Raw genomic sequence first — 55,167 nt, 5'->3', positions numbered from 1 at the left:
CCGATCGGGCGATCACTTATGCCATGACCGCCGAAATCGGCAGCAATGGACGGGTTACCGACAAATCGTTCATGGCCCCGGGCGAAACCGGCTTCGGCGTCAACCAGGGGCGCATCTACGCGAACCAAGGCTTTGTAAAATCGGCGGCGGTGAGCACCAACAGCAAGGGCCACGCCGCCTATGCTATCGTCAACCCCCGCGCCGGCTGGCATTATGATATCCATCTGCTCGAGGCTGGCTATGGCCGGCAGATCGCGTCGATTTTGCCGCTCCCGATGCTGCCGAAAGTCGCTGATCCCGTCGACCTTGCCACGGCTCTCAAGTCGATTGCATCGATCATCGATACCCTGCAGGCGGCGGGAATTATGCGAACCACATGATTGGGGCTGCCATCAAATCGGCGGGATTTTACCTCTTTTGGCAGGCGACAATCGCTCCGATCACAGCCAGTGTTTCCTCTGGATCGCGAACGCGGACGGTGTCCAGGCCGAGTTGTTTCGCAGGATAATCATTCCCGCCCGGAAAGATCGCGTCGCCGATGAACATCATCGCGTCGAGCGGTATGCCGCTCGCGTCGCGCAGTTTCTTGAGGCCATAAGCCTTGTCGACGCCTTCGCGCGTAATATCGATCGAGGTCGCGCCGCCCATGTTGATCGACAGCCCCGGCAGGCGCGTGCGCAAATCTGCCTGAATGATCTTCCGCTTCGCAAAATCGGGATCCCAGATTTCCTTGGCGTGAATCGGCGCCTGCTGGCCGAGGGCGGAAAATGTGATCTGGCTGCCGCGATCTTCGATCCGTTCTCCCCATGTTTCCTGAGGTACGAAGCCGGTAGCTTCGAGCGAAGCGTCGAAAGCCGCAAATATCGACTGTTTTTGCGCCTCATCGAAGAGTTCGGCGTAGACTGGGGACCATTTCCCGTCGCCGTGGGTATAAAGCTTGGTTCCCGTTGTCGGCATCAACCATAGATGCGCGAGACTAGCGCGCTGCGGCAATCGGCTGGCTACCTGTTTGTCGAACTGGGGCCAGTCGCCACCGGATATGACGGCGACCTGGGCCACCTGCAGAAGATCGGCGAACGCCTCCGCCATCCGGTCGGACAGCGGCTGTTTGCTTTCAGCGAGAGTTCCGTCGAGATCGAATGCGACAAGCTGCTTCATCTGGGAAAGCTCCTGGAGAAAATCCGACGCAGGGCTGGCAGCCCGCTCCGGTGGCATGCAGGCTACTGCCTCTAAAGTCAGGATAATCAGGTTGAGCGCGAGCGCTTGCCATAGCCGATGTGAAGGGAAGGAATGTTGCCTGGAGCATTCCTGGTTCTGAATGAAGTAATCAAGCCTTTGAAAAATGGTGAGCCCTGCTGGGTTCGAACCAGCGACCTACTGATTAAAAGTCAGTTGCTCTACCGACTGAGCTAAGGGCCCATCGCGGCGCCGCCGAAGCGGGCTTGCGAAGTGAGCCGCCGCCCTAGTGCGCCGATGCGGTCCGGTCAACCGGCTTTGGACGCGCAAGGCGCGCGGCGAGTTGGCGGACGCTGCGACCATGCAGCGGATGCTGCCATTCGGGGACGATCGCACGCAGCGGGCCGAGCACGAACGCACGCTCTTCGATGGCGGGATGCGGGATGGTCAGTGTGCCGTCGGACCAGGCGCCGCCCGACCAGAGCAGGATATCGAGGTCGAGCGTCCGTGCGCTCCAGCGCTGGCCGGTGCGGCGGCCGAAGCTCGCCTCGATCGCTTGCAACCGTACGAGCATTTCGGGAGGGCTGAGCGGCGAGGCGACGAGCGCGACGGCGTTCGCGTAGCGGCGGCGCGACGGGCCGAGCGGATCGCTCGCGATGATCGGGCTCGCGTCGACCGCCTCGATATCGGCGCTCTCCAGCGCCGCCAGTGCGGCGAGCAGCACCGCGCGCGGGTCGCCGAACCGCGCATGGCGCCGATTCGATCCGAGCCCGATGGCGTAGAGGGGAAGCGGCATTGCGTTGCTCATGGCCCCGCGCCTATCGCAGATGCGTGGAAATTGACAGCCCATTGCCCGGAACCGAGCCGCCGCGCGATTGCCCGCGCTGCCCGCGGCTCGTCGCGTTTCGCCGCGAATGCCAAGCCGAGCATCCCGATTGGTGGAATGCCCCGGTCCATGCGTTCGGCGATCCCGATGCGTGGCTCGCTTTTGCGGGACTCGCGCCGGGCAAGCATGGCGCGAACCGCACCGGCCGGCCTTTCACCGGCGATTATGCAGGCGATCTGCTGTTTGCGACGCTCGCCGAATTCGGGCTGAGTCGGGGCCGCTACGATGCGCGCATCGACGACGGGTTGACGCTCGACGGCGCGATTATCGTCAACAGCGTCAAATGCCTGCCGCCCCAGAACAAACCCGCGCCCGCCGAAATCGCGAATTGTCGCCCGTTTTTCGAAACGCAACTGGCGGCCTTGCCTCAGGTTCGCGTGATCATCGCGCTGGGACGGATCGCGCATGACGCCACGCTAAGGGCGGCTGGCGCGCGCCTCGCGGACTCCCCCTTCGGCCATGGCGCAGTGCATATGCTGCCCGATGGACGGCATCTGATCGATAGCTACCACTGCTCGCGCTACAACACGAACACCGGGCGGCTGACGCCCGAAATGTTCGCCGATGTCTTCCGCACCGCGCTGACGCTCAAGGATCAGACGAGCGGGCCGAATTCCTCGACCAGCCCGCGGTAAAGGACGCGCTTGAACGGGACGATCAGTTTCTCGATCTCGTTCAGCTCGGCCCATTTCCACGCGCGGAATTCCTGATGCTTGGTGTGGATGTTGACGTCGCCATCCTCACCCATGAAGCGCATCAGGAACCAGTGCTGGCGCTGGCCGCGATATTTGCCGCCCCACATCTTGCCGATCAGATGGTCGGGCAGGTCATAGAAATATTCCTCGCGGCTGCGCGCGATGATCTCGACCAACCCGCCATGGACGCCGGTTTCCTCGCCGAGTTCGCGGATTGCCGCTTCCTCGGCATCTTCGCCATCGTCGATCCCGCCCTGCGGCATCTGCCACGCCTCGCTCGACGTATCGAGCCGCTGGCCGACGAAGACGCGGCCATCACGATTGGCGAGCATGACGCCCGCGCAGGGGCGGTAAGGGAGAGAGCTATGGTCGATCATGCCGCCCCGGTAGCTTCAGCGACGAGCGCTTTCAATACGGTCAATGCCCCGCGAATATCTTCTTTGGCGCTCGGAATCCCCTGCGCGAGGTTGATATAGCCGTGAATCGTTCCCGTCGCCTCGCGATAGGTGGTCGGCACCCCGGCCTCGATCAGCTTTGCCGCATAGGCGCGCCCCTGATCGCGCAGCGGGTCGAGCCCGGCGGTGATTAGCAGCGTCGGAGGCAGCCCCGCGGCCGAAAAATCGAGCGGCGAGGCGCGATAGTCGGCGGGATCGGCGGCATAATGATTGCCGAACCACGTCATGCTGCCCTGCGTCAGCAGATGGCCTTCGCCGAAATCGCGATAGCTCTGCCAATCGTCGTGCGTCGTCACGGCGGGGTAGATCGGGTGGATCGCGATGACGGGTTTCGACGCCGGCTTGTCGCGTAGGGTGAGCGCGGTTGCGATCGTCAAATTGCCCCCGGCGCTTTCGCCCGAGAGGACAAGCCCGGTGCAGGGAATGTTGTCGGCGACCCAGCGCGTCGCGGCCTCGCAATCGATCGGCGCGGCGGGGAAGGGGTGTTCGGGCGCGAGGCGGTAATCGACCGCGATTACGGGCATGTCGAGCAGCCGCGCCGCTTCCGCGCAATAGGCGTCATGCGTGTCGAGGTCGCCGATCACCCAACCGCCGCCATGATAGAAAACCATCACCGGGCCGGTTTCGCGGGCCGGGCGGTTGTCGTAGATGCGGATGGCGATCTCGCCGGCGGGGCCGGGGATGGTGCGATTCTCGACATGCGCGATCTCGCCGCGCGGCACATCGGCGAGCTGGCCCATCATGCGGAACATCGCGCGCGCGCCCTCGGGTGGCATCTCTTCCATCTTCGGGCCTTCCTGCGCATTCAGGAAAGCAAGGAAAGCCGCCACGTCGGGGCGCGTAAAATGGGTGGTGCCGTCGGTCATCTGCGTCTCTCCCTGATCGCCATTTTCGCCATGCTATTCGGGATCGGCGGGGCAAATTCAATCCCGAAATGAAACTCACCTGCGCTTCACGCTTTGCAGGGTACAATTTTTTCTCAATTGCGGCTTGGCGCACACCGGCCTAGGCCGATGTCACAGGTTCGCAAGATTTGAGGCAGAAGAGATAATGGCGACAGCGGTAGTGGACCAGGCCGACAAACGGCAGTCCCCCCTTTCGGATGCGGTAGTTGTACGATTTGCCGGGGACAGTGGCGACGGGATGCAGTTGACCGGCGGTCAATTCACTCTGTCCTCCGCGCTCGCGGGCAACGACTTTGCGACCTTCCCCGATTTCCCCGCCGAAATCCGCGCGCCGCAGGGCACGCTGTTCGGCGTGTCGGCGTTCCAGATCAATTTCGGATCGTCGGCGATCGACACCGCGGGTGACGCGCCCGACGTGCTCGTCGCGATGAACCCCGCAGCGCTCAAGACCAATGTGCCGCAATTGAAGCAGGGCGGCCTGATCATCGCCGACGAGGGCGAGTTCAACGACCGCAATCTCGCCAAAGCGAAATATGAGGCGAACCCGCTCGACGACGGCAGCCTCGCGAAGTGGCAATTGCTCAAGCTCAACATCAGCCAGCTGACGATGGATGCCGTGAAGCCCTTCGGGCTCGGCAACAAGGAAGCTTTGCGCTGCAAGAATATGTGGACGCTGGGGCTCGCGCTCTGGATGTTCGACCGCGACCGCCAGCCGCTGATCGACTGGCTCAACGCGAAATTCGCCAAAGCGCCCGATCTGGCCGCGGCGAACGTCGCGGCACTCAATGCAGGGCACGCCTATGGCGAGACCGCCGAACTCGCGGGCCCGCTCAAGCAGCATCATGTCGACCCCGCACCGGTGGCGCCCGGCCTCTATCGCACGCTGACCGGCGCCGAGGGCATCGCGCTCGGCCTCGTTGCGGGCGCGCAGCTGGCCAAGCTGCCGATGTTCTTCGGCGGCTATCCGATCACGCCGGCATCGGCGATCCTGCATCACTTGTCGCGGCTCAAGGAATATGACGTCACGACCTTCCAGGCCGAGGACGAAATCGCCGCGATCTGCTCGGCGATCGGCGCGAGCTATGCGGGCTCGCTCGGCGTCACCAGCTCGTCGGGACCCGGCATCGCGCTGAAGGGCGAGGCGATGGGGCTTGCGATTATGACCGAGCTGCCGCTCGTCATCGTCAACTCGCAGCGCGGCGGCCCCTCGACGGGCCTGCCGACGAAGACCGAGCAGTCCGATCTCTATCAGGCGGTCTATGGCCGCAACGGCGATGCGCCGATGCCCGTCGTCGCTGCGCGCTCGCCCGGCGATGCGTTCGAATGCGCGATCGAGGCGGTGCGTATCGCGGTGCAATATATGACCCCGGTGATGCTGCTGACCGACGGCTATATCGCCAATGCGGCGGAGCCGTGGGCAGTGCCCGATCTCACGACCTACGAAGCCTTCCCGGTCGAATTCCTCACCGAAGCGCCCGAGGGCGGGTTCAAGCCCTATGGCCGCGATGAAAATCTCAAGCGTCCGTGGGTGAAGCCGGGTACGCCGGGCCTGCTCCACCGGATCGGCGGGATCGAGAAGGAACTCGACACCGGGCACATCAACTATGCGCCCGAAAACCATCAGGCGATGACCGATATCCGCAAGGACAAGATTGACGGCATCAAGGTTCCCGACCAGGTCGTCGAACTCGGCGCCGAGGGCGGCAAGCTCGCGGTCGTCGGCTGGGGCTCGACCTTCGGCCCGATCCATCAGGCCGTGCGCCGCAAGCGCGCCGAAGGCCTCGACGTCAGCCACGTCCATATCCGCCACATCTGGCCGCTGCCCGCCAATCTCGGCGAATTGCTGAAAAGCTATGACAAGGTGATCGTCCCCGAGATGAACACCGGTCAGCTCAAGACCGTGCTGCGCGACCAGTATCTGGTCGATGCGAAGCCGGTGAACAAGGTGTCGGGCCAGCCCTTCACCATCGCCGAAATCGAAGCCGCCATCGAGGAGGCACTCAAGTGAATGAAATGACCACCATCGCGCGGACGACGACGCTCAAGGATTGGGAAACCGATCAGGAAGTCCGCTGGTGCCCCGGCTGCGGCGACTATGCGATCCTGAAGGCGGTGCAGCGCACGATGCCCGAAATCGGCACGACGCCCGAAAACACCGTGTTCGTCAGCGGTATCGGCTGCTCGTCGCGCTTCCCCTATTATATGGAAACCTATGGTTTTCACACGATCCACGGCCGCGCGCCGGCGTTCGCGACGGGGCTGAAGCTTGCCAACCCGGACCTCGACATCTGGATCGTCACCGGCGACGGCGACGGGCTGTCGATCGGCGGCAATCACACGATGCACCTGATCCGCCGCAATCTCGACTGCCAGATCATGCTGTTCAACAACGAGATCTATGGCCTTACAAAAGGGCAATATTCTCCGACCAGCCGCGTCGGCACGACCAGCCCGTCGACGCCTTATGGCTCGGTCGACCGCCCCGCGCAGCCCGCGGCCTTCGCGCTCGGTGCCGGCGCGCGCTTCGTTGCGCGTGGCTTCGATGTGTCGAAGGAGTTGCCGAACGTGCTGAAGGCGGCACACGCGCACAAGGGCGCCGCTTTTATCGAGATTTTCCAGAACTGTATCGTCTATAACAAAGACGTGTTCGAGGATTTCGCCGCGCCGAAGGGCGCCGAGGATCGCCAGCTCTGGCTCACGAATGGCGAACCGATGGTCTATGCCAAGGGGACCAAGGGCATCGCGCTCGACGCCGAGGCGCTGCACCTCAAGACCGTCGATGTCGTCGACGGCGACTGGCAGGCGGCCGGCGTCATCGTCCACGACGTCACCAACCGCAGCGTCGCGCATATGCTCGTCGAAATGCGCTTCGGCGAATTCCCGATGGCCTTGGGCGTCCTCTACGACGACCCGCGCCCGACCTTCGAGGCCGACGTCGTCCGCCAGAACAAGGCGGCTGCCGAAGGCAAGACGGCCGACCTGCAGAGCCTGCTCAAAAAGGGACAGACCTGGACGGTGACCGAGGGCGGGCCCGAGCTCTGATCCTGCCGCGGCACCGCGCGCCGGATCTATAGCTCGGCATGGATAACCTGACTCACAGCCTCGTCGGCGCGGTTCTTGGCCAGATGGGGCTCAAGAAGAAAACCGGCCTTACGATGCCGACGCTGATCATCGCGGCGAACCTGCCCGATATCGACGCGGCCTGCGCGGTCTATGGCATCGAATCGCTGTCGATGCGGCGCGGGATCACCCACGGGCCGATCGCGCTGCTGGTGCTGCCGATCCTGCTGTGGGGGCTGATGCTCGCCTTCGACCGCTGGCAGGGCCGGCGCGGAAAACGGCCGGCGGCGCGCCTCCCGATCGACAAGGGCTGGTTGCTCGCGCTCGCTTATGTCGGCTGCCTCAGCCATCCGGCGCTCGACTGGCTCAACAATTACGGCATTCGCCTGCTCGAACCGTTCAGCCATCGCTGGTTCTACGGCGACAGCATCTTCATCATCGACCTGTGGATATGGATCGCGCTTGCGGTGTCGCTCTGGCTGTCGCTGCGCGGCGAGCGGCGCGGGGCGGCGAACTGGTGGCGCCCGGCGTGGATCGGTTTCACCGCCGTGTGTGCCTATATCTTCGTTAACGGCCTCATCACCGGCGCTGCCGAGCGCATGGCCTCGCGCGCGCTTGAGGCGAGCGGTCAGAAGGATGCGCTCGTCGTTGCGAGCCCGCCGCCGCTCGCCTTTTGGAAGCGCGATATATTCTGGCGCGCCGCCGACCGCTACGGCACCGCAAGCTTCGTTCCGGGTGTCGGCGGCGAAGTCGATCTGACCGGCGCACCGACCGGCATGGACGATCCGCGCCTCGCGACCTGGGTCAAGGCCGATCCCGCGGCGCGGGCTTTCCTGTTCTGGTCGCGGATGCCCGTGGCGCAACGCGATGGCGACGCGATCCTGCTCCGCGACCAGCGTTTCATGCACCCGCTCGCGCAGGACCGGTTTCAGGTTCGCCTGACCGCGCCCGACACCGCCAGCCATCCCGAATGAGCGCGCCCGCGTGACGTCATGGCGCCGCGTGTTTCAACCGATTGTCAGCGCGATGCGTTTGAGGCAGGAAGGTGACAATGAACACGCATGTCAGCCCGCGCCGCGGTAAGGAACTGCTCCGCGCCGACCGTGCCTATCGCTCGGGCGGCGGCATGGCGCGGCTGATCGCGCTCGCGCCCGCGAGTCTCTTTCACCGCATGCTCGACCGGATCGATGCGGGGCTCGCCCACGGAACGATAGAGAGCCATCTGCCCGATAGCAGCGTGCGCCTGCTCGGCGGGCGCGGCAAAGGGCCGGTTGCGGTCGTTCATCTCCACAGCTGGGCCTCGCTCGCACGACTGGCGCTTTCGGGCTCAGTGGGCTGGTATCGCGCGTGGGAAGCCGGCGAATGGTCGTCGCCCGATCCGGTGCCTTTGTTCGACTTGTTCATGCGCAACGGAGAAGCGCTGGGCAATGTCGCGCGCGCGCATGGGCCATGGCGATGGCTTAATAAGGCGATCCACGCGCTCCATCGCAACGACCGGCGCGGGGCGAAGCGGAACATCCACGCCCACTATGATTTGGGCAATGATTTCTATCGCTTGTGGCTCGATCCGAGCATGAATTATTCGAGTGCGCTGTTCACCGATCCCGGCCAGTCGCTCGAGGAGGCGCAGGCGGCAAAGGTCGACGCGATCCTCGACCGGCTCGATCTCCGGTCGGGAAGCCGGCTGCTCGAGATCGGCTGCGGCTGGGGGGCGCTCGCCGAGCGCGCGGTCGAACGCCACGACGTGCTCTACACCGGCATCACCTTGTCGCCCGCGCAGGCCGAAATCGCCGACGCGCGGCTCGCGGCGGTCGATCTGTCGGATCGCTCTCGCATCGAAATCTGCGATTACCGCGACGCGCAGGGCCCCTATGACGCGATTGCCAGCGTCGAGATGGTCGAGGCGGTCGGCGAGGCCTATTGGCCCGCCTATCTCGACGCGATCGCGCGGCTGCTGCGCCCCGGCGGCAAGGCGGCGATCCAATATATATTGATCAACGACGCGCTGTTCGACCGCTACGCCGCGAGCAGCGATTTCATCCAGGCCTATATCTTTCCGGGCGGCTGCCTGATTTCGGAAAGCCGCTTTCGCGCGCTTGCCGAGGCGCGCGGCCTTGCGTGGCGCGACGTGCACCGCTTCGGCGGCGACTATGCCGAGACGCTGCGCCAATGGCGCGAGCGCTTCGATGCGGCGGTTGCAGCGGACCAGCTTCCGCCGGGGTTCGACGCGCGCTTCGTCCGGCTCTGGCGCTATTATCTGCAATATTGCGAAGGCGGCTTTCGTGGCGGCGGCATCGACGTCGCGCAAGTCACACTCGAAAAGACAGCCTGAAAACAGGGGGAGAGACGTACATGCGAAGATTTTTGGCGGCGGTGCTGCTGTGCACCGCGGCGGCGGGGTGCAGCGCGCCCGCACCGACCGAGACCACCGATAAACTGCCAAAGGATCTGAATGTGCTGTTCTGGACCCAGGATCAACGCGACGCCGCCTTCCGTACGATGGAGACGGTCCCCAAGGTTGTCGTCAACACCGTGAAGGCGGGCGGGCCCGTCTATCCGCTGCCGCAGGGCAAGCCGATCGACCTCGGCGATATCGATGCCCATATGGCGAAGCAGCGCAATGCCGGACTGATCATCGTGCAGGACGGCAAGATCCGGCTCGAGAAATATGCGCTCGGCTATGGCGCCGCGGGCCGCTGGACGAGTTTCTCGGTCGCGAAAAGCTTTACCTCGACGCTTGTCGGCGCTGCGGTGAAGGACGGCTATATCAAGAGCCTCGACGACAAGGTCACCGTCTATATCCCGGGCCTCAAGGGCTCGGCCTATGACGATGTGTCGGTGAAGCAGCTGCTGACGATGACTTCGGGCGTCAAATGGAACGAGGATTATACCGATCCCAAGTCCGACGTCGCGCTGTTCAATATGCAGAAGCCCGTTGCCGGCGAGGACATAACGGTCAGCTACATGAAGACCTTGCCGCGCGAAGCGCCAGCAGGTTCGAAGTGGGTGTACAAGACTGGCGAAACCAATTTGATCGGCGTGCTCGTCTCGAGCGCGACGGGCAAGACGCTGTCGGCCTATCTGTCCGAAAAGGTGTGGAAACCGTTTGGCATGGAGCAGGACGCGGTGTGGATGCTCGGCGCGACGGGGCACGAGATCAGTGGCTGCTGTATGTCGGCGAGCCTCAAGGATTATGCGCGCTTCGGCCAGTTCATCCTGAACGGCGGGGTCGCGGGCGGCAAGAAGGTGCTGCCCGACGACTGGTTGCCCGCGGCGACGACGAAGCAGGCGGGCATCGACCTGCCGGGCCGCGGCTATGGCTATCAGTGGTGGACCAATGACGACGGCAGCTTCGCGGCGCAGGGCATCTTCGGGCAGGGCATCTTCATCGACCCGAAACGCAAACTGGTGATCGCGTCGAACGGCAACTGGCCGACCGCCACCGATCCCGAGGGTGTCGGCGCGGCGCGTGAGGCGTTCTATAAGAGTGTGCAGGCGGCGGTGGACAAGGAGGCGAAATAAGCCGTCGCCCCGCGAAGGCGGGGGCCGCTGGCGATGTAGCGTAAGGCTTCCAGCGGCCCCCGCCTTCGCGGGGGCGACGTGCATTAATCGACGGCAGTTGCCGTCGCGCGCTGGGCCAGCCACACCGCGACAAGCGGGACGGCGACGCCCAGCGCCATGATCCACCATGCGTCGGCGAGCGTGACGGCGCGGTAAAGTGCCGCGCCGATCACCGCGCCGGCGACGATCCACCCGGCTCCGGTGCCCGCCGAAATGCGCATCGCGAACCAGCTGCCGCCGAAGGTGCCGATGAACCAGCCGACGATCAGCGCGATTGTCGATCCGATCGGGATCAGGACTTCGCCGCTGTCCGGATCATAGACATCGGGCGAAATTTCGCTGCCGGCATATTGGGCGAGCCAGATCAGCCCGAACGCGACGACGATGCCGATCACCGCCGCAATCGCCGTCCGCAAAATATCCTTGGTCATTCCCGCGCCCTCGCAAACCCTCTTATGCGAGCGTCTTAGCGCAGGAAAACAAAGATGGCGTTAAGCTTTTTCCATGACCTTGGGCAGCGCGTGGAAGGCGGTGCTGTCGAAGCCGTCGACCATCAGGCCGGCGACAAATTCGCCGACTGCCGCCGGATCCTTGATGCTCTGCGGGTCTTCGCCCGGATAGGCGCGCGCGCGCATCTGCGTCCGTGTGCCACCGGGATCGAGGATCGCGGTGCGCACGGTCGAGATGTTGCGCATTTCGGCGCCATAGCTGGTGACCAGCGTCTCGAACGCCGCCTTCGACGCGGCATAGGCGCCCCAATAGGCGCGCGGTTCGCGTGCGACGCTGCTCGACAGCGCGATCAGCCGGCCGTTCGCGGCGCGGCGCAGCAGCGGGTCGAAATTGGCGATCAGCGCCTGCTGCGCGATCAGGTTCAGCGTCAGCAGCTTGTTGAATTCCTTGCCGTCGATCGCGGCAACGGGGGTCAGCGTGCCGAGCATCGCGGCGTTGAGCACGAGCATGTCGAGTTGCTGCCAGCGTTCGGCGATTGCACTCGCGAGGCGCGCGATGCTGTCGCCGTCGGTCAGGTCGAGCGGCGCGATCGTCGCGCTGCCGCCGGCTTCGTGGATGCGGTCTTCGAGTTCTTCGAGCCCGCCTGCGGTGCGTGCGGTGATCACGACATGCGCGCCGCGCGCCGCGAGCGATTCGGCGATCGCTTCGCCGATGCCACGGCTCGCCCCGGTGACGAGCGCAACCTGGCCCGCCAGTTCTTTAGACGTCGTATTCATTCTGTCAGACAACCCGTTCGGCAAGCAGCGAAAATTGATCTTCCAGCCCATGCTCGTCGAAATCGGTCAGCGTGGTCGGATAGTCGCCGGTAAAGCAGGCGTCGCAATATTTCGGCGCGTCGTCGCTGCGCTTCGCTTCGCCCAGCGCGCGATAAAGACCGTCGATCGAGATGAAGGACAGGCTGTCGGCGTTGATGAAATTCGCCATCTGGCCGACGCTCATCTGCGCCGCGAGCAGTTTGGCGCGTTCGGGCGTGTCGACGCCATAGAAGCAGCTGTGCTGCGTCGGCGGACTCGCGATGCGCATATGCACCTCGGTCGCGCCGGCATCGCGCATCATCTGCACGATTTTCAGGCTGGTCGTGCCGCGCACGATCGAATCGTCGATCAGCACGATGCGCTTGCCCGCGATCAGCGCGCGGTTGGCGTTGTGCTTCAGCTTGACCCCGAGATGGCGGACCTTGTCGCCCGGCTGGATGAAGGTGCGCCCGACATAATGCGAGCGGATGATCCCGAGTTCGAACGGAATGCCCGATTCCTGGGCATAACCGATCGCCGCGGGCGTACCCGAATCGGGGACGGGGATGACGAGGTCGGCGTCGACCGGATTTTCGCGCGCCAGTTCGGCGCCAATCGCCTTGCGCACCGAATAGACGCTCGTCCCGTCGACAATCGAATCGGGGCGCGAGAAATAGACATATTCGAAGATGCACGGCCGCGCCGCATGGTCGGCGAAGGGGCGGTGCGAGGTGAGCTGGCCATCACGGATGATGACGAGCTCGCCCGGTTCGACCGAGCGCACGAATTCGGCGCCGACGACGTCGAGCGCGACGGTTTCCGACGCAAGGATATGCGCGTCGCCGAGCTTGCCGATCACGAGCGGGCGGATGCCGAGTGGATCGCGGCAGCCGATCATGCCCTCGGCGGTCAGGCAGATCAGCGAATAGGCGCCTTCGACCTGCTTCAGCGCGTCGATGAAGCGGTCGAGCAGCGAGCGATAGGCCGATGTTGCGACGAGGTGGATGATCACCTCGGTATCGCTGGTCGACTGGAAGATCGAACCGCGGCGGACGAGCACCTTCTTGAGCGCCGCCGCGTTGGAAATATTGCCATTATGCGCGACCGCGAAGCCGCCGGTCGACAGGTCGGCGAACAGCGGCTGGACGTTGCGCAGCGCGGTCTCGCCCGTCGTCGAATAGCGGACATGGCCGACCGCCGATCCGCCTTGCAGCTGGCGCATGATGTCGTCGCGGTCGAAATTGCCTGCGACATGGCCCATCGCGCGGTGGGTGTGGAATTCCTTGCCGTCGAAGGCAGTGATGCCCGCGGCTTCCTGTCCACGGTGCTGCAGGGCGTGAAGCCCCAGCGCGACTACCGCGGCAGCGCTATCGGCGCCATGAATACCAAATACGCCGCACTCCTCGCGGAGCTTGTCGTCATCAAAAGGGTGGGTCGTCAGCATGTCATTCCAGGGGCAGGGGGGCAGTGACTGGGGCGCATATAGGGACGGCAATCGCAAATGTCGCCCCCCTAATCACCGATTTGTCACAGTGGATGCGAACAACGGCGTGACAGTGGCTTCAAACCTGCTCTAAAGCCCGGTTTATGGATGATCAGCGCGACACGACCGACCGATTTTCTCCGCGTTTCGACGCCGCCGGACTGGTGACGGCGATCGTCGTCGACGCCGATACGCATATCCTGCTGATGGTCGCGCATATGAACGCCGAGGCGATCGAGCAGACTCGCGCGACGGGGCTGGCGCATTTCTGGTCGCGGTCGCGGGCTGCGTTGTGGCGCAAGGGCGAGACGTCGGGCAACGGCCTGACGGTCGTAGAGATGCGCGTCGATTGCGATCAGGACGCGCTGCTGCTCCGCGTGAAGCCGGCGGGCCCCGCCTGCCACACGGGTCGCCGATCCTGCTTTTATCGCCGTGTCGAGGCCGATGGCGGCCTGACCTTCCTGGCGGACGATGCGCAAGGTTGACGCTGCCGCGCTTGCGGTTCTGCTGCTCGCGGCGTGCGGGCGGCCTGCGCCGGACGAGCGCGCCACTGGGATCGACACTGGCAACCCGCTAGAAGTGACCGCGCGTCAGCGCGGCGTCGTGCACTCCGCAGCCGCGACGCCGGTCGGCGTGTTCGAGCGCGCGCACGATCTCGGCCGCGATGCGATGTGCGTGGTTCCCGATGGCGCCGGGAAATGGCGCTTCGCCGTCACCGCCGCCTTCGGTCCCGGCCTCTCGTGCGCCGCCAGCGGAACGATGGTTCGCGAGGGTCGCGGCTGGCGGATGCGCTTCGCCGGGATCGATGGCTGCGAAGCATTTGTGCATGAGGAAGAGGATGAGCTTCGCTTGCCCGGAAAGCTGCCGCCGCAATGCCGCCGCCTGTGCCCCGGCCGCGCCTCGCTCGCGGGGCTCCGCCTGCCGCGCGCGAGCTGGTCGGCAAGCGACGCGGGGGACTTGCGGATTACCGATCGAGACGGCAATATGCAGCGTCCTTGCGAGGGCTGACCTGCCCCGAATTGACCCGCTCTGCCGGGCTTGACGTTCACGTCAACGGAAACTAGTTTCACCGGCATGACCGAACAATATGGCCACGCCCATATCGATACGCCCGACCATCTGGGGCGCGAACAATTCAGCATCACCGACTTGTCGACCGAGTTCGGGGTCACCGCCCGCGCGCTGCGTTTCTATGAGGATGAGGGGCTGATCAGCCCGTCGCGCAAGGGATTGTCGCGCATCTATTCGAAACGCGACCGCGCGCGGCTCGCGTGGATCCTCCGCGCCAAGCGCACGGGTTTCAGCCTCGCCGACATTCGCGAGATGATCGACCTCTACGACGTCGGCGATGGCCGCAAGCTGCAGCGGCAGGTGACGATCGAGAAATGCGAACAGCGCATCGGCTTGCTGCAACGCCAGCGCGACGATATTGACAGCGCTGTAGATGAGCTGTCACGTTTCATCGACATGGTGAAAAAAGTCGACGCCGGCCAATAAGCCGGCCTGAGCCTCTCCCCGGGCAAGTATGACATTGTTAGCTGCTTTTCAGAAGGATAACCCATGCCCGTCTATCGCGCTCCCGTGCAGGACACCCTCTTTCTTCTCAACGACGTGCTCGGGATCGAGCGTTATTCGAACCTGCCCGGTTTCGCGAACGCGACCCCCGACATGATCGAGGCGGTGCTGACCGAGGCGGGCAAGTTCTGCGAGGAAGTGCTGTTTCCGATCAACCAGTCGGGCGACCTCGAAGGCTGCACGCGCCACGACGACGGCTCGGTGACGACGCCCAAGGGCTTCAAGGAAGCGTATAAGGCCTATTCCGAAGCCGGCTGGGGTCTGCTGACCGCGCCGGAGGAATTCGGCGGGCAGGGGCTGCCGCACGTCATCGGATTTCCGGTCGAGGAATATCGCAACGCCGCCAATCAGGCGTTCGCCATGTATCCGGGGCTGACGCAGGGCGCGACCGCGGCGATCCTTGTCAAAGGATCGGACGAGCAGAAGGCGACCTATGTCCCCCGGATGATCGCGGGCGAATGGGGCGGGACGATGAACCTGACCGAACCGCACTGCGGCACCGATCTCGGCCTCATCCGCACGCGCGCAGTGCCGAACGGCGACGGCAGCTATGCGGTCACCGGCACGAAGATCTTCATCTCGTCGGGCGAGCATGACCTCACCGACAATATCATCCACCTTGTGCTGGCAAAGACCCCCGACGCGCCCGACAGCGTCAAGGGTATCTCGCTGTTCATCGTGCCCAAGTTCATCGTGGGCGACGACGGATCGCTCGGCGAGCGCAATACGCTCTCGTGCGGGTCGATCGAGCACAAGATGGGCATCCACGCCAACTCGACCTGTGTCATGAACTATGATGGCGCCAGGGGCTGGATGGTCGGCGAGGAAAATAAGGGCCTCGCGGCGATGTTCGTGATGATGAACGCCGCGCGCCTCGGCGTCGGTATCCAGGGGCTCGGCCAGGCCGACGTCGCCTATCAGAACGCCGTCCAGTACGCGCAGGACCGCCGTCAGGGCCGCGCGCTCACCGGCCCCAAGGATCCGCAGGAAAAGGCCGACCCGCTGTTCGTCCACCCCGACGTGCGCCGCATGCTGATGGACGGCAAGGCGACGGTCGAGGGGCTGCGTGCGCTCTGCACATGGGGGGCGCTCCAGGTCGACCTCGCGCATGTCGCCGAGAGCGAGGAGGAACGCCAGCGCGCCGACGATCTCGTCAGCCTGCTGACGCCGGTGATCAAGGGCTTTGGCACCGACAAGGGCTATGAAGTCGCGACCAACGCGCAGCAGGTTTTCGGCGGCCACGGTTACATCGAAGAGCAGGGCATGAGCCAGTATGTCCGCGATGCCCGCATCACGATGATCTATGAAGGCGCGAACGGCGTGCAGGCGATGGACCTTGTCGGCCGCAAGCTCGCGCAGAATGGCGGTCGCGCCATCCAGGCCTTCTTCGCGATCGTCGACGAGGAATGCACGCGCGCCAAGGGCAATGAGGCGCTCGCCGATTTCGCGACACGCCTCGAAAAAGCCAACGGCGAGCTCAAGGCCGCGACGATGTGGTTCATGCAGAATGGCATGGCGAACCCGAACAATGTCGGCGCCGGCGCGCATCACTATATGCATATCCTGGGGATCGTCGCGCTCGGCTCGATGTGGCTGATGATGGCCGAAGCGGCGGGCAAGGCGCTCGCCGAAGGCCGCGGCAACAAGGGTTTCCTAGAAGCCAAGCTGGTCACCGCACGCTATTTCGCCGAACGCTTCCTGCCCGACGCGGGCTCGCTCCGCCGCAAGATCGAGGCGGGCAGCGACGCGATGATGGCATTGACGCCCGAACAGTTCGTCGCAGCCTGACGTTAGCCCTTGCAACTATCGCCGCCATCATGCGTGGTGGCGGCGATGGGGACAGAGCTATCACCAATCGTCGTCGAAGGCCGCAATTGCTGGCGCATCGAACGCGCCGAAAAGGCGCGGATGATCGTCGATGCCGCGGATTATTATGCGCTGCTCGAACGGCTGATGGCCGAGGCGAAGGAGCGCATCCTGCTCATCGGCTGGGATTTCGATCCGCGCATCGCGCTGAAGCCCGACAAGCAGGGCAAGGGTGAACCGCTCGGCGATTATCTGCTGCGGCTCGCCAAGGAAAAACCTGACCGCGACATCGACATATTGCGTTGGAATTTCGGCGGGCTGAAGCAATTTGCGATGCCGCGCATCCTGTCGATGATCGCACGCTGGAAACTGACGCGCGCGATCAGCTTTCGCCTCGACAGCGCGCATCCCGTCGGGTGCAGCCATCATCAGAAGGTCGCGGTGTTCGACGATCATCTCGCGGTCTGCGGCGGGATCGACGTGGGCGCGCGCCGCTGGGATACGCGCGATCACAAGGACGGCGACGCGCACCGCACCGCGCCCGACGGTAAAGCCTATATGCCCTGGCACGATTCGACGATGATCCTCGCCGGTCCCGTCGGCAACGCGCTCGCCGAGCTCGGCAACGAGCGCTGGCAGCGTGCGACCAAAAAGCCGCTGCGCGACGTCAAGGGTGATGGCGAGAATTGGCCCGATGATCTCGAACCCGATTTCGAGGGCGTCGATGTCGCGATCTCGCGCACGCGCGCCGAATATGAGGGCTATGAGGAAATCCACGAGATCGAGCAGCTCTATCTCGACATGATCGCGGCTGCGACACGCTTCATCTATTTCGAAAATCAATATTTCACCTCCGGCAAGATCGCCGCCGCCCTCTCGGCGCGGCTGAACGAGGATGATCCGCCCGAATTCGTGATGGTGATGCCGCAGACCGCCGACGGCTGGCTCGAGCAGATGGCGATGGACGCCGCGCGCGTCCAACTGGTGCGCGAGATTGCGAAGGCGAAGCATGGCGACCGCCTGAAAGTCTATTATCCGCGCACCCGGCACGGCGAGCCGATCTATGTCCACGCGAAGACTGCGATCGTCGACGACCGCATGATTCGCGTCGGTTCGGCGAATATGAACAACCGGTCGATGGGGCTCGACAGCGAGTGCGACGTGACGATCGACGCCGCGCTGCCAGCAAATAAAGACATCGAACCCGCGATCGCACGGCTGCGCACGTCGCTGATCGCCGAGCATCTCGATGTGAAGGAAGAAGAGGTCGCGGCGACGTTCAAGCGCACCGGCTCGCTGATCGACACGATCGAGGCGCTGCGCGGCAAGGGGCGTTCGCTCGAACTGCTCGACCTCGTGCCCCCGGGGCCGATGGACGAATTCATTGCCGAGAACGAGGTGCTCGATCCGACTAGTCCCGATGCGATGTTCGAAGGCTTCACCGAACGCGGCCTCAAGAAGAGCTGGCACCGTGGCCGCAACTGGATGAAGCACCACCGGCCCTTCGGGCGGAGAAAAACCTGAGTCAGCCCTTCCATATCGTCATCCCGGCGAAGGCCGGGATCTCGACGTCGAGGGTTAGCCGCACCGGTGAGATCCCGGCCTTCGCCGGGATGACGTAAGCGGCGGAACGGAGCCGTCAGCCCCTAATCCGCGAGCGAAAGAATATGCTTCGCCTGCTTGAGGTGCGGCGCGTCGACCATCTTGCCGTCGACCTGCAACACGCCGACCCCGGGATTGGCGGCGAAGGCGTCGACGATCGCCTGCGCGCGCGCGGCTTCTTCCGCCGACGGCGTGAAGGCGGCGTTGATCGCCTCGACCTGCGAGGGATGGATTGCCATCATCCCTGTAAAGCCGTCGCGTCGTGCGCGCGCCGCATAGGCAGAAAGTCCCGCCTCGTCCTTGATCGCCGGGAACACTGTGTCGATCGCCGCGGCGCCCGCGGCATGGGCGGCGAACAGCGTCATCGCGCGCGCGACCTCATAGGGTGAGGTGTAGCTGCCATCGGCCTCGCGGCTCGTCGTCGCGCCAATCGCGGCGGGCAGATCCTCGGCGCCCCAGGTCAGCCCGAGCAGCCGGTCCTTCGCCTCGCGATAGCTGCCGAGCGTGAAGATCGCCGCAGCGGTTTCGGTCGCGATCGGCAGGATCGGCGGTAGCGTGGCATCGCGCGCGGCTTCGCTGCGCAGGATCGTGTCGAGCTGTGCGATGCTCGGCGCGCCTTCGGCCTTGGGCAGCATGATCGCGTCGGGCCGCGCCGCGGCGATTGCGGCAACATCGGCGGCGGTCAGATGCCCGTCGAGCGGGTTGACGCGCACCAGCGTCACGACTTCGCGCGTTCCCGCCAGATAGTCGGCGATCGCGTGGCGCGCGGCATCCTTGTTTGCGAGCGACACCGAATCCTCCAGGTCGAGGATGATCGCATCGGCGCCCGACGCCGCAGCCTTGGCGAAACGCTCGGGACGGTCGCCGGGGACGAAGAGGAGGGAACGTAGTCGCATTAGCTGGCCTTCCGCTGAACAAGGGCAGAACGCTCGCACTGGCAGACAAGTTCATCGCGCTGGTTGATCGCGCGGTGGAGGAAGGTGACGATCCCCGCATTCGGCCGCGATTTCGATTCCTTGAGGCCGATGATTTCGCTTGTCGCGCGCAGCGTGTCGCCGATGAACACCGGCTTCGGCATCACCAGCTTGTCGTACCCCAAGTTCGCGACGAGCGTGCCGAGCGTCGTGTCGCCGACCGACAGCCCGACCATCAGGCTGAAGGTGAAGGTGCCGTTGACGAGGATCTGCCCGAACTCCGACGCCTTCGCCGCCTCGATGTCGAGGTGCAAAGGCTGCGGATTGTGCGTCATCACGGTGAACAGCAGATTGTCGGTCTCGGTCACCGTGCGGCGGATGTCGTGGGTCAGCGTATCGCCGATGGCCCATTCGTCGAAAAAGCGTCCTGCCATGTTCAGTCCCTTAGATGGAGTTTCATGCCGACATGACTTTGGACAAAGCCGAGTCGGGCGTAAAAGCGATGCGCGTCGGTGCGGGTCGCCGACGATGTGAGCTGGACGAGCTTGCAATCGCGCGCGCGGCATTGCTCGACGGCCCACAGGATCATGTGCTCGCCGAGCTTCTGCCCGCGCAGGTCGGCCACGATGCGGACCGCTTCGATCAGCCCGCGCCAGCTGCCGATGAAGGACAGCCCGGGAAGGAAGCTCAATTGCATCGTCCCGACCACGCGTCCGTCGAGTTCGGCGGCGATCAGGCGCTGGTTCGGATCGGCGTCGATCGCCGCGAAAGCCGAAAGGTAGCGCGGGTCCGACGGATCGGCTTCGCGCCCCGGAGGGATCGTCTCTTCGGCGAGCATCGCGAGGATGGCGGGAAGGTCGGCCACCGCCGCGTCGCGAAGGACGAGGTTGCTCACTCCGCCGCCTCGATCCGCACCAGCAGCGCCTCGACCTGAACCTGCGCGCCTGCGGTCGCATTCAGCTCGGCCACAACGCCGTCGAATGGGGCGGTCAGGCTGTGCTCCATCTTCATCGCTTCGAGCGTCAGCAGTTTCTGCCCCTTGGTCACCTTGTCGCCCGCCGCGACCTCGACCGCAATGACCTTGCCGGGCATCGGCGACAGGATCGCGCCGTCGCCTGCGCCCACGCCCGCGCTGGCTTCGGCACGCCACGGCGTCAGCTGCCAGACCGAACCGCCCTCCGCAACGAGCATCGCTGGAGACGGCTCCTCGGCGCCGGGGCCGTGCAGTTCGACTTCGACGCGCTTGCCGTCGAGCAGGAAGGGCGCCGAGCGCACATCGGGTGCGTTGAGGCGGAAGCCCGACTGCAACGACCGCGGCACCATCGCCATCGCGGCGTTGGTCAGCGCCTGCGCCGTTGGCACCGGCTCTTCGGTCATCGCATCGCCGTCGCGGCCGATCAGCCCGGTATCGACGGTGCCCGCGACGAAATCGGGATGATCGAGCGCGTTGATCAGGAACGCCGAATTGGTCTTCACTGGCCAGATCGCGCTGTCCTCCAGCATCTCCGACAAGAGTTCGCGCGCTTCCTCGCGGTCCTCGCCCCAGGCGATGACCTTCGCGATCATCGGGTCGTAGAAGGGCGAGACCTCGGCGCCTTCATAAACGCCGGTATCGACGCGGCCGATATGCTCGGGGAGCTGGAAGAGTTCGAGCATGCCGATGCTCGGGAGGAAGCCCTTCGCCGGATCCTCGGCATAGAGCCGCGCCTCCATCGCCCAGCCGTTGATCGCAAGCTCGTCCTGCGCCAGCGGGATCGGTTCGCCCGACGCGACGCGCAGCTGCCATTCGACCAGATCGATGCCGGTGATTTCCTCGGTCACCGGATGCTCGACCTGCAGGCGCGTGTTCATTTCCATGAACCAGATGCGATCGGCGCGGAGACCCTCCGACGCGTCGGCGATGAACTCGATCGTGCCCGCACCGACATAGTCGACCGCTTTCGCCGCGCGCACCGCGGCGGCGCAGAGATCGGCGCGTGTCGCTTCGTCCATTCCGGGGGCCGGGGCCTCTTCGATCACCTTCTGGTGACGGCGTTGCAGCGAGCAATCGCGCTCGAACAGGTGGACGACATTGCCGTGCGTGTCGCCGAACACCTGCACCTCGATATGGCGCGGGGTCAGGATATATTTCTCGATCAGCACATGGTCGTTGCCGAACGACGCCGCCGCCTCGCGCTGGCATGAGGCGAGCGCGTCGAGGAAATCCGCTGCCGCATCGACCTTGCGCATCCCCTTGCCGCCACCGCCCGCGACCGCCTTGATGAGCACGGGATAGCCGATCTCGGCTGCTTGTTCGGCGAGGAAGGCGGGGTCCTGATTCTCACCCATATAGCCGGGCGTTACCGGCACGCCGGCATCGGCCATCAGCTTCTTCGCGGCGTCCTTCAGACCCATCGCGGTGATCGACGAAGGCTTCGGTCCGACCCACACCAGCCCGGCATCGGCCACCGCCTGCGCGAACTCAGCATTTTCCGACAGGAAGCCGTAGCCGGGATGGATCGCCTCGGCGCCCGTCGCCTTCGCCGCAGCGATGATCTTCTCGCCGATCAGATAGCTCTCACGCGCCGGCGACGGCCCGATATGCACCGCCTCGTCGGCCTCGCGCACATGCAGCGCCTTCGCATCGGCGTCCGAATAGACGGCGACGGTCCTTATGCCCATCGCGCGCGCGGTGCGGATGATGCGACAGGCGATTTCGCCGCGATTGGCGATAAGCAGGGACTGGATCATAGGGTTCCGTTCACTTCGAAATGCAGGACATGCGCTTCCTTTTCGATCAGGAAGTCATCGTCGAAATCATAATATTTGGCGGCGTCGACCGGGGTGCCCGCAAAACCCTCGATCACCTCGAGATCGTCCCAGAAGGTCAGCATCTCGAAATGGACGACATCGCCGTCGGGGCGCCGAAGGCACCAGGCGCCGCGATTGCCCGCGACCGACCGATAGTCGGGAATCGCGACGTCGAGCATCAGCCTGAAATAGGCTTCGGCCTTGTCCCTGGGGACAATCCCGTGCCAGCGCCGCGCGATCATGGATGCGCCTCCGGAAAACCGTGGCGGGCGTGGAGCGCGTGCAGCAGCCGTTTGAAATCGCCCACGAAGCGCGTGCCTTGATGCTCGCCGTCGGCGAGCTCGCCGGGCGCGTCATCGGCTAACACCAGCACGGGCAGATTCTGGTTCGCCGCGCCGATCGCGGCGATCACGGCATTTCGTGGACGCGGATAGCCGATGCGGATGATGTCGAGCTTTGCTGTCTGTTCGGGATAGGCCGCGAGCAACCCGTCGACGGTAATGCAATCCCGGCAATAGAAATTCCGCCCGGGCAATGCCGGGTCTTCGAACAGCGGATCGAGAAGGAAGAGCCGGTCGCGCATCGTCACATCCGGAACACGCCGAACCCGCGGTCCTCGACCGGGGCGTTCAGCGTCGCGGAAAAGGCCAGCCCGAGCACGTCACGCGTCTGCGCGGGGTCGATGATGCCGTCGTCCCAGAGGCGCGCGGTGGCGTGGTAGGGATTGCCTTCGTCCTCATATTTCTGGCGGATCGGCGCCTTGAAGGCTTCGGCTTCTTTGGGCGTCCATTTGTCGGCGTCGCGGTGGACGGTCGCGAGCACGCTCGCCGCCTGTTCGCCGCCCATCACGCTGATCCGGCTGTTGGGCCAGCTGAACAGGAAGCGGGGCGAGTAGGCGCGGCCGCACATGCCGTAATTGCCGGCGCCGAAGCTGCCGCCGATCAGCACCGTGATCTTGGGCACCGTTGCGGTTGCGACGGCGGTGACCAGCTTCGCACCATGTTTGGCGATGCCCTCGGCCTCATATTTGCCGCCGACCATGAAGCCCGAGATATTCTGGAGAAAGAGCAGGGGAATGCGCCGCTGCTGCGCCAGCTCGATGAAATGCGCGCCCTTGACCGCGCTTTCGCTGAACAGCACGCCATTGTTCGCAAGGATCGCGACCGGGATGCCCCAGATATGCGCGAAACCGCAGACGAGCGTCGCGCCGTAATTCGCCTTGAACTCGTGAAACTCGCTGGCGTCGACGATCCGCGCGATCACCTCGTGGACGTCGTACGGCGCGCGGACATCGTCGGGGACGACGCCGTATAGCTCTTCGCCGTCATATTTGGGCGGGCGCGGGGCCTTCATCGGCACCTCGAACCCCTTGTCCTCACCCAGATGGCTGACGATGTCGCGCACGATCGTCAACGCATGTTCGTCATTTTCGGCGAGATGATCGACGACGCCCGATTTCTTCGCGTGCAGGTCGCCGCCGCCCAGATCCTCGGCGCTGATTTCCTCGCCCGTCGCGGCCTTCACCAGCGGCGGGCCGGCGAGGAAGATCGTGCCCTGGTTGCGTACGATCACCGTCTCGTCGGACATCGCGGGCACGTAAGCACCGCCCGCGGTGCAGCTGCCCATCACGCACGCGATCTGCGGGATGCGCTTTGCCGACATATTCGCCTGGTTGAAGAAGATGCGGCCGAAATGGTCGCGGTCGGGAAACACCTGGTCCTGATGCGGCAGGTTCGCGCCGCCGCTGTCGACGAGGTAGATGCACGGCAGGCGGTTCGCCTCGGCAATCTCCTGCGCGCGGAGATGCTTCTTGACCGTCATCGGGTAATAGGTGCCGCCCTTCACCGTCGCGTCGTTGCACACGATCATGCACTGGCGTCCCGACACCTGTCCGATCCCGCAGATGAGGCCCGCACCCGGCACCTCGCCATGGTAGAGGTCGTTCGCCGCCAGCTGGCCGATTTCGAGGAAGGGCGAGCCCGGATCGAGCAGCCGCTCGACGCGCTCGCGCGGCAGCAATTTGCCGCGGCTCGTGTGCCGCTCGCGCGACTTTTCGTTGCCGCCGAGCGCCGCTTCGGCGACCGCCGTCCGTAACGCGTCGGTCAGCGCGCGGTTGTGCGCGCTGCGGGTGCGATATTCGTCGCTGTCCGCGTTGATGCTGGTGCCAAGAACCGGTGCGCTCACTGTATCATCTCTCCTGGAAGTCGGTGCGGAACTAACCCGTCGCTCGTCGATTGAAAAGCGCAGCAGGCCGAAAATGGTTGGCGTTGAAACCAGTTTTTCGCACGCCTCGGCCGCCTGCCTGTCCGTGACAAAACAAGGTCATTTCCATGAAAAAAGCTGTCTTTGCCGTTCTTCTGTCCACCGCCGCGGTTCTCGCGGGCCCCGTCGCCTGTAGCAGCGGCAAGGACAGCTCCGCCGCCTACACCGTGGGCACCGAAATCGGGATCAGCAAGGCCGCGATGGACACCGCCGCGAAGCCCGGCGACGACTTCTACGCCTATGCCAACGGCAATTGGGACAAGACGACCGAAATCCCCGCCGACCGCTCGTCGATCGGTGGCTTTTACGTGGCGCAGCTCGAAACCGAAAAGCGGAACCGCGAACTGGTCGATGCGATCGTCAAGAGCGACGCAGCCGCCGATACCAACGAGGGCCGCATCGCCGCTTTCTATAAAGCTTACACCGACACCAAGGCGATCGACGCCGCGGGCATGAAGCCCGTCGCCGCCGACCTCGCACGCTTTGCCGCGATCACCGACAAGGCCGCGCTGTCGAAGGTCCTCGGCGAGCAGCTCCGCGCCGACGTCGACCCCTTGAACGCGACCGATTTCGGCACCGAGAATCTCTTCGGCGTCTTCGTGACGCAGGGGCTCGCGACCCCGGGCGAAGTGATCCCCTATCTGCTGCAGGGCGGGCTCGGCATGCCCGAGCGCGAATATTATCTGTCTGCTGACCCCAAGATGGCGAGCATCCGCACCGCGTACCAAGCCTATATCGCCAAGCTGCTGACCGCCGCGGGTCAGAGCGACGCTGCCGCGAAGGCGAAGCGCATCTACGATCTCGAGGTCAAGATCGCCAAGGCGCATGCGACCCGCGAACAGAGCGAGGACTTCACCAAATCGGCCGACGTCTGGGCCAAGGGCGATTTCGCCAAGAAGGCACCCGGCATCGACTGGCCCGCCTTCATGAGCGCCGCGAAGCTCGATGGCGCGGCAAAGTTCGGCGCCTATCACGCGAACGCGATCACCGGTCTGTCGGCGCTCGTCGCGTCCGAACCGCTCGACGCGTGGAAGGACTGGCTCGCCTTCCACCAGATCAACAGCCACGCAGACGTGCTGCCGAGCGCGATCGATGGCGCGCACTTCACCTTCTACGGCACGACGATGGCGGGCACGCCGCAGCAACGCAGCCGTGACAAGCGCGCGCTCGACGCGCTCGACACCTATCTCGGCGATGCGGTGGGCAAAGCCTATGCCGACAAATATTTCCCTGCCTCGGCCAAGGCCGAAGTCGGCGACATGGTGAAGAACATCAAGGCGGCCTTCGCGACCCGCGTGAACACGATCGACTGGATGGCGCCCGAAACCAAGAAGGAAGCGATCAAGAAGGTCGAAACGATCGCGGTCGGCGTCGGCTACCCCGATACCTGGCGCGATTACGGCAGCTACACCGTCAGCGCCAATGCCTATGCGAACGAGGTCGCGGGGCAACAGGCCGAATATGCGCACCAGCTCGCCAAGATCGGCAAGCCGATGGACAAGGGTGAATGGTGGATGGTCCCGCAGACGGTCAACGCGGTGAACCTGCCCGTCCAGAACGCGCTGAACTTCCCCGCCGCGATCCTGCAGCCGCCCTTCTTCAACGCCAAGGCCGACCCGGCGTTCAACTATGGTGCGATCGGCGCCGTTATCGGGCACGAGATCAGCCACAGCTTCGACAATAATGGCGCGGCGTTCGATTCGACCGGCGCGCTGCGCAACTGGTGGACCCCGGCGGATCTGGCGAAATTCGACGCCGCGGGCGATGCGCTTGCGGCGCAGTTCGACACCTACAAGCCGTTCCCCGACCTCGCGGTCAACGGCAAGCTGACGCTCGGCGAAAATATCGCCGACGTTGCGGGGCTGCAGGCGTCGTACGACGCCTATCGCGCCTCGCTGGGTGGCAAGGAGGCGCCGGTGATCGACGGCTTCACCGGCGATCAGCGTTTCTTCATCGCCTTTGCGCAGACCTGGGCGACCAAGATGCGCGCCGAGGCGCTGCGCGCGCGCGTCGCGACCGACGGTCATGCGCCGGGCATGTACCGCGCGCTGACAGTGCGCAACCTCGACGCATGGTACAAGGCGTTCAACGTCCAGCCGACCGACAAGCTGTACCTTGCGCCCGACAAGCGCGTCCGCGTCTGGGGTTGAGAAACGGGAAGGGCGGGGCGTCATTTCGCCTCGCCCTCACCGGACGGCGCGCCGGGCTTTTCCTTCAGGATCAGGTAGCGATAGACGCCGATCGCGTTGATGATCAGCAGCGCGATGTTCTGCCACCCGATACCCTCGCTATCGGGCTGCAGGAAACCCCAGCCGATCAGCGCGGCGCTGCTCGTTACGAAGACGACGAACGCCCAGCCGGTCCAGCGCCGCCCGAGGTTGAGCGACACAACGAGTGCCGCGAGGGTCGCCGCGCCGGCACCATAATATTGCAGGGCGGTGAGCAATGTATCGCTCATCGCGGCTCGATGAGATTGCTGACCTCGACCAGATTGCCGTCGGGATCGTGGAAATAGAGCGAGTCGATTGTCCCGGTCGCGCCATCGCGCAATCCCGCGTCGATGATCGCGACGCCTTGGGATTCCAGATGCGTGCGCCATTCGGCAACCGGCGTATCGCTGAGCAGGCAGAAATTGCCGCTGCCCGGCACGGTGTCGCGCGCTATGGCTGGGCTGGTCGCGGCATCCTGCAGGCTGATCTTGCGCGCGCCGAACTGCAGCGAATATTTGCCCGGCCGTTCCTCGCGTGCAGTCATGCCGAGCACGCGTTCATAGAAGGTGCGCGTCGCCGCGACGTCGCGGACGCACAGCACGATATGGTCGAAACCTGAGACGCGAAACCCGCTCATCGCTCGCTCGCCGTTGCGCCATGGACATATTCGAGCTTCAGCCCGTCGGGATCGGCAAAGAAGAGGGCGTAATAATCGGGGCCATAGCGCGGATAATCGGCGGGTGCGTCGAGGATCGTCGCGCCGATCTCCAGCAACAGCGCGTGCAGCCGGTCAACATCCGCACGGCTGTCGCTCGTCCACGCCAGATGATGGAGGCCTGGCGAGTATCGATCATGCGTGCGCCCGGCGCCGTCGCCGCGCGCCTTCACGATGCCGATCGAATGGAAGGGCTCGCCGACGCGGTCCCAGTCGCTGCCATTGTCGTGATCGGCCGAGCGCCGGTAGCCGAGAAAACCGAGCACGGCTTCGTAGAAGACGCGCGAACGGGCAAGGTCGCTGACCGTCAGGTCGATATGATGGACCAGCCCGCGCGCGCTCATGCCGCCCCCAGCAGTGCGAAGACGCCCGAAGCGGTGAGGATAGGCCAGCCAATATGGCGGCCGCGCGTGTAGATCGCGTCGAACAATCCGGTTGCGGTCCAGGCGCCGCCGATCAGCAGGATCAGCTCGCGCGGTGTCCCCGGCCAGATGACCGAGGCCGCCGATACCAGCATCAGCAGCGACAGCGCGTGCCATGCGAGGCGAAACACCCTGCGCGCGAGATCGACACCCATGATGCCTTGATCGAGCATCATCAGCGGTCCAATCAACCGCCGTTCGCCCAAAGCGCCATGCACAATGGCCGTCGTCACCATGAAGGCGGCCGACAGCCACAGCCAGATCACGCGCCGGCGCCGATCAGTTCGCGGCCGATCAGCATGCGGCGAATCTCGTTCGTGCCCGCGCCGATGTCGAGCAGCTTGGCGTCGCGCCAGTAACGCTCGACCGGCCAGTCCTTGGTGTAACCCGCGCCGCCCAGCGCCTGGATCGCTTCGCCCGCGACCTTCACGGCATTCTCGCTCGCCAGCAGGATGCAGCCCGCGGCGTCGAAGCGCGTCGTCTGCCCCGCGTCGCACGCCTTCGCGACGTTATAGACATAGGAGCGCGCCGACTGGAGCATCACATACATGTCGGCGACCTTCGCCTGCATCAGCTGGAACGATCCGATCGGCTTGCCGAACTGCTTGCGCTCGCGAACATAGGGAATGACGGTATCGAGGCACGCCTGCATGATCCCGAGCTGCAGCCCCGCGAGCACGACGCGCTCATAATCGAGCCCCGACATCAGCACGCCGACGCCGCCATTCTCAGGACCCATGACCTGCTCTTCGGACACTTCGCAATCGGTGAACACCAGCTCGGCGGTCGGCGAGCCGCGCATGCCGACCTTGTCGATCTTCTGCCCGATGCTGAATCCCGGCATGTCCTTTTCGATCAGGAACGCCGTGATGCCGCGCGATCCCGCCTCGGGGCTGGTCTTCGCATAGACGACAAGCGTGTCGGCGTGCGTTGCGTTGGTGATCCAGAATTTGGTGCCGTTGAGGACGTATCCGCTGCCCTTGCGCTCGGCCTTCAGCTTCATCGACACGACATCGCTGCCCGCGCCGGCCTCGGACATCGCCAGGCTGCCGACATGCTCGCCGCTGATCAGCTTGGGAAGATATTTCGCCTTCTGCGCGGCGTTGCCCCAGCGGCGGATCTGGTTGACGCAAAGGTTCGAATGCGCGCCGTAGGAGAGGCCGATCGCGCCCGATGCGCGGCTCACTTCCTCGACCGCGATCACATGTTCGAGATAGCCGAGGCCGAGCCCGCCGAACTCTTCCTCGACGGTGATGCCGTGCAGCCCGAGGTCGCCCATCTGCGTCCACAATTCGTCGCGCGGAAACCAGTCGTCGGCGTCGGCCCTGGCGGCGAGCGGCGCGATCTGTTCATCGGCGAAGCGGGCGGTGGTGTCGCGGATCATGTCGGCGGTTTCGCCGAGCGCGAAATCGAAATCGGGGGTGGCGCGCATGGATTACCTATCGATCGAGGGGGCAGGACTGCGCGCGAGTGTGCATCAAAATATCAGCATAGGGAAATTGAAACGAGGTGAGATTTGGCATAAGGAAAATTTATGATAAAGCGCACGCATATCCGCCAGTTCCTCGCCGTCGTCGACGCCGGCAGCTTTACGCAGGCGGCGCTGCGCATCCGCGTCACCCAGCCGGCGCTGTCGACCGGCATCGCCGAGCTCGAAAAGCTGGTCGGGACCGCACTGTTCATTCGCAACCGCCGCCAGATCCGGTTGACCGAGGCGGGCGGGCGCTTCCTGCCGATCGCGCGCGATCTCGAGCGCGGCTTTCGCGCCGCCGACAGCTTCGAGCGCGAGAGCGACCCCCGGTCGAGCGAACTCAAGCTCGGTGTGATCCGCTCGGCACCCGCCGAATTGCTGCAGGCGATCGCCGCCGCGCTGCGGCCGAGCTTTGCGATCGAACTCGTCGAAAACAGCGACTCCGAACTGCGCGCCGCGCTCGGCAGCGGCCGCATCAACATGGCGCTCGTCCCGCTGCGGCCGGGCGAGCGCGGCGACCATGTGATGCCGCTCTATGAAGAACCGCTCGCGATGTTCATCGCATCGGACCATCCGCTCGCCGGGCGCATCGAGGTCGGCCCCGAGGAACTCGCCGCCGAAACGATGATCGCGCGCCGCTCGTGCGAATTCCTCGATGCGACCAGCCGCTTCTTCACGCGCCACGGCGTCCGTCCGCGCTTCGCGCTGCGCAGCGAAAGCGACGAGCGTTGCCTGCGCATGGTCGCCGCGGGGATCGGGATCACCACAGCGCCCGTCTCGCTCGCAATCGACGGCATCGTTCCGCTCAAGGTCGCGGGCTATGATTTCCGCCGCGAACTCGGGCTGATCGCCGACCCCGCTTGGCGCACGCTCCCCGAAATCGCGCCGCGTCTCGCACACGCGCTCGAAACGATCGGCGCGATCGCGGCCGAATGGCGGCAGATGAAGGTCGATACCGCCGCATGACCCGCGCCCCCAAGACCCGCACCCCCAAGTCTGGCTTGCAGCGTCCAAAGGCCATAACGTTTGCCCCCTCGCATCACGCAGCGGTACGGCGACGTCCTTCACCCCGTCCATTTGGACGTATGACTAGATGAAAAATACCCTATTCCGCTCTCCACGGCGGAAGCGCGAGGAGGCGAGTTTGTTGTCGTCTGAGTTACAGACAAAATCACTGGAGCTGACCCATCTCGACCGGCTCGAGGCCGAGAGCATCCATATCATGCGCGAAGTGATGGCCGACGCGGCCAAGCCCGTGATGCTGTACAGCGTGGGCAAGGACAGCGCCGTCATGCTGCATCTCGCGCGCAAAGCCTTCTATCCCTCGCCGCCGCCGTTCCCGCTGCTCCACGTCGACACGACATGGAAGTTTCAGGCGATGTACGAGCTGCGCGACCGCATGGCCGCCGAAAGCGGGATGGAGTTGCTCGTCTATCAGAACCCCGAAGCCAAGGAGCGCGGGATCAACCCGTTCGACCATGGTCCGCTCCACACCGACATGTGGAAGACCGAAGGGTTGAAGCAGGCGCTCGACCTCCACGGCTTCGACGTCGCCTTCGGCGGTGCGCGCCGCGACGAGGAAAAAAGCCGCGCGAAGGAGCGCATCTTCTCGTTCCGCACCGCGACCCACGGCTGGGATCCGAAGAAGCAGCGCCCCGAGCTCTGGAACCTCTACAACGCCCGCAAGGCGAAGGGCGAGAGCATCCGCGTCTTCCCGATCTCGAACTGGACCGAGCTCGACATCTGGCAGTACATCGCGCGCGAAAACATCCCGATCGTCCCGCTCTACTTCGCCGCACCGCGCCCGACGGTGGAGCGCGACGGCTTGCTCCTGATGGTCGACGACGACCGCTTCCCGCTGCTGCCCGGCGAGACGCCGGTGGAACGCTCGGTGCGCTTCCGCACCCTTGGCTGTTACCCGCTCACGGGTGCAGTCGAGAGCGAGGCCAGCACGCTGTCCGAGGTGATCCAGGAAATGCTGCTGACCACGACCAGCGAACGGCAGGGCCGCATCATCGACAAGGATGGCGGCGATGCCAGTATGGAGAAGAAGAAGCAGGAGGGGTATTTCTGATGACCGACCCCATCTACGTCACCGACGCCCTCATCGCCGAGGATATCGACGCCTATCTCGAACAGCATCAGCAGAAATCTTTGCTGCGCTTCATCACCTGCGGTTCGGTCGACGACGGCAAATCGACGCTGATCGGGCGCCTGCTCTATGACTCGAAGATGATCTTCGAGGACCAGCTCGCCGCATTGGAAGCCGACAGCAAGCGCGTCGGCACACAGGGGCAGGAGATCGATTTTGCGCTGCTCGTCGACGGCCTCGCCGCCGAGCGCGAGCAGGGGATCACGATCGACGTCGCCTATCGCTTTTTCACGACCGAGAAGCGCAAGTTCATCGTCGCCGACACCCCGGGCCATGAGCAGTACACGCGCAACATGGTCACCGGCGCCTCGACCGCCGACCTCGCCGTGATCCTGATCGACGCGCGCAAGGGCGTGCTCACGCAGACGCGCCGCCACAGCTTCCTCGCGCACCTGATCGGCATCAAGCATATCGTGCTCGCGGTGAACAAGATGGACCTTGTCGGCTATGACAAGAGTGTGTTCGACCGCATCACGCTGGCGTACCGCGCTTTCGCGAGCGAGATCGGCATCACCAATTTCACCGCGATCCCGATTTCGGGGTTCAAGGGCGACAATATCACTGCGCTCTCGGACAACACCCCGTGGTTCAAGGGGCCGGCGCTGATCGAACATCTCGAAAATGTCGAGATCGGAGCCGCCGCCGACGAAGCCAAGCCCTTCCGCTTGCCAGTGCAGTGGGTCAACCGCCCGAACCTCGATTTCCGCGGCTTCTCGGGCCAGCTCGCGAGCGGCAAGGTCCGGCCCGGTGACGCCGTGCGCATTCTGCCGAGCGGCAAGACGACGACGGTCGACCGCATCGTCACCCTCGATGGCGACTTGGGCGAAGCCGTCGCAGGCCAGTCGGTGACGCTGACGCTCGCCGACGAGGTCGACTGCTCGCGCGGCGACGTCATCGCCGCCGCCGACGCGCCGCCCGAGGCCGCCGACCAGTTCGAGGCAACGCTGGTGTGGATGGCCGACGAGGCGATGATTGCGGGCCGGGCCTATTGGCTCAAGCTCGCGACACAATCCGTCTCGGCGACGATCCAGCAGCCGAAGTACGAGATCAACGTCAACACGCTCGACCATCTCGCGGCGAAAACGCTCGACCTTAACGGTATCGGCGTCGTCGAGCTGTCGACCGACAAGCCGATCGTGTTCGAGGCCTATGGCGACAACCGGACGCTCGGTGGTTTCATCCTGATCGACAAGCTCACCAATGCGACGGTCGCCGCGGGCATGCTGCACTTCAGCCTCCGCCGCGCGCAGAATGTCCATTGGCAGGCGACCGACATCGACCGCGACATGCGCGCCAGCCTCAAGAACCAGCGGCCCGCGTTGCTCTGGTTCACCGGGCTGTCGGGATCGGGCAAGTCGACGATCGCGAACCTCGTCGAGAAAAAGCTGCACCGGATGAACAGGCACAGCTTCCTGCTCGACGGCGACAATGTCCGCCACGGCCTTAACCGCGACCTCGGCTTTACCGAGGCCGACCGGATCGAGAATATCCGCCGCGTCGGCGAGGTTGCGAAGCTGATGAGCGACGCCGGCCTCATCGTCATCACCGCCTTCATCTCGCCCTTCCGCGTCGAGCGCGAAATGGTGCGCAGCATGTTGCCTGAGGGCGAGTTCATCGAAGTCTTCATCGATACACCGTTGGCCGAGGCCGAGAAGCGCGACGTCAAAGGCCTCTATAAAAAGGCGCGCGCGGGGCAGCTCAAGAATTTCACCGGCATCGACAGCCCTTATGAGGCGCCCGAGAGCCCGGAAATTCGCATCGACACGACCGCGATGACGCCCGAGGAAGCGGCCGACCTCATCATCGATCGCCTGCTGGGATAATTGGAACAATATGGCTGAAAGTGACGCCGAACTCGCCGAAAGGCTCGCGGCCGCCGCGGGCGCGATCCTGCTCGAGCTGCGCGGAAAGGGCGACCTCGACGGGAAAGCGCTGGGTCAAGCGGGCGACGAAGCCGCCAACGCGATGCTGTGCCGCGAAATCCGCGCCGCGCGTCCCGACGACGCGCTGCTGTCCGAGGAAGAAAAGGACAATGTGGCGCGCTGTGGCCAGAGCCGCGTCTGGATCGTCGACCCGCTCGACGGCACGCGCGAATATGGCGAGGGCCGCGACGATTGGGCGGTGCATGTCGCGCTTGCGGTCGATGGCATGGCAAGCGTCGGCGCGGTTGCCCTGCCGGGCCTTGGGTTGACGCTGACGTCGGCCGCACCCGCATCGCTCCAGCCTGCAAACAACCCGCTCAAGATGCTCGTCAGCCGCACGCGCCCCGCTGCCGAAGCCGTCTTCGTCGCCGAACGGATCGGCGCCGAACTGCTCGCCATGGGCTCGGCGGGCGCCAAGGCGATGGCGGTGGTGCGCGGCGAGGCGGACATCTATCTCCACACCGGCGGCCAATATGAATGGGACAATTGTGCGCCCGTCGCGGTTGCGCAGGCGGCGGGGCTGCACGTCAGCCGGGTCGACGGATCGCCGCTGCGCTACAACAACGCTGACACCTATCTGCCCGACCTGCTGATCTGCCGCGCCGAACTCGCGGGCGAGGTGCTGCGGCTCGCGGCAGAGTTTTCGCCGGACTGACGATTTCCCTCCCCCTTGATGGGGGAGGCAGCGAGACTTGCCAGCTTGCTGGCTAGTCGCAGCGGTCGGGGTGCGGTCTCGGCCTGAGGCGACCGTTCAACGACGCGCCGTCACCTCCATCCAACTTCCCCCATCGAGGGGGAAGGTTTCGTGATTGCCAGCCTCGGCTCAACATCCTAATCCGTTGCATCGAGAAACCGAAAAGCGACGGGAGATGCGCGATGACCGACCTGCCTGAAACCAACCTCACCATGCTGACGCTTGTGAAGCCCGAAGGGCAGCTCGAGGTGTCGCTTGAACCGCGCCCGATGCCGACGCCGAAACCGCACGAGGTGCTGGTAAAGGTGCTCGCCGCGCCGATCAATCCGTCGGACCTCGGCCTGCTGTTCGGCGGCGCCGACATGTCGACCGCGCGTGCGTCGACCAGGGACGGCCAGCCGCTGATCACCGCTGACGTCCCGCCCGCGGGCATGCGCGCAATGGGCGGCCGCATCGGCGATGCCCTCGCAATCGGCAACGAAGGCTGCGGCACCGTCGTCGCAGCGGGCGACACGCCCGAGGCGCAGGCGCTGCTGGGCAAGACCGTCGCGCTGCTCGGCGGCGAAATGTATGCCGAATATCGCTGCCTGCCGGTGCAGATGGTGATGCCGCTCCCCGACGGCACCGATCCCGCCGACGGCGCCTCCTGCTTCGTCAATCCGCTGACCTCGCTCGCGTTCACCGAGACGATGCGGATGGAGAATCACAGCGCGATCGTCCACACCGCCGCGGCCTCGAACCTCGGTCAGATGCTCGTCAAGATTTGCGCCAAGGACGGCATCCCGCTCGTCAACATCGTGCGCAGCGACGCGCAGGTCGAGATACTGAAAGGCATCGGCGCGAAATATATCGTCAACAGCAGCGCCGACGATTTCATGGAGCGACTGGTCGACGCGATCGTCGAGACCGGCGCGACGATCGGCTTCGACGCGACGGGGGGCGGCAAGCTCGCGGGCCAGATCCTGACCGCGATGGAAGCCGCGGCGGTCAAGCGCATGACGACCTACAGCCGCTATGGCTCGGACACGTTCAAGCAGGTCTATATCTATGGCGCGCTCGACCTGTCGCCGACGACCTTCTCGGCGCGGAGCTTCGGTCTGACCTGGGCGCTCGGCGGCTTCCTGCTGACGCCGTTCATGGCGAAGGCGGGGATGGAGACCGTCGGGCGGATGCGGAAACGCGTCGTCGATGAACTGACGACGACGTTCAAGAGCCACTACAGCCACGAAATCTCGCTGACCGAGGCGCTGAATGTCGATACGGCGCAGGCGTATAATGCGAAGCGCACGGGCGAGAAATATCTGATCAAGCCGCACGGGTAGGATGGGGTTGCGTCCGGTCACGACCGGAAGCGGACACCCCGTACTCTCGTCATCCCGGACTTGATCCGGGATCCCGCTTTTTTATGCGTCGGCTGGCGTCGGTCTCAAGCGGGACCCCGGATCAAGTCCGGGGTGACGAAGGGAAAGGGTGCGCGGACCGCTTCCCATCCCCGCTCGGTCACGACCCACAAAACACAGCTTTCCTACATTATTTCCATATGTCAGCGTCGGCTCTGGCTCTTTGATTTCGTAGAAACTCGGTCTGCTGCGTGCGACAAAGGCGATATTTTCGACGCGCGCATTGGTATCATTTGCCGCCTTAAAGCCACAAAAGCCACAATTCGCATGCGTGCATGCGGGGCTTTTGTGGCTTTATCGCCGAACGAAGTGCGATTTCAGAGTGAAGTTAGGCGGAATTCCGCCATTTCCTGAATCAGCGTTTCATGCACTGGCGCACATCGTCGCGCTTATATTCGCTGCAATTCCACAGCGCCTTTTCGAACCCGGCCTTGTCGTCGCGGAGGTAGGAGAAGGTCATCGCCGCGCGCTGCGTGTCGCTCATCGCGTCGCTGTCAGGCTTCAACACCGGATTGGTCCAGCCCATGAACTTGCAATAGGGCTTGTCGCCGCACAGCCGGAGCGCGGTGGTGACGAAGCTCTCGGGCGCGGCCTTGCGGTCGAGCTGGGTGTAGATGGTGTCGCGGCCCGCGCTCTCGCCCGCGCCGGCGACGACGCGCGCTTCGCCGACCGCGGCATTGGCATCGACGCCCGCCATTTCGACCGGCAAGCCGAGTGCCATCGCGTGCAGCGGCGATATCGCCGCGAGCTTCGCCACCGGACCGTCGCTTCCCGACACCGCGCCACGGAAAGCGCCCGGCGTGCCCCAATAGCCCGGCCAGCGAAAAAAGAGGTGGGTGTCGACGATCGCGATCTTCTCGAGGCTGTCGCTCCAATAGGGGCGGACCCAGTCGGTGTGATAATGGGTGGCGAGGCCGACGGGCGGATAGGTGCCGCCCGACAGCATCATGTCGGCATTGCCCCGCGCGCGCTGCCACGCCGCGTCCGAATAGCGGCGGTTCAATGCCCCGTCGCAGGTAAAGGTGAACTGGCACCCCGTCGTGCGTTCCGAACCCTGGAACACCACGCCGCAGATCGATTTGGGGAAGGCGGGATGCCGGGCGCGGTTGATCACGACCTGACCGACCGCCTGCTGTCCCTTGGCGTCGTCGCCCGCCTCGTAAAGCATCGCGGCGGCAAGGCAGTCGCGGGCGCGGGCCTTCGCGTCGCCGCCGCCCGCATAAACGAACGGTCGCGCCGCGACGAAGCCCTTCGTAATCAGCGCGACCTCGGCGTTCTGCGCGCGCGCGTCGTCTTCGGTGACCGGCGCCAGCACCATCGGCTCGACTTCGGGCACGATGTCGGCGGGCGGCGCCACCGGTTGCCGATGCGCCGCATGCTTTCGCGTGCCGGTCGAATGGCTCGCATAGATCACCGCCACCACCGCCGCGACCACGATCAGGACGAACAACCAGCCCGTCCAGTCGCGCCGCAGGGGCAACGCCGTTTGATCGTCTGGGGGATGCACGAGCGGTCCTCAGATCTCCGGGAGGAAATCGGGGACCGACAGGTAACGCTCGCCGGTGTCATAGTTGAAACCGAGCACGCGGCTCCCCGCGGGAAGTTCGGCGAGCTTCTGTGCGATCGCCGCGAGCGTCGCGCCCGACGAGATGCCGACAAGCATGCCCTCCTCGGTCGCGGCGCGGCGTGCGAAAGTCTTGGCGTCGGCGGCGTCAACCTTGATCACGCCGTCGAGCAGGTCGGTGTGCAGGTTGCGCGGAATGAAGCCTGCACCGATGCCCTGGATCGGGTGCGGTCCGGGCTGCCCACCCGAAATCACCGGCGAGAGATCGGGCTCGACAGCATAGACCTTCAAGTTCGGCCAATGTCCTTTCAGGAACTGCGCAACGCCCGTGATATGCCCACCGGTGCCGACGCCAGTGATCAGCACATCGATCGGGCTGTCCTTGAAATCGGCGAGGATTTCGGGACCCGTCGTGCGGACGTGAACGTCGATATTGGCTTCATTCTCGAACTGCTGCGGCATCCACGCGCCGGGGGTCGTCTCCACCAGTTCGATCGCGCGCTCGATCGCGCCCTTCATGCCCTTTTCGCGCGGCGTCAGGTCGAAGGTCGCGCCATAGGCGAGCATCAAGCGGCGGCGCTCGACCGACATGCTTTCGGGCATGACGAGCACGAGCTTGTAGCCCTTGACCGCGGCGGCCATCGCGAGGCCGATGCCGGTGTTACCCGACGTCGGCTCGACGATGGTGCCGCCGGCTTTCAGGCTGCCGTCCTTTTCGGCGGCCTCGATCATCGCAAGGCCGATTCGATCCTTGATCGATCCACCGGGATTGCTGCGTTCCGACTTCACCCAGACTTCGGCGTCGGGGAACAGCTTGGCGACACGGATGTGCGGCGTGTTGCCGATGGTGTCGAGGATCGAATTGGCTTTCATGATCGGTGCGCTCTTTCCTTGAATTCGAACCGCGGGTCGCGGCGGACACGATTTGGCCAGTCTCCGGCACGCAGCCAGAGCGCCTCGTCCGCCAGCGCCGGCGTGGTCGCGGGTTGTAACGAGGCGAGCAGATACTGTCCATAAGGCCAGTCCGCGATGCCCGAGTCCGCGTTGATATGGCCGAACGGCCCGGCGTTGACGAACCGCGCGTCCCAGTGCCGCGACAGGCGCCAGACATAGGAGGTTTTGGCATAAGGATCATCATCGCTGGCTACGACGATCATCGGCGTCTGCGACGAAAGCGGCGGCGAGTCGGTAAAGCTTTCGACCCGCGTGTCGCGCCTGAGCTGCGTCAGGTCGGGCGGCGCGACGAGCAGCGCGCCGGCGATCCGGTCGCGTGCGACGCTGCTGGCGGCGGCGAACCAATGGGCAAAGGCATGGCAGCCAAGGCTGTGTGCCGCAACGAGGACGGGTTCATGTTCGGCATCGATCGCGGCGGCGATCTTCTCGACCCACTCGTCTTTCACGGGTTCGTCCCACCCGCCGAGTTCGATTCGTTCGCAGCGGGCGAAGCTTCGCTCCCACAGGCTTTGCCAATGGGTCGGGCCGCTGTTGTAAAGCCCGGGAATGGTCAGGATTTTGTGGCGGATATTCGAATTGTGCATGGCGGTCGCTCCATCGGGGGAGAGAGGGGAACCGCGGTGACGGGTGAGCCTTATTTAACTCAACTGATTAAATTGACAATATGCTTTTGACGAAAGGAGCACGAGGTACGGCGAATGGTTTTATCTTATCCGTTGGTCTGCCTGAACTGCGGCTCGAACGTCCGCGTACGTCGCAGTTCAGGAAATATCCAGGCCCAGAGCGCGGTCACACCGACCGCCGCGGCACCGCCTACGACAACCGCGCTGACCGGACCAAGCGCCGCCGCCATCGCCCCAGCGCGCATTTCGCCGAGCTCGTTCGAAGCGGAAATGGCAAGCCCCGACGCGGCGCTGACGCGGCCGCGCATATGGTCAGGCGTGTTGAGCTGGATCAGCGTGCCGCGCACAAAGACCGAGAACATGTCGGCGGCGCCCATCAGGACAAGGACGCCGAGCGACAGGAACAGGTTGGTCGAGAGCCCGAACACCACTGTCCCGGCGCCGAAGGCGGCGACCGCCCACAACATCTTCACCCCGACGTTGCGCTCGATCGGGCGGATGGCGAGGCCGACCGCTACGCCAACCGATCCAAAGGCGACGGCGGCGCGCATCAATCCGGCGCCTTCGGGTCCGGCGTGCAATATATCGCGCGCGAACACCGGGAACATCGCGGTCGCGCCTGCGAGCAGCACGGCGAACAGGTCGAGCGTGATCGTCCCGAGCAGGAAACGCTCGATCCACACGAAGCGCAAACCGTCGACCATCTCGCGCAGCGGATGGCGGCGGACTTCGGCGGGCGGCGGCTGGACCCGCCGCACCCGGCTGAGCGTGAAGGCCGATATGGCAAGGAGGATGGCCGAGAAAACATACACGGCGCCCGGATGCGCCGCGTAGATGAGGCCGCCCGCTGCGGGGCCGATCACCGACGCCGACTGCCACGCGATGCTGCTCATCGCGATCGCGCGGGGCAGCACCGCGGGCGGGACGATATTGGGCGCGATCGCACTCATCGCTGGCCCCGAGAAGACGCGTGCGACGCCGTGGAGCGCGGCGAGGGTGAAGAGCAACGGCAGCGTCAACTGGTCGTGCCAGGTGAACCAGCCGAGCGTGGCGGCAATGAGGAGATCGATGAGGTTCGAAAAGATCGCGACGCTGCGCCGCTCGAACCGGTCGGCGGCCCATCCCGCGACGGGGGTCAGGATCGCGAGCGGAACGAACTGGAAGAGGCCGAGCAGCCCGAGCTGAAACGATGCCTCCTTGATCGACATGCCATAGTCGGTGCGCGCGGTGTCATAGAGCTGGTAGCCGATCACGACGACCATCGCGATCGTCGCCATCACCGCGGTGAAGCGCGCGAGCCAGAAATAGCGGAAATCGGGAAAGCTGAGCGGGGAGGGGGCTTTGGGCGTTGCTTCCGGCAATACCGGGTCTTCGCCTTCGGGGGGAGGGATCGTCGCCATTGAAGACCGCCGTAGCCCGCTTTTCGGGACTGTCCAGATGGCATAGCTTTGCCGTTCGTCGATTATCGGATGTCATTGATCGGGGCCGCTGGCAGAAGCACCCCCACAGGAGTCAGGGAGACACTCGAATGAAAAACAAACTTGCCCGCTTCGGCGGCGCTGCAATGGCCGCGACTTTGCTGGTTCTCACCGCGTGCAACGCATCCGACAACAAGTCGGCAACCGCCCCGAGCGCGAAGAATTGGACCGAATTCCGCGATAATTTCCTGAAAGGCTATTTCCCGCTCAATCCGAATTTCGCGGTCTATCAGGGCAAGCATGAGTTCGACGGGCAATTGCCCGACTGGTCGCCCGAGGGACTCGAAAAGCAGGCGGCCTATCTCGAAAAGGCGATTGCCGATGCCAAGGCTTTCGACGGCGAGATGACCGATGCCGAAAAGTTCGAGCGCGATTACCTGGTCCATGTTGCGCAGGGGCAGCTCTTCTTCCTTCGCGATACCGATTTCGCGCAGAAGAACCCGTCCTTCTACACTGGCGCGCTCGACCCCAACGTCTATATCGCGCGCCCCTATGCCGACGCGACGACGCGGATGAAGGCCTTTATCGCTTACGCCGAAAAGGTCCCCGCGGCTGCTGCGCAGATCAAGGCCAACCTCAAGCTTCCGCTGCCCGCGACCTTCGTCAAATATGGCACCGCAGGCTTCGGCGGTTTTGCCGACTATTATAAGGGCGACGCCAAAGCCGCCTTCGCCTCGGTCAAGGACGAAGCGCTGCAGAAGCAGTTCGACGAAGCCGCCGCGAAGGCCGGCGCGGCGATGACCGACCTTGCCAAATATGTCGGATCGCAGCCGGGCACGCCCGACGGCTATGCGCTCGGCGCCGCGAAATTCTCGAAGATGATCCTGACCAACGAGGGTGTCGACACGCCGCTCGACGAATTGGAGCGCATCGGTCAGGCCGATCTCAAGCGCAATCAGGACGCGCTCAAGGCCGCCTGTGCGACTTACGCCGCGGGGATGACGATCGCCGACTGCATGAAGAAGATGAATTCCGATAAGCCCGCCGACGGCCCGGTCGCCGAAGCGCGCCGCCAGCTGCCGACGCTGCGCGCCTTCCTGATCGAAAAGGACATCGTCACGATCCCCGGCACCGAGCAGGCGCAGGTCGAGGAATCGCCGCCGTACAACCGTCAGAACAGCGCCTATATCGACATCCCCGGGCCGTATGAGAAAGGCCTGCCGTCGGTCTATTATATCTCGCCGCCCGACCCGAGCTGGGATGGGAAGACGCAGGCTGATTTCGTCCCCGGTCGCAAGGATCTGATGTTCACCTCGGTTCACGAGGTATGGCCGGGCCACTTCCTCAATTTCCTCCATTCGAACCGCGCCGAAAGCATCTTCGGCAAGCTGTTCGTCGGCTATGCCTTCGCCGAAGGCTGGGCGCATTATACCGAGGAAATGATGTGGGACGCGGGGCTCGGCGAGGGCGATCCCGAAACGCACATCGGCCAGCTTTCGAACGCGCTGCTGCGCGATTGCCGTTACCTGTCGGCAATCGGCCTGCACACCAAGGGCATGACCGTCGCGGACTCCGAAAAGCTGTTCAAGGAGCATTGCTATCAGGACGAGGGCAATGCGCGGCAGCAGGCAGCGCGTGGCACCTATGATCCCGCCTATCTCAACTACACGATGGGCAAGCTGATGATCCGCAAGCTGCGCGAAGACTGGACCAAGGGCGACAAGACGAGGTGGAAAGCGTTCCACGACGAGTTCCTGTCGTACGGCGGCCCGCCGATCCCGATGGTTCGCGCGGCGATGATGAAGGAAGAGGCGCCGAAGGCGGTCTTCTGAGGCTGGCGAATCGAACGACCGACGGCTAGCCTCTTCAAAACAGGGGGCTAGCCGATGGTTGACGTGTTCATTTCCTATTCGCGCGACAACAAGGCGCGCGTCGCCGACATCGCCGCGGCCGTAACCGCGGCGGGCTATGATGTCTGGTGGGATGCCGAGTTGCCGCCGCACCGCTCGTACGGCGACGTGATCACCGAAAAGATCGGCAGTGCAAAGGCCGCGATTGTCGTCTGGTCGCATACTTCGGCGCAGTCCGAATGGGTACGCGCCGAGGCCGACGTCGCACGTAACCAGAAGAAGCTGGTCCAGACCGCGATCGACGATGTGATGCCCCCGCTGCCCTTCAACCAGATCCAGTTCGCCGATTTGCGCGACTGGAACGGCGATCCGGCGCACAGTGGCTGGCGCAAGGTTCTGATGAGCCTCGAAGAGCTTTGCGGGCGCGAAGCGGCGCCCGCGCCGGTGGAAAATCACGCACCGGCGCCGGTCGCGCCTCCACCAATCGCTTCGGGTGATTGGCAGGCAGCACCGCCGCCATCAAAGCCATCATTCCTCCCTTGGGCCCTGCTCGGGCTGGCCGTGATCGCCGTCGCACTGCTGGCGTGGAAGTTGTTGCAGCCGGCGGCGGCGCCCGAAGCGACCGTGGTTGCGACTTCGACGGGGGCCAATGCCGCGCCTGCTCCGGCCGATGAAGCCAAGGCCGCGCCGAGCGAGCCGGCCGAAGCCTTCACTCTGGCCGCCGTCATCGACGACCCAGAGGGCTTCACCAACATCCGGTCGGGGCAGAGCGCGAAGACGGCGATCGTCGGCAAAATACTTGAGGGCGAAAAATTCCTGACTTACAAGCAGTCCGGCACGTGGTGGCGCGTGCGCAAGGCCGACGGCACGACGGGCTTCATGTTCCGCAAATATATCCGGCTCGTCGAAGGCCGCACGCCGGCGATCCCCGCCGGTGCCGCGCCGACCGGCGTCGGTGGCAGCGGTGTCGTCATTCCCGATTCCTCGGAGCGGCTGCTTTCGACCGACGAGTTGGGCAATTACAGCGCGCTCGAACTCCGGATCGCGCGCAACGAGATTTTCGCACGCAACGGGTTCCGTTTCAGCGACCCGTCGCTCCGCGCGCATTTCGGCCAGTTCGACTGGTATCGCCCGACGAGCGACACGGTCGAGCTGTCCGCCACCGAGAAAGCGAATGTCGCGTTGCTGAAATCGGCCGAAACAGCCGCGCGATGACGAGATCGGCGGACCGGGTCGCGGCCGCCGAAGCCGAGGTCGAACACCGGCTGGCGGAGGGCGATGCGCTGAGTGCGTTCGATTGCGCCGCTGCGGCCCGGCGCGATGGGGCCGACAGCCCGCGCCTGCGCTACCTGACGGTGCGCGCACTCGCCGCCTCGGGCGACAGTCTGGGCGCGATGCACCTCTATGAGCAGCTGGGCCTCGCCGCGTCGGGCGACGTCGACAGCCTCGCGCTGGCGGGGCGGATATGGAAGGATGCCGCCTTCGACAAAAGCGGCGACCGCCACGCGGTGCTGCTGGGGCAGGCCGCGGCAGCCTATCATCACGCATGGACGCTTTCGGGCGCCGCCTTTCCGGCGATCAACGCCGCGAGCCTCTATGCGCTGCTCGGCGAGCGCGAGCGCGCCGCGGCGTTGGCGGGGCCGATCGCCGCAAATGGCGCCGCCGATAATTATTGGGACCTGGTGACGCTGGTCGAGGCACTGCTGCTGCTGAACCGCGGCGAGGAAGCGCTGCGTCCCGCACAAGTGGCCAATAATCAGGCGGGGACACGCGCCGGAGACCGCGCCTCAACGTGCCGCCAGCTGTCGCGCCTTGCCGCAAGCGGTGCGATTGACGCAGGTCATGCCGGTGCGATCGTCGACCTGCTTCGTCCGCCCCCGGTCGGGGTCTATTGCGGGCGGATGTTCCGTGCGGGCGGCGCCGGCGAGGTCAATGCCCGCACCGCCATCGCCACCGCGCTCGATACGCAGCCGCTTTCGGCGCTGATCGGCCCGCTGGCTTGCGGCGCCGACATCCTGTTCGCCGAAGAAGCGCTCGCGCGCGGGATCGACCTGACTGTCGTGCTGCCCTTCGCCGAGGAAGACTTCATTGCCCAGTCGGTGCTGTCGGGCGGTGAGGCCTGGCTGGCGCGTTATGTCGCGTGCCGCGACCGGGCCGCAATGGTCCATTTCGCCAGCGGTGCGCGCTATGTCAGCGACGATTGCCAGTTCGTCCTCGGCTCGCACACGATGATGGGCCTCGCGAAGCTGCGCGCGCGCGAACTGGAAACGACCGCGATCCAGCTCGCGGCGGTCGATCCCGACGTCGCGGCGCGTCCCTCGGCCGCAATCGCCGGGACGAATGCCGATATTGCGTTGTGGCAGGAGCATGGCGGCGAGACCCTGACGATTTCTGTTGGCGCTCTCGACCGCAACCTCGACTTTCCCGCAGCGCCAACGCCGCCGGACGGGACGCGCCGCGGGCTTTACGCCATCTTGTTCGCGGATTTCGCGGGCTTTTCGAAGCTGGGCGAAGCTGAACTGCCGATCTTTGCCAGCGAGGTGATGGGCGGGATCGGCCGCATTCTCGACGATTTCGGTGATGCGGTATTGTTCCGCAATACCTGGGGCGATGCAGTCTACGCGATTATCGACGACCCGGCGACGGCGGCGCGGATCGCGCTCGCTATGCAGGAGCGGCTCGATATTCTGCCACCGGGGCTCGGGCTCGACGGCCAAAAGGCCGGAATGCGGACGGGCATTCATTTCGGGCCGATCTATCGCGGCGTCGATCCCGTCGTCGGGAACGAGCTATGGTACGGCACCGAGGTGACCCGCACTGCGCGGATCGAGCCGGTCACACTGGTGGGGCAGGTCTATTGCACGCAGCCGCTCGCCGCGATGCTCGCACTTCGCAACGCCCGCGATTTCGATTGCGATTATGTCGGCAAGGTGCAGCTTGCCAAGGACTATGGCGAGCTTGCCCTCTATCGCTTGTCGCGCGGCTCAGCCTGATGGCGCGCGCAGCCGCGCGACGAAAAAGCCATCGAGACCGCCCGCGTCGGCGAGCATGGCGGGGAGCGTGCGGATCAAGCCCTTGTCGTCGGCGACAACCGCTTCGGGCAGTTCGTCGGCGCGCGCGGGATCGATGCTCCATCCGGCATGGCGGTCGAGGAAGGTCGAGACCTGATCCTCGCCCTCGGCCTGCTCGAGCGAGCAGGTCGCATAGATCAGCGTCCCGCCCGGTTTGACCCAGCGCGCCGCGCGCGACAGCAGTTCGGTCTGAAGCTCTGCCATTTCGGCGATCTGCCGCGGTTCGATGCGGTGGAGCACATCGGGGTGCCGGCGGAAGATACCGGTAGCCGAGCAGGGGGCGTCGAGGAGCACCGCGTCGGCTTGATCTTCGGGTGCCCACGAGCGGATGTCGCCCTGGACGATGTCGGCCGACAGGCCGGTCCGTTCCATATTGGCGCGCAGCCGTTCGAGGCGTTTGGCGCTGGAATCGACCGCGACGACGTTCCATCCCGCCGCCGCGAGCTGCATTGTCTTGCCCCCGGGCGCGGCGCAGAGGTCGAGTACGGTCCGGCCTTCGCCGGCGCCGAGCAGGCGCGCGGGCAGGCTGGCCGCCAGATCCTGCACCCACCAGCCGCCTTCGCGATAGCCTGGCATCGTCTCGACCGCCTGACCGCGGGGCAGGCGGCGATGGCGCGGTGCGAGCGAAACGGCGTCGGGCCATTCTTCCGTACCCGGTTCGGCGGCGAAGCTGAGGTCGATCGGCGGCGGCGCACTCCACGCCGCTTCTGCCGCTTCGACCATCGGCAGGCTCCATTGCTCGGCCCAGCGTTCGGCGGTGGGCAAGGGCAGCGTTGCCCGGTCGGGAAGTTGCCATTCTTCTTGCTGCGCGCGCGACAGGATCGCGTGGACCAGTCGTCGCGGCCCGCCATCGACGAGCGGCAAGGCGGTCGACACGACCGCATGACCGGGGCTTTTGAGCACCAGCAACTGCGCCAGCGCAATCCGCAAAACCGCGCGTGATTTGACGTCGTCAGGGAGGATTTGCGCCGTCGCGCCGTCGATCAGCGCGTCGAGATCGACCATCCAGCGCAGCGTTTCGGACACGATCGCAACCGCGAAGGCGCGGTCGGTGGCTGTCAGGCCCTGGGTGGCGGCATGCATTGCGACATCCAGCGGATCGCCGCGCCGCAGGATCGCGTCGATCAGCCGCAATGCGGCGCGTCGCGTCGCCGTGCCCGCGGGATCGGCGCCGCCGGACGATCGCGGGCGCCGGGGCGGGCGGCGATCAGCCATGATGGGTAACGGCGTGGTTGGCGTGACGCATGAAAAATCCTATAGGGCGGGCATCATGACCGACAGCAGCCAAAATGGAACCATCGGCGGAACGCCGCGCGCTGTAAAGCGCCCAGCGCATGTGAAGGCTCCCGCGGGCTGGACGAACAGTGCGGTGCCGTCGCCCGAACCCATCCGCGAGGATAAGGCCGAGGATCAACCCGGTGGGCGCAACCCTGTGCGCTACGGCGACTGGGAGTTGAAGGGGGTCGCGGTCGACTTCTGATCGGGGCGTCGCCGCGGTTCGGCCGATAATCTAGAGATAGCGCCGGAATTTGAATGGCCGCCCTTGCACTGAGCAAGGACGGCCACAGTTTTTTGTGATTAGACGGCCGGAAGCTCGGTGTTGAGGGGCATCTTGCCGCTCTTGACCTGTTCGGCGAACACTTCGCGCATAAGCTGCAGCGAGAAGAGGTGCGCGAAGATCAGGCCGAGGATGCCGTTCTGCATCAACTTGCGCAGCACGTCGCCGCGCAGTTCGCGCAGCTTGTTCTCGTCGACCATCTGGAAACCGCGATAGACGAAAGGCTTGTCATTGCCTTCCTGCTGGATGGCGACTTCGCCGTCCATCAGAAGGTCGGCCTTCTTCAGTTCGTCCATGAACATGCCGGTGCGCTGGCCGGCTTCTTCGAAATTCTTGCAGAATTCGAGAACGGCCTGAACCTGTTCCGACGGCTGGCCGTCGATGAACAGCGCATCGCCCTCGTCGAACTTGCCGATCGCGCCCGACGTCGGGTCGAAGCACAGCGACAGATCTTCCGAATCGGGCTGGAGCCGCGCGAGGAGGAAGGGGTAGCGGCGGATGTAGGCCGGGACATAGACCGGATTGATCAGCTTGCCTTCGTCGTCGACGAAGGTGTTGATGCCTTCGTTCAGACCCATCAGTGCGAGCGGAACCGGATTGTCGCCGGCCGAAAAGACAATCGGGAAAAAGCGGCATGCCGACACGAATTCGTCCGAGGTCAGCGGGATGGCGTGCTGGCCCACCAGGAATTCGGCGCTGTCGAGCGGACGTGCGTGGAAATCGGCGTGCTCGACGCTCGAAAGCGGGGCAAGGTCCTTGTAGAACAGCGGCAGATTGGCAGGTGCGGGCGCGGTGGCCATGTTTGAACTCCGGTAAAAGTCCCGAAGCTCGGGACGAAAAGGATAAAGCGCCTTATTGACCCGCGCCGCGCGGCGCAAGAGGGGGATGATGCAAGCGGGTGATATGCGGCGCGACGGGACGGAGCGGTGGTCAGGCGACCAGTTTGCCGGGATTGAAGATGCCCGCAGGGTCGAGCCCGGCCTTGACCCCGCGCAGCGCGGACAAGCGCGCCGGACTGTCCAGTTCGGCCAGGATGTCGCGCTTCATCTGGCCGATGCCATGTTCGGCCGAGATCGACCCTCCGAGTTCGAGAACGTGCGAATAGACCAGCCGGCTGACGGCTGCGCCATGCTCGGCGAGCCATGCCGCGCCATCGGCGTCGGCGGGCGGCTGGACATGATGGTGGACATTGCCGTCGCCAAGATGCCCGAAAGATAGCGCGCGAGCACCCGAAAAGACCGAATTCAATCGCGCCGGATTCTCGGCGATGAAAGTTGGCATCAGATCGACGGGTACGCTGATGTCATGCTGGAGCGCCGGACCTTCCGCGCGTTCCGCTTCCGAGATGGAATCGCGCAGGCGCCAGAAATCCTCGCTCTCGCGGTCGCTTTTGGCGATCACGACATCGCGGATCAGCCCGGCGTCGAGTGCCGCAGCGAGTTGCCGTTCCAAGGCTTCACCCAGTGCCTGATCGCTTTCGCCGGCGAGTTCGAGCAGGACATACCACGGCTGTGCGGTCGCAAGCGGCGCGCGCGTCTGGGGAATATGGCGCAACACCGCGTCGAGGCAGGCGTCCGGGATCAGCTCGAACCCCTCGAGCTCGCGCCCGATCGCGGCATCGACTTGGCGCAGCAGCAGCAGCGCGCTTTCGGGCGAATCGATCCCGATCCACGCCGTCCGCCGGGCGGCGGCCGCGGGGACGAGGCGCAGCGATGCGGCGGTGACGATCCCCAACGTCCCTTCGGCCCCGCAGAACAGGTGCCGCAGGTCATAACCGCGGTTATCCTTTTTGAGCGGGGCCAGCCCGTCGAAAATGCTACCATCGGGCAAAACCGCTTCGATGCCTGCAACCAGCGCGCGCATCGATCCGTGGCGGAGCACCTGGGTGCCGCCGGCGTTGGTCGACACCAGCCCGCCGATCGTTGCTGAGCCCTTGCCTCCAAGAGTGAGCGGAAAACGGAGCCCGTGCGCGAGGATGGCGTTGTGGAAATTCTCCAGGATCACGCCGGCTTCGGCAACGGCAAGCTGCCCCGCCTCGTCGATATGGCGTATCCGGTTCAGGCGTCGCAGGCTGAGCAGCAGCTGATCACCGCTGGCATCGGGGGTCGCGCCGCCGACCATGCCGCTGTTGCCGCCTTGGGGGACCAGTGCGACCTCGGCCTCGGCGCACAGGCGCACGATGGAAGCGACTTCGTCGGTGCTCGCGGGCGATAGCATCGCGGCGGCACGGCCGTGATATTTGCCGCGCCAGTCGGTCAGCCAAGGCGCCATCGCATCCGGGTCGGCGCTATAGCCTTTGGGGCCGAGCAAATTTGCGAATGCGTCGAGCAGCGATGCAGATGGCGGGCGCGTCATGCCGGTCCACTCCGGAAATTTCCTGCTCCACAAGCGGGCAGGGGGTGACAGCAGTTCATTTGATGTTCAATCATCCTTGTTAAAGGGAGCGATGGACGAATAGTATCTTTTCGTCCAGCGGGCATGGACGCGGGAGCCATAGGTGAGCGAAATCTTCGGTCAGAACGCCAAAGGAGCGGCAGCGGGGCTGTGCTGACGGCGGCATTCCTGTGGTTTGTGGCCGCGGCGCCAGCGGCGGACGCGGCGGTGCCCGTTGCCGCGCCGGAACCGTTGGTCGCAATTTCCTCGCCGACGCCCGAACAGGTTTCTTCCTTCTGGCAGGTGGTGATCGAGCAGCAGCTGATCATCCGCGTGCCCGCCCAGCGTTCGCAGCTCAACAATTTCGCGGCGGGCCCATCGATGTCCAAACGCGCGACCGAACTGCCTGTCGTCTGGAAAGAGAAAAAGGCGCCCAAATGCGTATCGATGCGCAATATTTTGGGGATGCAGGCGGTCCAGCGCGACAGCATCGATATCATCACGCGGCAGAAGCAGCGGCTACGCGCGCAACTCAACCGCGGTTGCCGCGCGCTCGATTTTTATGCCGGTTTCTACATGCAAGGTAGCAAGGACGGAAAATTGTGCGAGGATCGTGATCAGATCCACGCTCGGACCGGCGCAAAGTGCGAGATCGACAAGTTCAAGCTGATGGTTCCGGTCCGCGAAGACGATTAATCGCGTTTATCGCGGCCTTTCCTTGACTTTTCCCCATCATTTGCCCAATGGCCGCGGCAACGTCCGCCTGCGTGGGAGGCTGGGCGCCAACTCTTTTCCGGACATGATGATCTTATGAAATTTGCCGACATCGGCCTTTCCGACGAACTTTTGCGCGCCATCGACGAGTCGGGGTATAACGAAGCGACCCCGATCCAGGCGGGAGTTATTCCGTCGGTCCTGATGATGCGCGACATCATCGGCATCGCCCAGACGGGCACCGGCAAGACCGCGTCGTTCGTGCTGCCGATGATCGACATCCTCGCTCATGGCCGCGCCCGTGCGCTGATGCCGCGCTCGCTGATCCTCGCACCGACGCGCGAACTCGCGGCGCAGGTCGCTGAAAATTTTGAAAAATACGGCAAATATCACAAGCTTTCGATGGCGCTGCTCATCGGCGGCGTGCAGATGGGCGACCAGGTCAAGGCGCTCGAAAAGGGCGTCGACGTGCTGATCGCGACGCCGGGCCGTCTGATGGACCTGTTCGAACGCGGCAAGATCCTGCTCACCGGTTGCAACCTGCTCGTCATCGACGAAGCCGACCGGATGCTCGACATGGGCTTCATCCCCGACATCGAGAATATCTGTACGAAGCTGCCGGCGACTCGGCAGACCCTGCTCTTCTCGGCGACGATGCCGGCGCCGATCAAGCGGCTGGCCGACAAGTTCCTGTCGAACCCGAAGACGATTGAAGTCGCGCGTCCGGCAAGCCGGAACGAGAATATCGAGCAGTTCCTGGTCAAGACGTCGGAACGCAGCAAGCGCGATACGCTTCGCAGCCTGATCGAGACCGAGAAGGTCGGCACCGCGATCATCTTCTGCAACCGCAAGACGACCGTGCGCGAGTTGGCTAAATCGCTGCAACGCTATGGCTATAAGGCGGGCGAGATCCAGGGCGACATGGACCAGTCGAGCCGCACCGCCGAACTCGAACGGTTCAAGAACGGCACGATCAACATCCTGGTCGCATCGGACGTCGCGGCGCGCGGGCTCGACGTCAAAGGCGTCAGCCATGTCTTCAATTTCGACGCGCCGTGGCACCCCGACGATTATGTCCACCGCATCGGCCGCACCGGCCGCGCAGGCGCCCAGGGGCGCGCCTTCACTCTGGTGACGCCGTCGGATGACGAGGCGATCGACAATATCCAGAAGCTGACCGGCTACAAGATTCCGATCCATGGCGGCGGCGCGCCGGCGGCGGATGTCGCCAAGCCCGACCGCGATGCGGAAGAGGGCGAGCCGCGGCGCGGACGTGCGGCGCGCGGCGGGCGCGGCAAAGCTGCTGCGAAGCCGGAAAAGGCACCTGCGCGTCCGGCGCCGGCCGCACCCGCCGCCGAAGCGCAGCCCGCGAAGCCGCGCGAGGACAGGAAGCCGCGCAGCGATCGCAAACCGGCGCCCGCCAAGCGTGACGATCTGGACGGCCCCGACGATGGCTGGAACGGCCCGATGCCGGGCTTCCTGTCGGTCGGTTTCGACAGCTGACGCCGGGCGGAAAGCGGTTGCTGGTCAGACCCTGACCAGCATCTTTCCCATATTGCTGCCAGAAAACAGGCCGAGGAAGGCGTCGGGCGCCGACGTCAACCCGTCGTGCACGGTCTCGCGCATCGTGACCGCGCCGCTGGCGATCAGGCCGCCCATGTCGGCATAGAATTCTTCCATGCAGTCGATGAACTGGTCGGTGTAGATGAAGCCTTCCATGCGGATCCGGGCCGGAATAGCCCGGATTATATATTTCATCTCCTGCGGCTTCGCGTCGTTGTAGACGTCGATCATGCCGCAGATCGCGAAGCGCGCGAAATCATTCGCCGTCGCAAAGGCCGCGTCGAGGTGCTCGCCGCCGACATTGTCGAAATAGACGTCGATGCCCGGCTTGCCGAGGCGTTTGAGCGCGGCGGCGAGTTGGGGGAGCACCGGCCCAGCCTTATAATCGATCGCCGCGTCGGCGCCGAGATCAAGGGCCCACGCGCATTTGTCCGCGCCGCCGGCCGAGCCGATTACGGTCATTTCGCGCGCTTTGGCGATCTGTACGACCGCCGAACCGACCGCACCCGCGGCCGCCGAGACGAATATCGTATCGCCGGGCTTGGCCGCCGCGATGCGGAGTAAGCCGATCCATGCGGTTCCGCCGGTCAGGCCCATATTGTGCAGGAAGGTTTGCGGGGTCAGGCCCGCGGCCAGCATGTCGCCGGGCAGCTTGTTCGGCATCATGTCGAGGCCGATGACGCCGCCGTCGCGCCAACCGCCCATGTGGAGGATAAGGTCGCCCGGAGCAAAGCCCTCCATCCTGCTTTCGATGACTTCACCGATCGCACCGCCGGTCATCGGCTGGTCGATCTGGAAGCTGGCGGCATAGCTTTTGGCGTCGTTCATTCGCCCCCGCATGTACGGATCGACCGACAGCCAGAGATTGCGGATGCGAAGCTGGTCCTTTTCGAGCGGCGCGTCGGGCGCCTCGCGCAACGCGAAATTGTCGATCGTCGGCAGCCCCTGCGGACGACTGGTCAAATGCCATGCCTTGGCCATCGGAATCCCCCCATTCCCAATTTCGCCGGCGACGGTGGTCATCGTCAGAAAAGCCGTTGCCACTGCCAATCAGCGTCGTTAATACGCTGCCGGTCGCGGGGCCGTAGCTCAGATGGGAGAGCGCTGCAATCGCACTGCAGAGGTCAGGGGTTCGATTCCCCTCGGCTCCACCAGCGACCTTCCCGACCGATCAGCCCGCAAAATCGCGAATCATATTCTTCGCAATCACTAGCTGCTGGATCTGCGTCGTCCCCTCATAAATGCGGTAAATGCGGCAGTCGCGATAAAAGCGTTCGGCCAGATATTCCTTGAGATAACCCGCGCCGCCGTGGATCTGCACGACGCGGTCGGCGACGCGCCCGCACATTTCGCTGGCGAACATCTTGGTTGCCGCAGCTTCGACGAGGATTTTCTCGCCGCGGTCGGCGCGCGCACACGCATCGGCGAGCATGCATTCGGCGGCATAGATTTCGGCCTTGCTGTCGGCGAGCATCGCCTGGATCAGCTGGAAGTTGGCGATGGGCTCGCCGAACGCCTTGCGCTCCATCGCATATTTCAGGCCGGCGTCGAGCATGCGCTTGGCATAGCCGACGCTCGCCGCCGCGACCGACAGGCGCCCGTTATCGAGGCTCTGCATCGCCGCGCGGAACCCGATGCCTTCCTCGCCGCCGAGCAGCGCATCGCCGTCGACATGCACATCCTCGAGGATCACGTCGGCGATCTGCGATCCGGCCTGACCCATCTTGCCGTCGGGCTTGCCGATCGAAACGCCGGGCGCGTTGCGCGGGACCATGAAGGCGCTGACATGGGCGTTCTTCGGAAGCGCCTCGGCGTTAGTGCGCGCCATGACGAGGATGACGTCGGCGAAGGGCGCGTTGGTGATGTAACGCTTGGTGCCATTGAGGACATAACCATTGCCGTCGCGCACGGCGCGCGTCTTCATCGCGGCGCTGTCCGATCCGCTGTCGGGCTCGGTGAGGCCGAATGCCGCGATTTCTCCGGCGGCGAGCTTGGGCAGCCAATGCTCCTTCTGCTGCGCCGTGCCGAACCCGACGAGCGACTTGCAGACCATGCCGATGTTGATCGAGACGATCGAGCGATAGGCGGGCGAGGCGTAGGCGAGCTCGCGGATAAAGCCGACATATTGGCTGACGTTCATGCCCGCGCCGCCGTATTCCTCGGGCATCGTAACCCCGAACAGGCCCATGTCGCGCATTTCCGCAAGGATATCGTCGGGAACGCGGCCGAGTTCCTCGAGCTGGTCTTCCGCCGGGATCAACCGCTCGCGGACATAGCGCTGCAGCTGTTCGATGAAGGCTTCATAGATATCGGCGTCCATTCCCGGATTGGTCATCGTCTTCCCGTCCCTTGATTATTGTTCGGCGTAGGTGTCGATCGCCGAGAAAATACGCGTGAGTTGCTCGCGTTCGTCGGCGTCGATGTCGGGGCGCCAGATTTCGAACAGCAGGATCGTGCGGTCGCTGGTGCCGCGGTTCCAGGCTTCATGTTCGAAGCTGTCGTCGAAGATCAGCATCTCGCCCTCGCGCCACGCACGCGTTTCCGCGCCGACACGCAGACCGCAGCCATCGGGGACGATCAGCGGCAGATGGCAGATAAGGCGCGTGTTGAGCAGGCCGTGATGCGGCTGGATATGTGTGCCGGGCGTGAGGCGCGAGAAGAGTGCGATCGGTGCGCCGCCTGGGATCACCGGCTGCGGCGCCAGTTCGAGCGCGGCGAGGGTGGCGGGGCAGCGTTCGTCCATCCCGTCGGCAACGACCCCGTCCTTCCATAACCACGCGGCGCCCCAGTCGGGCTTGTCGAGCAGGGGGTTGTTGGGCGGCGGTCGGTCGGGGCTGGCGGTCACATAGGGACCGAAGCGATCGGACGAATTGTCGATCAAGGCCCGGAGTTCGGCGCGGATTGCCCCCGTCACTGCTTCGACTGCGGGAACCCAATCGAAGTCGGCCCGGTCGAAAAAGGGGCGCTGCGCGAGGCCCGGGAAGTAAAACATGCTGGGTTGTTGCAAATAAAGCGGCTGTTCGCCCGCAAGCATTCGGAGGGCCTCGGCGACCCGCGGTGTTGCGGTGCCGGCGTCGATCCCGGCACCGCGCAATTGGCCGAGAAGATGCTCGGCAAAGGCGCGGTCGGTTTCGGCGAGGAATTGTTCGGCGCGCTGGAGGCCGGGATGAAGGGCAGGCGGGACGCTCCGGGCCTGTGCTGCGGTTCCGAGCGCTAACCGGTAAAAGCTCCCCGCCGCGCGATCGTCGGCGAGGCGGCGCTTGAGTTCGGCCATGGCGAGCAGCACCGCGATATTGCCGCGGTCGGCGCGGATCGCATCGTCGAGCGCCGCGGTTTCCGCCGCAATATCGCCGCGGCGATGGGCGTCGCGTGCCCGGTCCAGCCATGTCGTCTGCTGCGTCATGGCTCTTGCCATAACGCAGCATCGGACCTTTGCAAGCGACGCCCCGCGTGCCTCAGGCTGCAGTAGGGGAAGCTTCGGGCGGCCTGGTTGCGCCGCGGAGCCATTTCCGGGCGACGAGCATGGGCCGGGTCCGCCAGATCATCATCAGCAGCGCGAAGAACAGCGCCCACGGCAGGACGGCGGCCCCAACGACAAGGATGAAGGACAGCATTACGCTGCCGCTGTGGACGAGCATGTTCAACGCGTCGCTGAACGGGTTGCCATAGCCGATGCCGGGCAGCCCGCCGGTGCCGACGTAATCGAATTGCATCGGCGTCGTGGCGAGCATGGCCTCGTCGGTCCGGCGCGTGTCGCGTTCGCCGTCGAGCTGGCGGCGCATTCCCGCGATCTGCTGCTGCAATTCGGCGCGCTCGCGATCGCCGAGACCACCCTGCCGGAGCCGCGTTTCGAGACGCGCGATCTCAGCGTTGAGGTCGGCACTGCGGCGCTGCGAGTCACTGATCTGCGTCCCGACATCCTCGCCGCTGATCCGCGTCGCCGCGAGCACGCCTTCCGCCTTTTCGACGCTTGCGAGGGCATCGCGGCCGAATTTGCGGGCTATTGCGGGATCGAGCTTGAAGAGGAGTTGCGCTTCGACCTCGTTTTCGCGAACGAGGCGATAGGTCATGCCGGCGAT

General features: G+C 64.7%; 54 protein-coding genes and 2 tRNA genes (2 of these 56 cut by a window edge). 25 read left to right on the top strand and 31 right to left on the bottom strand.

The genetic code is table 11. The features are described 5' to 3' along the window. Positions 1-380, top strand: the end of a protein-coding gene (locus tag J2X38_RS11015) for a hypothetical protein (protein WP_310253991.1). It extends 1,858 nt beyond the left edge of the window; 380 of the gene's 2,238 nt are visible here — the last part of the coding sequence; the start codon falls outside the window, past its left edge; the stop codon is at positions 378-380. Positions 381-408: 28 nt separating this feature from the next. Here the strand turns inward: J2X38_RS11015 and J2X38_RS11010 are convergent, their stop codons facing one another. The 3 genes from J2X38_RS11010 to folK all read right to left on the bottom strand — a co-directional run bounded on the left by J2X38_RS11010 (position 409) and on the right by folK (position 1,984). Next, positions 409-1,158, bottom strand: a complete 750-nt coding sequence (locus J2X38_RS11010) for an HAD-IIB family hydrolase (protein ID WP_310253989.1) — start codon at positions 1,156-1,158, stop codon at positions 409-411. A 185-nt stretch (positions 1,159-1,343) separates the two neighbouring features. After that, positions 1,344-1,419, bottom strand: a tRNA-Lys gene (locus tag J2X38_RS11005). 43 nt (positions 1,420-1,462) lie between these two features. Then, positions 1,463-1,984: a 2-amino-4-hydroxy-6-hydroxymethyldihydropteridine diphosphokinase gene (gene folK, locus J2X38_RS11000; RefSeq protein ID WP_310253987.1), complete on the bottom strand. Its 522-nt coding sequence runs from the start codon at positions 1,982-1,984 to the stop codon at positions 1,463-1,465. A gap of 23 nt (positions 1,985-2,007) precedes the next feature. Here folK and J2X38_RS10995 point away from each other — a divergent pair, with 23 nt between their 5' ends. Next, positions 2,008-2,697: a uracil-DNA glycosylase gene (locus tag J2X38_RS10995; RefSeq protein WP_310253986.1), complete on the top strand. Its 690-nt coding sequence runs from the start codon at positions 2,008-2,010 to the stop codon at positions 2,695-2,697. Here J2X38_RS10995 and J2X38_RS10990 read toward each other — a convergent pair. Beyond that, the gene (locus J2X38_RS10990) at positions 2,658-3,134 is read right to left on the bottom strand and encodes an RNA pyrophosphohydrolase (RefSeq protein ID WP_058538339.1); all 477 of its coding nucleotides are present in this window, start codon (positions 3,132-3,134) and stop codon (positions 2,658-2,660) included. The genes J2X38_RS10995 and J2X38_RS10990 overlap by 40 nt on opposite strands. After that, on the bottom strand, positions 3,131-4,078 hold the full coding sequence (locus J2X38_RS10985; RefSeq protein WP_310253983.1) for an alpha/beta hydrolase: 948 nt from the start codon (positions 4,076-4,078) through the stop codon (positions 3,131-3,133). The genes J2X38_RS10990 and J2X38_RS10985 overlap by 4 nt, the downstream gene beginning before the upstream one ends. Positions 4,079-4,262: 184 nt before the next feature. On the opposite strand from J2X38_RS10985, the gene J2X38_RS10980 reads away from it, so the two are divergent. From J2X38_RS10980 to J2X38_RS10960, 5 genes are all read left to right on the top strand, one after another. Then, the gene (locus J2X38_RS10980) at positions 4,263-6,125 is read left to right on the top strand and encodes a 2-oxoacid:acceptor oxidoreductase subunit alpha (RefSeq protein ID WP_058538341.1); all 1,863 of its coding nucleotides are present in this window, start codon (positions 4,263-4,265) and stop codon (positions 6,123-6,125) included. Next, positions 6,122-7,159 carry a 2-oxoacid:ferredoxin oxidoreductase subunit beta gene (locus tag J2X38_RS10975; protein WP_310253981.1) on the top strand — a complete coding sequence of 346 codons (1,038 nt, stop codon included), beginning with the start codon at positions 6,122-6,124 and terminating at the stop codon, positions 7,157-7,159. Before J2X38_RS10980 ends, J2X38_RS10975 begins: the two co-directional genes overlap by 4 nt. Before the next feature lie 38 nt (positions 7,160-7,197). Beyond that, the gene (locus J2X38_RS10970) at positions 7,198-8,151 is read left to right on the top strand and encodes a metal-dependent hydrolase (RefSeq protein WP_310253979.1); all 954 of its coding nucleotides are present in this window, start codon (positions 7,198-7,200) and stop codon (positions 8,149-8,151) included. A 77-nt stretch (positions 8,152-8,228) separates the two neighbouring features. After that, positions 8,229-9,509 carry a cyclopropane-fatty-acyl-phospholipid synthase family protein gene (locus J2X38_RS10965; protein ID WP_310253977.1) on the top strand — a complete coding sequence of 427 codons (1,281 nt, stop codon included), beginning with the start codon at positions 8,229-8,231 and terminating at the stop codon, positions 9,507-9,509. Positions 9,510-9,529: 20 nt separating this feature from the next. Next, positions 9,530-10,699: a serine hydrolase gene (locus tag J2X38_RS10960; protein WP_310253975.1), complete on the top strand. Its 1,170-nt coding sequence runs from the start codon at positions 9,530-9,532 to the stop codon at positions 10,697-10,699. An 83-nt stretch (positions 10,700-10,782) separates the two neighbouring features. On the opposite strand, the gene J2X38_RS10955 is transcribed toward J2X38_RS10960, so the two are convergent. From J2X38_RS10955 to purF, 3 genes are read right to left on the bottom strand one after another with little or no spacing between them, the layout of a single operon-like run. Further along, a complete protein-coding gene (locus J2X38_RS10955) occupies positions 10,783-11,169 on the bottom strand; it encodes a hypothetical protein (protein ID WP_058538346.1) in 387 nt (128 codons plus the stop codon). A 60-nt stretch (positions 11,170-11,229) separates the two neighbouring features. Continuing rightward, positions 11,230-11,964, bottom strand: coding sequence for an SDR family NAD(P)-dependent oxidoreductase (locus J2X38_RS10950; protein WP_310253973.1), 735 nt, complete (start codon positions 11,962-11,964; stop codon positions 11,230-11,232). Between the two features lie 4 nt (positions 11,965-11,968). Continuing rightward, positions 11,969-13,426: an amidophosphoribosyltransferase gene (gene purF / locus J2X38_RS10945; protein ID WP_058538348.1), complete on the bottom strand. Its 1,458-nt coding sequence runs from the start codon at positions 13,424-13,426 to the stop codon at positions 11,969-11,971. Between the two features lie 143 nt (positions 13,427-13,569). Between purF and hisI the strand changes: the two genes are divergently transcribed. The 5 genes from hisI (at position 13,570) to J2X38_RS10920 (ending at position 18,370) form a co-directional block, all read left to right on the top strand. After that, entirely contained in the window at positions 13,570-13,950 is a 381-nt protein-coding gene (hisI, locus tag J2X38_RS10940; RefSeq protein ID WP_310253970.1) for a phosphoribosyl-AMP cyclohydrolase, read from the top strand. Next, positions 13,937-14,473, top strand: a complete 537-nt coding sequence (locus J2X38_RS10935; RefSeq protein ID WP_310253968.1) for a hypothetical protein — start codon at positions 13,937-13,939, stop codon at positions 14,471-14,473. Before hisI ends, J2X38_RS10935 begins: the two co-directional genes overlap by 14 nt. Positions 14,474-14,539: 66 nt before the next feature. Continuing rightward, positions 14,540-14,962 carry a MerR family DNA-binding transcriptional regulator gene (locus J2X38_RS10930; RefSeq protein WP_056375045.1) on the top strand — a complete coding sequence of 141 codons (423 nt, stop codon included), beginning with the start codon at positions 14,540-14,542 and terminating at the stop codon, positions 14,960-14,962. Positions 14,963-15,025: 63 nt separating this feature from the next. After that, complete coding sequence (locus J2X38_RS10925; RefSeq protein ID WP_310253965.1) at positions 15,026-16,828, top strand: acyl-CoA dehydrogenase C-terminal domain-containing protein; 1,803 nt, start codon at positions 15,026-15,028, stop codon at positions 16,826-16,828. Positions 16,829-16,873: 45 nt separating this feature from the next. Continuing rightward, a complete protein-coding gene (locus J2X38_RS10920) occupies positions 16,874-18,370 on the top strand; it encodes a phospholipase D-like domain-containing protein (protein ID WP_310253963.1) in 1,497 nt (498 codons plus the stop codon). A gap of 122 nt (positions 18,371-18,492) precedes the next feature. Here the strand turns inward: J2X38_RS10920 and J2X38_RS10915 are convergent, their stop codons facing one another. Genes J2X38_RS10915 through J2X38_RS10885 form a run of 7 tightly spaced genes read right to left on the bottom strand, consistent with a single transcriptional unit; the run spans position 18,493 to position 24,336 of the window. After that, complete coding sequence (locus J2X38_RS10915) at positions 18,493-19,344, bottom strand: CoA ester lyase (RefSeq protein WP_310253961.1); 852 nt, start codon at positions 19,342-19,344, stop codon at positions 18,493-18,495. After that, the gene (locus J2X38_RS10910) at positions 19,344-19,796 is read right to left on the bottom strand and encodes a MaoC family dehydratase (RefSeq protein WP_058538354.1); all 453 of its coding nucleotides are present in this window, start codon (positions 19,794-19,796) and stop codon (positions 19,344-19,346) included. The genes J2X38_RS10915 and J2X38_RS10910 overlap by 1 nt, the downstream gene beginning before the upstream one ends. 2 nt (positions 19,797-19,798) lie before the next feature. Further along, entirely contained in the window at positions 19,799-20,257 is a 459-nt protein-coding gene (locus tag J2X38_RS10905; RefSeq protein ID WP_058538355.1) for a GNAT family N-acetyltransferase, read from the bottom strand. Then, on the bottom strand, positions 20,254-22,092 hold the full coding sequence (locus J2X38_RS10900; RefSeq protein WP_310253958.1) for an acetyl/propionyl/methylcrotonyl-CoA carboxylase subunit alpha: 1,839 nt from the start codon (positions 22,090-22,092) through the stop codon (positions 20,254-20,256). The genes J2X38_RS10905 and J2X38_RS10900 overlap by 4 nt, the downstream gene beginning before the upstream one ends. Beyond that, a complete protein-coding gene (locus tag J2X38_RS10895; RefSeq protein ID WP_310253956.1) occupies positions 22,089-22,394 on the bottom strand; it encodes a hypothetical protein in 306 nt (101 codons plus the stop codon). Before J2X38_RS10895 ends, J2X38_RS10900 begins: the two co-directional genes overlap by 4 nt. After that, a complete protein-coding gene (locus J2X38_RS10890) occupies positions 22,391-22,735 on the bottom strand; it encodes a DUF3088 domain-containing protein (RefSeq protein ID WP_310253953.1) in 345 nt (114 codons plus the stop codon). The genes J2X38_RS10895 and J2X38_RS10890 overlap by 4 nt, the downstream gene beginning before the upstream one ends. Positions 22,736-22,737: 2 nt before the next feature. After that, complete coding sequence (locus J2X38_RS10885; protein WP_310253951.1) at positions 22,738-24,336, bottom strand: carboxyl transferase domain-containing protein; 1,599 nt, start codon at positions 24,334-24,336, stop codon at positions 22,738-22,740. A gap of 146 nt (positions 24,337-24,482) precedes the next feature. Here J2X38_RS10885 and J2X38_RS10880 point away from each other — a divergent pair, with 146 nt between their 5' ends. Further along, the gene (locus J2X38_RS10880; protein WP_310253949.1) at positions 24,483-26,564 is read left to right on the top strand and encodes a M13 family metallopeptidase; all 2,082 of its coding nucleotides are present in this window, start codon (positions 24,483-24,485) and stop codon (positions 26,562-26,564) included. Positions 26,565-26,584: 20 nt separating this feature from the next. Here J2X38_RS10880 and J2X38_RS10875 read toward each other — a convergent pair whose 3' ends face one another. Genes J2X38_RS10875 through J2X38_RS10855 form a run of 5 tightly spaced genes read right to left on the bottom strand, consistent with a single transcriptional unit; the run spans position 26,585 to position 29,193 of the window. Continuing rightward, positions 26,585-26,872 carry a hypothetical protein gene (locus tag J2X38_RS10875; RefSeq protein WP_310253947.1) on the bottom strand — a complete coding sequence of 96 codons (288 nt, stop codon included), beginning with the start codon at positions 26,870-26,872 and terminating at the stop codon, positions 26,585-26,587. Further along, positions 26,869-27,261: a VOC family protein gene (locus J2X38_RS10870; protein ID WP_310253945.1), complete on the bottom strand. Its 393-nt coding sequence runs from the start codon at positions 27,259-27,261 to the stop codon at positions 26,869-26,871. The genes J2X38_RS10875 and J2X38_RS10870 overlap by 4 nt, the downstream gene beginning before the upstream one ends. After that, a complete protein-coding gene (locus J2X38_RS10865) occupies positions 27,258-27,683 on the bottom strand; it encodes a VOC family protein (protein WP_310253943.1) in 426 nt (141 codons plus the stop codon). The genes J2X38_RS10870 and J2X38_RS10865 overlap by 4 nt, the downstream gene beginning before the upstream one ends. Further along, on the bottom strand, positions 27,680-28,027 hold the full coding sequence (locus tag J2X38_RS10860) for a hypothetical protein (RefSeq protein WP_310253941.1): 348 nt from the start codon (positions 28,025-28,027) through the stop codon (positions 27,680-27,682). Before J2X38_RS10860 ends, J2X38_RS10865 begins: the two co-directional genes overlap by 4 nt. Then, complete coding sequence (locus J2X38_RS10855) at positions 28,024-29,193, bottom strand: isovaleryl-CoA dehydrogenase (RefSeq protein WP_310253939.1); 1,170 nt, start codon at positions 29,191-29,193, stop codon at positions 28,024-28,026. The genes J2X38_RS10860 and J2X38_RS10855 overlap by 4 nt, the downstream gene beginning before the upstream one ends. Positions 29,194-29,295: 102 nt before the next feature. On the opposite strand from J2X38_RS10855, the gene J2X38_RS10850 reads away from it, so the two are divergent. From J2X38_RS10850 to J2X38_RS10830, 5 genes are all read left to right on the top strand, one after another. Further along, positions 29,296-30,198, top strand: coding sequence for a LysR family transcriptional regulator (locus J2X38_RS10850; RefSeq protein WP_310253937.1), 903 nt, complete (start codon positions 29,296-29,298; stop codon positions 30,196-30,198). Between the two features lie 181 nt (positions 30,199-30,379). After that, entirely contained in the window at positions 30,380-31,306 is a 927-nt protein-coding gene (cysD, locus tag J2X38_RS10845; protein ID WP_405053451.1) for a sulfate adenylyltransferase subunit CysD, read from the top strand. After that, complete coding sequence (gene cysN / locus J2X38_RS10840) at positions 31,306-33,207, top strand: sulfate adenylyltransferase subunit CysN (RefSeq protein WP_310253932.1); 1,902 nt, start codon at positions 31,306-31,308, stop codon at positions 33,205-33,207. The genes cysD and cysN overlap by 1 nt, the downstream gene beginning before the upstream one ends. A gap of 10 nt (positions 33,208-33,217) precedes the next feature. Further along, entirely contained in the window at positions 33,218-33,961 is a 744-nt protein-coding gene (locus J2X38_RS10835; protein WP_310253930.1) for a 3'(2'),5'-bisphosphate nucleotidase CysQ, read from the top strand. Positions 33,962-34,182: 221 nt separating this feature from the next. Continuing rightward, positions 34,183-35,322, top strand: a complete 1,140-nt coding sequence (locus J2X38_RS10830; protein WP_137888579.1) for a zinc-binding dehydrogenase — start codon at positions 34,183-34,185, stop codon at positions 35,320-35,322. A gap of 433 nt (positions 35,323-35,755) precedes the next feature. On the opposite strand, the gene J2X38_RS10825 is transcribed toward J2X38_RS10830, so the two are convergent. From J2X38_RS10825 to J2X38_RS10810, 4 genes are all read right to left on the bottom strand, one after another. Then, a complete protein-coding gene (locus J2X38_RS10825; protein ID WP_310253927.1) occupies positions 35,756-36,907 on the bottom strand; it encodes a cell wall hydrolase in 1,152 nt (383 codons plus the stop codon). Positions 36,908-36,916: 9 nt separating this feature from the next. Beyond that, positions 36,917-37,837 carry a cysteine synthase A gene (gene cysK / locus J2X38_RS10820; RefSeq protein WP_058538371.1) on the bottom strand — a complete coding sequence of 307 codons (921 nt, stop codon included), beginning with the start codon at positions 37,835-37,837 and terminating at the stop codon, positions 36,917-36,919. After that, positions 37,834-38,502: an alpha/beta hydrolase gene (locus J2X38_RS10815; protein ID WP_310253924.1), complete on the bottom strand. Its 669-nt coding sequence runs from the start codon at positions 38,500-38,502 to the stop codon at positions 37,834-37,836. Before J2X38_RS10815 ends, cysK begins: the two co-directional genes overlap by 4 nt. A 125-nt stretch (positions 38,503-38,627) precedes the next feature. Then, positions 38,628-39,941, bottom strand: coding sequence for an MFS transporter (locus J2X38_RS10810; RefSeq protein WP_310253923.1), 1,314 nt, complete (start codon positions 39,939-39,941; stop codon positions 38,628-38,630). Positions 39,942-40,069: 128 nt separating this feature from the next. Between J2X38_RS10810 and J2X38_RS10805 the strand changes: the two genes are divergently transcribed. The 3 genes from J2X38_RS10805 to J2X38_RS10795 are packed head-to-tail and all read left to right on the top strand — an operon-like array spanning position 40,070 to position 44,802. Next, complete coding sequence (locus tag J2X38_RS10805) at positions 40,070-41,791, top strand: DUF885 domain-containing protein (RefSeq protein WP_310253921.1); 1,722 nt, start codon at positions 40,070-40,072, stop codon at positions 41,789-41,791. 54 nt (positions 41,792-41,845) lie between these two features. After that, on the top strand, positions 41,846-43,024 hold the full coding sequence (locus J2X38_RS10800; RefSeq protein WP_310253919.1) for a TIR domain-containing protein: 1,179 nt from the start codon (positions 41,846-41,848) through the stop codon (positions 43,022-43,024). Continuing rightward, on the top strand, positions 43,021-44,802 hold the full coding sequence (locus J2X38_RS10795) for an adenylate/guanylate cyclase domain-containing protein (RefSeq protein ID WP_310253917.1): 1,782 nt from the start codon (positions 43,021-43,023) through the stop codon (positions 44,800-44,802). The genes J2X38_RS10800 and J2X38_RS10795 overlap by 4 nt, the downstream gene beginning before the upstream one ends. Here J2X38_RS10795 and J2X38_RS10790 read toward each other — a convergent pair. Further along, positions 44,794-46,095, bottom strand: a complete 1,302-nt coding sequence (locus tag J2X38_RS10790) for an RsmB/NOP family class I SAM-dependent RNA methyltransferase (RefSeq protein WP_310253915.1) — start codon at positions 46,093-46,095, stop codon at positions 44,794-44,796. The two genes, J2X38_RS10795 and J2X38_RS10790, sit on opposite strands and share 9 nt — an antisense overlap. 55 nt (positions 46,096-46,150) lie before the next feature. On the opposite strand from J2X38_RS10790, the gene J2X38_RS10785 reads away from it, so the two are divergent. Further along, entirely contained in the window at positions 46,151-46,360 is a 210-nt protein-coding gene (locus J2X38_RS10785) for a DUF1674 domain-containing protein (protein ID WP_310253913.1), read from the top strand. 98 nt (positions 46,361-46,458) lie between these two features. Here J2X38_RS10785 and J2X38_RS10780 read toward each other — a convergent pair whose 3' ends face one another. Together J2X38_RS10780 and J2X38_RS10775 are read right to left on the bottom strand one after the other, a co-directional pair. Then, entirely contained in the window at positions 46,459-47,238 is a 780-nt protein-coding gene (locus J2X38_RS10780) for a SapC family protein (protein WP_058538376.1), read from the bottom strand. A gap of 130 nt (positions 47,239-47,368) precedes the next feature. After that, positions 47,369-48,793, bottom strand: a complete 1,425-nt coding sequence (locus J2X38_RS10775; protein WP_058538377.1) for an FAD-binding oxidoreductase — start codon at positions 48,791-48,793, stop codon at positions 47,369-47,371. A gap of 189 nt (positions 48,794-48,982) precedes the next feature. Between J2X38_RS10775 and J2X38_RS10770 the strand changes: the two genes are divergently transcribed. Continuing rightward, positions 48,983-49,507 (top strand): hypothetical protein, encoded by a 525-nt coding sequence (locus J2X38_RS10770; RefSeq protein WP_058538378.1) that lies wholly within the window; start codon positions 48,983-48,985, stop codon positions 49,505-49,507. 114 nt (positions 49,508-49,621) lie between these two features. Beyond that, entirely contained in the window at positions 49,622-51,028 is a 1,407-nt protein-coding gene (locus J2X38_RS10765) for a DEAD/DEAH box helicase (protein ID WP_310253910.1), read from the top strand. A gap of 24 nt (positions 51,029-51,052) precedes the next feature. Here the strand turns inward: J2X38_RS10765 and J2X38_RS10760 are convergent, their stop codons facing one another. Continuing rightward, positions 51,053-52,069 carry an NADP-dependent oxidoreductase gene (locus J2X38_RS10760; protein WP_310253908.1) on the bottom strand — a complete coding sequence of 339 codons (1,017 nt, stop codon included), beginning with the start codon at positions 52,067-52,069 and terminating at the stop codon, positions 51,053-51,055. 97 nt (positions 52,070-52,166) lie between these two features. On the opposite strand from J2X38_RS10760, the gene J2X38_RS10755 reads away from it, so the two are divergent. After that, positions 52,167-52,242 (top strand) — tRNA-Ala (locus J2X38_RS10755). A gap of 17 nt (positions 52,243-52,259) precedes the next feature. Here J2X38_RS10755 and J2X38_RS10750 read toward each other — a convergent pair. The 3 genes in view from J2X38_RS10750 to J2X38_RS10740 are tightly spaced (at most 52 nt apart) and all read right to left on the bottom strand, a layout consistent with a single transcriptional unit that may run on beyond the window. Continuing rightward, complete coding sequence (locus tag J2X38_RS10750) at positions 52,260-53,423, bottom strand: acyl-CoA dehydrogenase family protein (protein ID WP_310253906.1); 1,164 nt, start codon at positions 53,421-53,423, stop codon at positions 52,260-52,262. Positions 53,424-53,441: 18 nt separating this feature from the next. After that, complete coding sequence (locus J2X38_RS10745; protein ID WP_310253904.1) at positions 53,442-54,491, bottom strand: aspartyl/asparaginyl beta-hydroxylase domain-containing protein; 1,050 nt, start codon at positions 54,489-54,491, stop codon at positions 53,442-53,444. A gap of 52 nt (positions 54,492-54,543) precedes the next feature. Further along, on the bottom strand, positions 54,544-55,167 hold the 3' portion of the coding sequence (locus J2X38_RS10740; protein WP_310253902.1) for a DUF4349 domain-containing protein. Its footprint extends 324 nt past the window's final position; 624 of the gene's 948 nt are visible here — the last part of the coding sequence; its start codon lies off the right edge, out of view; it ends in the stop codon at positions 54,544-54,546.

This window comes from Sphingopyxis sp. BE235 (assembly GCF_031457175.1).
Taxonomy (GTDB): Bacteria; Pseudomonadota; Alphaproteobacteria; order Sphingomonadales; family Sphingomonadaceae; genus Sphingopyxis.
Note: the sequence above shows the minus strand (reverse complement) of the source record. Positions and strands in the feature narration are given on the sequence as shown.

What these genes read in the sequence shown, in the direction of transcription:
- hisI (WP_310253970.1), top strand. Translation starts at nt 13,570, where the DNA reads ATGGATGATCAGCGCGACACGACCGACCGATTTTCTCCGCGTTTCGAC.
- J2X38_RS10895 (WP_310253956.1), bottom strand. Translation starts at nt 22,394, where the DNA reads ATGATCGCGCGGCGCTGGCACGGGATTGTCCCCAGGGACAAGGCCGAA.
- cysN (WP_310253932.1), top strand. Translation starts at nt 31,306, where the DNA reads ATGACCGACCCCATCTACGTCACCGACGCCCTCATCGCCGAGGATATC.
- J2X38_RS10890 (WP_310253953.1), bottom strand. Translation starts at nt 22,735, where the DNA reads ATGCGCGACCGGCTCTTCCTTCTCGATCCGCTGTTCGAAGACCCGGCA.
- J2X38_RS10955 (WP_058538346.1), bottom strand. Translation starts at nt 11,169, where the DNA reads ATGACCAAGGATATTTTGCGGACGGCGATTGCGGCGGTGATCGGCATC.
- J2X38_RS10990 (WP_058538339.1), bottom strand. Translation starts at nt 3,134, where the DNA reads ATGATCGACCATAGCTCTCTCCCTTACCGCCCCTGCGCGGGCGTCATG.
- J2X38_RS10790 (WP_310253915.1), bottom strand. Translation starts at nt 46,095, where the DNA reads ATGGCTGATCGCCGCCCGCCCCGGCGCCCGCGATCGTCCGGCGGCGCC.
- J2X38_RS10745 (WP_310253904.1), bottom strand. Translation starts at nt 54,491, where the DNA reads ATGACGCAGCAGACGACATGGCTGGACCGGGCACGCGACGCCCATCGC.
- J2X38_RS10875 (WP_310253947.1), bottom strand. Translation starts at nt 26,872, where the DNA reads ATGAGCGATACATTGCTCACCGCCCTGCAATATTATGGTGCCGGCGCG.
- J2X38_RS10780 (WP_058538376.1), bottom strand. Translation starts at nt 47,238, where the DNA reads ATGGCCACCGCGCCCGCACCTGCCAATCTGCCGCTGTTCTACAAGGAC.
- J2X38_RS10765 (WP_310253910.1), top strand. Translation starts at nt 49,622, where the DNA reads ATGAAATTTGCCGACATCGGCCTTTCCGACGAACTTTTGCGCGCCATC.
- J2X38_RS10970 (WP_310253979.1), top strand. Translation starts at nt 7,198, where the DNA reads ATGGATAACCTGACTCACAGCCTCGTCGGCGCGGTTCTTGGCCAGATG.
- J2X38_RS10830 (WP_137888579.1), top strand. Translation starts at nt 34,183, where the DNA reads ATGACCGACCTGCCTGAAACCAACCTCACCATGCTGACGCTTGTGAAG.
- J2X38_RS10935 (WP_310253968.1), top strand. Translation starts at nt 13,937, where the DNA reads ATGCGCAAGGTTGACGCTGCCGCGCTTGCGGTTCTGCTGCTCGCGGCG.
- J2X38_RS10870 (WP_310253945.1), bottom strand. Translation starts at nt 27,261, where the DNA reads ATGAGCGGGTTTCGCGTCTCAGGTTTCGACCATATCGTGCTGTGCGTC.
- J2X38_RS10855 (WP_310253939.1), bottom strand. Translation starts at nt 29,193, where the DNA reads ATGCGCGCCACCCCCGATTTCGATTTCGCGCTCGGCGAAACCGCCGAC.
- J2X38_RS10760 (WP_310253908.1), bottom strand. Translation starts at nt 52,069, where the DNA reads ATGGCCAAGGCATGGCATTTGACCAGTCGTCCGCAGGGGCTGCCGACG.
- J2X38_RS10810 (WP_310253923.1), bottom strand. Translation starts at nt 39,941, where the DNA reads ATGGCGACGATCCCTCCCCCCGAAGGCGAAGACCCGGTATTGCCGGAA.
- J2X38_RS10920 (WP_310253963.1), top strand. Translation starts at nt 16,874, where the DNA reads ATGGGGACAGAGCTATCACCAATCGTCGTCGAAGGCCGCAATTGCTGG.
- J2X38_RS10800 (WP_310253919.1), top strand. Translation starts at nt 41,846, where the DNA reads ATGGTTGACGTGTTCATTTCCTATTCGCGCGACAACAAGGCGCGCGTC.
- J2X38_RS10900 (WP_310253958.1), bottom strand. Translation starts at nt 22,092, where the DNA reads ATGATCCAGTCCCTGCTTATCGCCAATCGCGGCGAAATCGCCTGTCGC.
- J2X38_RS10915 (WP_310253961.1), bottom strand. Translation starts at nt 19,344, where the DNA reads ATGCGACTACGTTCCCTCCTCTTCGTCCCCGGCGACCGTCCCGAGCGT.
- J2X38_RS10930 (WP_056375045.1), top strand. Translation starts at nt 14,540, where the DNA reads ATGACCGAACAATATGGCCACGCCCATATCGATACGCCCGACCATCTG.
- J2X38_RS10985 (WP_310253983.1), bottom strand. Translation starts at nt 4,078, where the DNA reads ATGACCGACGGCACCACCCATTTTACGCGCCCCGACGTGGCGGCTTTC.
- purF (WP_058538348.1), bottom strand. Translation starts at nt 13,426, where the DNA reads ATGCTGACGACCCACCCTTTTGATGACGACAAGCTCCGCGAGGAGTGC.
- J2X38_RS10850 (WP_310253937.1), top strand. Translation starts at nt 29,296, where the DNA reads ATGATAAAGCGCACGCATATCCGCCAGTTCCTCGCCGTCGTCGACGCC.
- cysK (WP_058538371.1), bottom strand. Translation starts at nt 37,837, where the DNA reads ATGAAAGCCAATTCGATCCTCGACACCATCGGCAACACGCCGCACATC.
- J2X38_RS10815 (WP_310253924.1), bottom strand. Translation starts at nt 38,502, where the DNA reads ATGCACAATTCGAATATCCGCCACAAAATCCTGACCATTCCCGGGCTT.
- J2X38_RS10880 (WP_310253949.1), top strand. Translation starts at nt 24,483, where the DNA reads ATGAAAAAAGCTGTCTTTGCCGTTCTTCTGTCCACCGCCGCGGTTCTC.
- J2X38_RS10775 (WP_058538377.1), bottom strand. Translation starts at nt 48,793, where the DNA reads ATGACGCGCCCGCCATCTGCATCGCTGCTCGACGCATTCGCAAATTTG.
- J2X38_RS10925 (WP_310253965.1), top strand. Translation starts at nt 15,026, where the DNA reads ATGCCCGTCTATCGCGCTCCCGTGCAGGACACCCTCTTTCTTCTCAAC.
- J2X38_RS10950 (WP_310253973.1), bottom strand. Translation starts at nt 11,964, where the DNA reads ATGAATACGACGTCTAAAGAACTGGCGGGCCAGGTTGCGCTCGTCACC.
- J2X38_RS10785 (WP_310253913.1), top strand. Translation starts at nt 46,151, where the DNA reads ATGACCGACAGCAGCCAAAATGGAACCATCGGCGGAACGCCGCGCGCT.
- J2X38_RS10750 (WP_310253906.1), bottom strand. Translation starts at nt 53,423, where the DNA reads ATGACCAATCCGGGAATGGACGCCGATATCTATGAAGCCTTCATCGAA.
- J2X38_RS10835 (WP_310253930.1), top strand. Translation starts at nt 33,218, where the DNA reads ATGGCTGAAAGTGACGCCGAACTCGCCGAAAGGCTCGCGGCCGCCGCG.
- J2X38_RS10980 (WP_058538341.1), top strand. Translation starts at nt 4,263, where the DNA reads ATGGCGACAGCGGTAGTGGACCAGGCCGACAAACGGCAGTCCCCCCTT.
- J2X38_RS10795 (WP_310253917.1), top strand. Translation starts at nt 43,021, where the DNA reads ATGACGAGATCGGCGGACCGGGTCGCGGCCGCCGAAGCCGAGGTCGAA.
- J2X38_RS10960 (WP_310253975.1), top strand. Translation starts at nt 9,530, where the DNA reads ATGCGAAGATTTTTGGCGGCGGTGCTGCTGTGCACCGCGGCGGCGGGG.
- J2X38_RS10965 (WP_310253977.1), top strand. Translation starts at nt 8,229, where the DNA reads ATGAACACGCATGTCAGCCCGCGCCGCGGTAAGGAACTGCTCCGCGCC.
- folK (WP_310253987.1), bottom strand. Translation starts at nt 1,984, where the DNA reads ATGAGCAACGCAATGCCGCTTCCCCTCTACGCCATCGGGCTCGGATCG.
- J2X38_RS10910 (WP_058538354.1), bottom strand. Translation starts at nt 19,796, where the DNA reads ATGGCAGGACGCTTTTTCGACGAATGGGCCATCGGCGATACGCTGACC.
- J2X38_RS10805 (WP_310253921.1), top strand. Translation starts at nt 40,070, where the DNA reads ATGAAAAACAAACTTGCCCGCTTCGGCGGCGCTGCAATGGCCGCGACT.
- J2X38_RS10865 (WP_310253943.1), bottom strand. Translation starts at nt 27,683, where the DNA reads ATGAGCGCGCGCGGGCTGGTCCATCATATCGACCTGACGGTCAGCGAC.
- J2X38_RS11010 (WP_310253989.1), bottom strand. Translation starts at nt 1,158, where the DNA reads ATGAAGCAGCTTGTCGCATTCGATCTCGACGGAACTCTCGCTGAAAGC.